This window comes from Pseudomonas sp. AC016, assembly GCF_979253365.1.
Genome location: NZ_CEEDCC010000001.1, coordinates 1 through 57671, shown reverse-complemented (window position 1 = coordinate 57671; position 57671 = coordinate 1). Strand labels below are relative to the sequence as shown.

At 60.5% G+C, this 57671-nt stretch carries 50 protein-coding genes and 1 tRNA gene (1 of these 51 running past the window's edge); 15 read left to right on the top strand and 36 right to left on the bottom strand.

Features of this window, described 5'->3' with window-relative positions; genetic code table 11:
- Positions 1 to 1508, top strand: the 3' portion of a protein-coding gene (locus AC0IXS_RS00255; RefSeq protein ID WP_057408239.1) for a S8/S53 family peptidase. 256 nt of this gene lie to the left of the window's left edge; the window shows 1508 of its 1764 coding nt (coding positions 257-1764); its start codon lies off the left edge, out of view; the stop codon is at positions 1506 to 1508.
- A gap of 18 nt (positions 1509 to 1526) precedes the next feature.
- Here the strand turns inward: AC0IXS_RS00255 and AC0IXS_RS00250 are convergent, their stop codons facing one another.
- On the bottom strand, positions 1527 to 2210 hold the full coding sequence (locus tag AC0IXS_RS00250) for a hypothetical protein (protein ID WP_057408238.1): 684 nt from the start codon (positions 2208 to 2210) through the stop codon (positions 1527 to 1529).
- 150 nt (positions 2211 to 2360) lie between these two features.
- A complete protein-coding gene (locus tag AC0IXS_RS00245) occupies positions 2361 to 3263 on the bottom strand; it encodes a LysR family transcriptional regulator (protein WP_122668309.1) in 903 nt (300 codons plus the stop codon).
- 139 nt (positions 3264 to 3402) lie between these two features.
- Between AC0IXS_RS00245 and AC0IXS_RS00240 the strand changes: the two genes are divergently transcribed.
- Positions 3403 to 4746 (top strand): MFS transporter, encoded by a 1344-nt coding sequence (locus tag AC0IXS_RS00240; RefSeq protein WP_191954910.1) that lies wholly within the window; start codon positions 3403 to 3405, stop codon positions 4744 to 4746.
- A gap of 19 nt (positions 4747 to 4765) precedes the next feature.
- Positions 4766 to 6040, top strand: coding sequence for a glucarate dehydratase family protein (locus tag AC0IXS_RS00235; protein ID WP_122668308.1), 1275 nt, complete (start codon positions 4766 to 4768; stop codon positions 6038 to 6040).
- A gap of 40 nt (positions 6041 to 6080) precedes the next feature.
- On the opposite strand, the gene AC0IXS_RS00230 is transcribed toward AC0IXS_RS00235, so the two are convergent.
- The 3 genes from AC0IXS_RS00230 to AC0IXS_RS00220 all read right to left on the bottom strand — a co-directional run bounded on the left by AC0IXS_RS00230 (position 6081) and on the right by AC0IXS_RS00220 (position 8357).
- The gene (locus tag AC0IXS_RS00230) at positions 6081 to 7082 is read right to left on the bottom strand and encodes an NADP-dependent oxidoreductase (protein ID WP_471823361.1); all 1002 of its coding nucleotides are present in this window, start codon (positions 7080 to 7082) and stop codon (positions 6081 to 6083) included.
- 40 nt (positions 7083 to 7122) lie between these two features.
- Positions 7123 to 7506 (bottom strand): hypothetical protein, encoded by a 384-nt coding sequence (locus tag AC0IXS_RS00225; protein WP_122668306.1) that lies wholly within the window; start codon positions 7504 to 7506, stop codon positions 7123 to 7125.
- A gap of 62 nt (positions 7507 to 7568) precedes the next feature.
- Positions 7569 to 8357: an SDR family NAD(P)-dependent oxidoreductase gene (locus tag AC0IXS_RS00220; protein WP_057408233.1), complete on the bottom strand. Its 789-nt coding sequence runs from the start codon at positions 8355 to 8357 to the stop codon at positions 7569 to 7571.
- Positions 8358 to 8522: 165 nt separating this feature from the next.
- Here AC0IXS_RS00220 and AC0IXS_RS00215 point away from each other — a divergent pair, with 165 nt between their 5' ends.
- A complete protein-coding gene (locus AC0IXS_RS00215) occupies positions 8523 to 9116 on the top strand; it encodes a TetR/AcrR family transcriptional regulator (RefSeq protein WP_057408232.1) in 594 nt (197 codons plus the stop codon).
- A gap of 45 nt (positions 9117 to 9161) precedes the next feature.
- Here the strand turns inward: AC0IXS_RS00215 and AC0IXS_RS00210 are convergent, their stop codons facing one another.
- The 3 genes from AC0IXS_RS00210 to AC0IXS_RS00200 form a co-directional block, all read right to left on the bottom strand.
- The gene (locus AC0IXS_RS00210; RefSeq protein ID WP_057408231.1) at positions 9162 to 10136 is read right to left on the bottom strand and encodes a 5-oxoprolinase subunit C family protein; all 975 of its coding nucleotides are present in this window, start codon (positions 10134 to 10136) and stop codon (positions 9162 to 9164) included.
- Complete coding sequence (locus AC0IXS_RS00205; protein ID WP_471823358.1) at positions 10133 to 11005, bottom strand: 5-oxoprolinase subunit B family protein; 873 nt, start codon at positions 11003 to 11005, stop codon at positions 10133 to 10135. Before AC0IXS_RS00205 ends, AC0IXS_RS00210 begins: the two co-directional genes overlap by 4 nt.
- 114 nt (positions 11006 to 11119) lie before the next feature.
- On the bottom strand, positions 11120 to 11878 hold the full coding sequence (locus tag AC0IXS_RS00200) for a 5-oxoprolinase subunit PxpA (protein WP_029242576.1): 759 nt from the start codon (positions 11876 to 11878) through the stop codon (positions 11120 to 11122).
- A 129-nt stretch (positions 11879 to 12007) separates the two neighbouring features.
- Here AC0IXS_RS00200 and AC0IXS_RS00195 point away from each other — a divergent pair, with 129 nt between their 5' ends.
- Complete coding sequence (locus AC0IXS_RS00195) at positions 12008 to 12925, top strand: LysR family transcriptional regulator (protein ID WP_004882365.1); 918 nt, start codon at positions 12008 to 12010, stop codon at positions 12923 to 12925.
- Here the strand turns inward: AC0IXS_RS00195 and AC0IXS_RS00190 are convergent.
- Positions 12922 to 13839, bottom strand: a complete 918-nt coding sequence (locus AC0IXS_RS00190) for a LysR family transcriptional regulator (RefSeq protein WP_057408228.1) — start codon at positions 13837 to 13839, stop codon at positions 12922 to 12924. The two genes, AC0IXS_RS00195 and AC0IXS_RS00190, sit on opposite strands and share 4 nt — an antisense overlap.
- Positions 13840 to 13981: 142 nt before the next feature.
- Between AC0IXS_RS00190 and AC0IXS_RS00185 the strand changes: the two genes are divergently transcribed.
- The gene (locus tag AC0IXS_RS00185) at positions 13982 to 14389 is read left to right on the top strand and encodes a RidA family protein (protein ID WP_057408227.1); all 408 of its coding nucleotides are present in this window, start codon (positions 13982 to 13984) and stop codon (positions 14387 to 14389) included.
- A gap of 20 nt (positions 14390 to 14409) precedes the next feature.
- On the opposite strand, the gene AC0IXS_RS00180 is transcribed toward AC0IXS_RS00185, so the two are convergent.
- The 5 genes from AC0IXS_RS00180 to AC0IXS_RS00160 all read right to left on the bottom strand — a co-directional run bounded on the left by AC0IXS_RS00180 (position 14410) and on the right by AC0IXS_RS00160 (position 20571).
- Complete coding sequence (locus AC0IXS_RS00180; protein WP_057408226.1) at positions 14410 to 14772, bottom strand: hypothetical protein; 363 nt, start codon at positions 14770 to 14772, stop codon at positions 14410 to 14412.
- Positions 14773 to 14920: 148 nt separating this feature from the next.
- The gene (locus tag AC0IXS_RS00175; RefSeq protein ID WP_471823355.1) at positions 14921 to 16156 is read right to left on the bottom strand and encodes a thiolase family protein; all 1236 of its coding nucleotides are present in this window, start codon (positions 16154 to 16156) and stop codon (positions 14921 to 14923) included.
- Complete coding sequence (locus AC0IXS_RS00170; protein WP_471823353.1) at positions 16153 to 18039, bottom strand: feruloyl-CoA synthase; 1887 nt, start codon at positions 18037 to 18039, stop codon at positions 16153 to 16155. The genes AC0IXS_RS00175 and AC0IXS_RS00170 overlap by 4 nt, the downstream gene beginning before the upstream one ends.
- Positions 18040 to 18191: 152 nt before the next feature.
- Positions 18192 to 19640, bottom strand: a complete 1449-nt coding sequence (locus tag AC0IXS_RS00165; protein WP_449125358.1) for an aldehyde dehydrogenase — start codon at positions 19638 to 19640, stop codon at positions 18192 to 18194.
- Between the two features lie 100 nt (positions 19641 to 19740).
- Entirely contained in the window at positions 19741 to 20571 is an 831-nt protein-coding gene (locus AC0IXS_RS00160; RefSeq protein ID WP_471823351.1) for a p-hydroxycinnamoyl CoA hydratase/lyase, read from the bottom strand.
- A 208-nt stretch (positions 20572 to 20779) separates the two neighbouring features.
- On the opposite strand from AC0IXS_RS00160, the gene AC0IXS_RS00155 reads away from it, so the two are divergent.
- Positions 20780 to 21268 (top strand): MarR family winged helix-turn-helix transcriptional regulator, encoded by a 489-nt coding sequence (locus tag AC0IXS_RS00155; protein WP_025996746.1) that lies wholly within the window; start codon positions 20780 to 20782, stop codon positions 21266 to 21268.
- A 55-nt stretch (positions 21269 to 21323) separates the two neighbouring features.
- On the opposite strand, the gene AC0IXS_RS00150 is transcribed toward AC0IXS_RS00155, so the two are convergent.
- Positions 21324 to 22646: an OprD family porin gene (locus AC0IXS_RS00150; RefSeq protein WP_471823349.1), complete on the bottom strand. Its 1323-nt coding sequence runs from the start codon at positions 22644 to 22646 to the stop codon at positions 21324 to 21326.
- 331 nt (positions 22647 to 22977) lie between these two features.
- On the opposite strand from AC0IXS_RS00150, the gene mhpT reads away from it, so the two are divergent.
- Positions 22978 to 24186, top strand: a complete 1209-nt coding sequence (gene mhpT, locus AC0IXS_RS00145; protein ID WP_122668299.1) for a 3-(3-hydroxy-phenyl)propionate transporter MhpT — start codon at positions 22978 to 22980, stop codon at positions 24184 to 24186.
- Between the two features lie 340 nt (positions 24187 to 24526).
- Here mhpT and AC0IXS_RS00140 read toward each other — a convergent pair whose 3' ends face one another.
- The 3 genes from AC0IXS_RS00140 to AC0IXS_RS00130 all read right to left on the bottom strand — a co-directional run bounded on the left by AC0IXS_RS00140 (position 24527) and on the right by AC0IXS_RS00130 (position 27867).
- On the bottom strand, positions 24527 to 25474 hold the full coding sequence (locus AC0IXS_RS00140) for a SphA family protein (protein ID WP_122668298.1): 948 nt from the start codon (positions 25472 to 25474) through the stop codon (positions 24527 to 24529).
- Positions 25475 to 25559: 85 nt separating this feature from the next.
- Positions 25560 to 26327: a coniferyl-alcohol dehydrogenase gene (locus AC0IXS_RS00135; RefSeq protein WP_057408585.1), complete on the bottom strand. Its 768-nt coding sequence runs from the start codon at positions 26325 to 26327 to the stop codon at positions 25560 to 25562.
- A gap of 58 nt (positions 26328 to 26385) precedes the next feature.
- Complete coding sequence (locus AC0IXS_RS00130; RefSeq protein WP_471823345.1) at positions 26386 to 27867, bottom strand: benzaldehyde dehydrogenase; 1482 nt, start codon at positions 27865 to 27867, stop codon at positions 26386 to 26388.
- 278 nt (positions 27868 to 28145) lie between these two features.
- On the opposite strand from AC0IXS_RS00130, the gene AC0IXS_RS00125 reads away from it, so the two are divergent.
- Positions 28146 to 29903: a sigma-54-dependent Fis family transcriptional regulator gene (locus AC0IXS_RS00125; RefSeq protein ID WP_122668296.1), complete on the top strand. Its 1758-nt coding sequence runs from the start codon at positions 28146 to 28148 to the stop codon at positions 29901 to 29903.
- Between the two features lie 505 nt (positions 29904 to 30408).
- Here AC0IXS_RS00125 and treS read toward each other — a convergent pair.
- From treS to AC0IXS_RS00105, 4 genes are all read right to left on the bottom strand, one after another.
- Positions 30409 to 32475 carry a maltose alpha-D-glucosyltransferase gene (treS, locus tag AC0IXS_RS00120; protein ID WP_004881919.1) on the bottom strand — a complete coding sequence of 689 codons (2067 nt, stop codon included), beginning with the start codon at positions 32473 to 32475 and terminating at the stop codon, positions 30409 to 30411.
- 195 nt (positions 32476 to 32670) lie between these two features.
- Entirely contained in the window at positions 32671 to 33291 is a 621-nt protein-coding gene (locus tag AC0IXS_RS00115; protein ID WP_080663320.1) for a LysR family transcriptional regulator substrate-binding protein, read from the bottom strand.
- Complete coding sequence (locus tag AC0IXS_RS00110; RefSeq protein ID WP_025993605.1) at positions 33288 to 33536, bottom strand: helix-turn-helix domain-containing protein; 249 nt, start codon at positions 33534 to 33536, stop codon at positions 33288 to 33290. The genes AC0IXS_RS00115 and AC0IXS_RS00110 overlap by 4 nt, the downstream gene beginning before the upstream one ends.
- A 301-nt stretch (positions 33537 to 33837) precedes the next feature.
- On the bottom strand, positions 33838 to 34443 hold the full coding sequence (locus AC0IXS_RS00105) for a DJ-1/PfpI family protein (protein WP_004881916.1): 606 nt from the start codon (positions 34441 to 34443) through the stop codon (positions 33838 to 33840).
- A 132-nt stretch (positions 34444 to 34575) separates the two neighbouring features.
- On the opposite strand from AC0IXS_RS00105, the gene ftrA reads away from it, so the two are divergent.
- A complete protein-coding gene (gene ftrA, locus AC0IXS_RS00100) occupies positions 34576 to 35529 on the top strand; it encodes a transcriptional regulator FtrA (protein WP_471823341.1) in 954 nt (317 codons plus the stop codon).
- A 491-nt stretch (positions 35530 to 36020) separates the two neighbouring features.
- On the opposite strand, the gene AC0IXS_RS00095 is transcribed toward ftrA, so the two are convergent.
- From AC0IXS_RS00095 to acuR, 13 genes are all read right to left on the bottom strand, one after another.
- The gene (locus AC0IXS_RS00095; protein WP_057410352.1) at positions 36021 to 37160 is read right to left on the bottom strand and encodes a serine hydrolase domain-containing protein; all 1140 of its coding nucleotides are present in this window, start codon (positions 37158 to 37160) and stop codon (positions 36021 to 36023) included.
- Between the two features lie 3 nt (positions 37161 to 37163).
- A complete protein-coding gene (locus AC0IXS_RS00090; protein WP_057410351.1) occupies positions 37164 to 38318 on the bottom strand; it encodes an iron-containing alcohol dehydrogenase in 1155 nt (384 codons plus the stop codon).
- Positions 38319 to 38335: 17 nt separating this feature from the next.
- Complete coding sequence (locus AC0IXS_RS00085) at positions 38336 to 38980, bottom strand: LysE family transporter (RefSeq protein WP_025993601.1); 645 nt, start codon at positions 38978 to 38980, stop codon at positions 38336 to 38338.
- Between the two features lie 14 nt (positions 38981 to 38994).
- Positions 38995 to 40716 (bottom strand): FAD/NAD(P)-binding protein, encoded by a 1722-nt coding sequence (locus AC0IXS_RS00080; protein ID WP_191954463.1) that lies wholly within the window; start codon positions 40714 to 40716, stop codon positions 38995 to 38997.
- Positions 40717 to 40802: 86 nt separating this feature from the next.
- Positions 40803 to 42812 (bottom strand): 2,3-diaminopropionate biosynthesis protein SbnB, encoded by a 2010-nt coding sequence (sbnB, locus tag AC0IXS_RS00075; protein WP_081021829.1) that lies wholly within the window; start codon positions 42810 to 42812, stop codon positions 40803 to 40805.
- Between the two features lie 5 nt (positions 42813 to 42817).
- Positions 42818 to 44140 carry a lysine N(6)-hydroxylase/L-ornithine N(5)-oxygenase family protein gene (locus AC0IXS_RS00070; RefSeq protein ID WP_122690458.1) on the bottom strand — a complete coding sequence of 441 codons (1323 nt, stop codon included), beginning with the start codon at positions 44138 to 44140 and terminating at the stop codon, positions 42818 to 42820.
- Between the two features lie 53 nt (positions 44141 to 44193).
- Complete coding sequence (locus AC0IXS_RS00065; RefSeq protein WP_122668290.1) at positions 44194 to 45171, bottom strand: ABC transporter substrate-binding protein; 978 nt, start codon at positions 45169 to 45171, stop codon at positions 44194 to 44196.
- Entirely contained in the window at positions 45168 to 46310 is a 1143-nt protein-coding gene (locus AC0IXS_RS00060; protein ID WP_449117393.1) for an NAD(P)/FAD-dependent oxidoreductase, read from the bottom strand. Before AC0IXS_RS00060 ends, AC0IXS_RS00065 begins: the two co-directional genes overlap by 4 nt.
- Positions 46311 to 46324: 14 nt before the next feature.
- Complete coding sequence (locus tag AC0IXS_RS00055; protein ID WP_122668288.1) at positions 46325 to 47824, bottom strand: methionine--tRNA ligase; 1500 nt, start codon at positions 47822 to 47824, stop codon at positions 46325 to 46327.
- Positions 47817 to 48209, bottom strand: a complete 393-nt coding sequence (locus tag AC0IXS_RS00050) for a cupin domain-containing protein (RefSeq protein WP_004881905.1) — start codon at positions 48207 to 48209, stop codon at positions 47817 to 47819. The genes AC0IXS_RS00055 and AC0IXS_RS00050 overlap by 8 nt, the downstream gene beginning before the upstream one ends.
- Positions 48210 to 48719: 510 nt before the next feature.
- Positions 48720 to 49685: a site-specific integrase gene (locus AC0IXS_RS00045; RefSeq protein WP_191954457.1), complete on the bottom strand. Its 966-nt coding sequence runs from the start codon at positions 49683 to 49685 to the stop codon at positions 48720 to 48722.
- A gap of 884 nt (positions 49686 to 50569) precedes the next feature.
- The gene (acuI, locus tag AC0IXS_RS00040; RefSeq protein ID WP_122668286.1) at positions 50570 to 51565 is read right to left on the bottom strand and encodes an acrylyl-CoA reductase (NADPH); all 996 of its coding nucleotides are present in this window, start codon (positions 51563 to 51565) and stop codon (positions 50570 to 50572) included.
- A gap of 46 nt (positions 51566 to 51611) precedes the next feature.
- A complete protein-coding gene (acuR, locus tag AC0IXS_RS00035) occupies positions 51612 to 52256 on the bottom strand; it encodes an acrylate utilization transcriptional regulator AcuR (RefSeq protein WP_057410172.1) in 645 nt (214 codons plus the stop codon).
- A 222-nt stretch (positions 52257 to 52478) separates the two neighbouring features.
- Between acuR and modA the strand changes: the two genes are divergently transcribed.
- From modA to AC0IXS_RS00015, 4 genes are all read left to right on the top strand, one after another.
- A complete protein-coding gene (gene modA / locus AC0IXS_RS00030; RefSeq protein ID WP_057410173.1) occupies positions 52479 to 53246 on the top strand; it encodes a molybdate ABC transporter substrate-binding protein in 768 nt (255 codons plus the stop codon).
- Entirely contained in the window at positions 53247 to 53927 is a 681-nt protein-coding gene (modB, locus tag AC0IXS_RS00025; protein ID WP_122668285.1) for a molybdate ABC transporter permease subunit, read from the top strand.
- A gap of 3 nt (positions 53928 to 53930) precedes the next feature.
- A complete protein-coding gene (modC, locus tag AC0IXS_RS00020) occupies positions 53931 to 55019 on the top strand; it encodes a molybdenum ABC transporter ATP-binding protein (protein WP_057410175.1) in 1089 nt (362 codons plus the stop codon).
- An 88-nt stretch (positions 55020 to 55107) separates the two neighbouring features.
- The gene (locus tag AC0IXS_RS00015; protein ID WP_057410176.1) at positions 55108 to 56163 is read left to right on the top strand and encodes a DNA topoisomerase IB; all 1056 of its coding nucleotides are present in this window, start codon (positions 55108 to 55110) and stop codon (positions 56161 to 56163) included.
- An 18-nt stretch (positions 56164 to 56181) separates the two neighbouring features.
- Here AC0IXS_RS00015 and AC0IXS_RS00010 read toward each other — a convergent pair whose 3' ends face one another.
- Positions 56182 to 56577: a helix-turn-helix domain-containing protein gene (locus tag AC0IXS_RS00010; protein ID WP_122690465.1), complete on the bottom strand. Its 396-nt coding sequence runs from the start codon at positions 56575 to 56577 to the stop codon at positions 56182 to 56184.
- A gap of 429 nt (positions 56578 to 57006) precedes the next feature.
- On the opposite strand from AC0IXS_RS00010, the gene AC0IXS_RS00005 reads away from it, so the two are divergent.
- Positions 57007 to 57092, top strand: a tRNA-Leu gene (locus tag AC0IXS_RS00005).
- The last annotated feature ends 579 nt before the right edge of the window (positions 57093 to 57671 follow it).

Genomic DNA, 57671 nt, shown 5'->3' with positions numbered 1-57671 from the left:
AAAGCGGCCCGCTGTGGCTGCGACAGGACGGCAACAGCAGCAATGCGGTCTGGCTGAGCATGGCAGGCAGTCACGTCCTGGCCGCTACGCCGGATGAAGTCGCGAAAAACATGGATGGGCTGACCACCTATGTAAACCTGATCAGCCTGATCATCGAAGAACGGTTCGACGGCCACGAAGAAGCGCAGAGAATTGCGCAGAAATTCGGCGCAACTGTCGTCGGCTCGATTGCACCGCTCAACACCTGGCAACTGCGCCTGCCGACAAAAAATCTGGTGGAGCGCGACGCCATGGTGCTGCGCATGGGCAGCGAGGTCAGTGTCGACGCCGTCGTCATCGAAGAGTCCCAGGCCGAGGCCGCAGAAGGTGAAGCACCGCCTTCGGACGGCAAGCAGGAAAAACCGACGCGCGAACAATGGACCGCCAACCGCTTCATGGACGCCGTGAATTACTACCAGCGCCGTATTCCGGGCAAGGTGTCGCCCATCAAGCCTGTGCCGATTCGCGTCGGCATCATCGAGCGCAACGTGGATTTCGACACGCCGGACTTTGCCGATTACCGAGGCGACTGCCACAGCGGCGCACCACGCACTTGCGTGTTTGCCCGTGACGCCCGCAAGCCTGACGGGCATGGGACTACGGTGACCGGCATTCTGGCGGCCAATACCGCCGAGGGTGGCAACACCGGCTTTCTCAAATCGCTGGACGGCGCGAGTCAGGGCTTCGACGTGATCGTGGAGCGCAACTCCGACGCAGGCATCACCGCCAACGTGGCGGCCTCGGTCAATCTGGTCGAAGACGGCGTCAGGGTGTTGAACTGGAGCTGGGGTATTCACCGGATCGGAGCGAAGAATATCCAGGGGGATGATGTCGATTCGCTGATCCGCTCAGGACTCGCCATGTCCGGCTATGAAGAACTGCTGGAGGAGTTCTTTCTCTGGCTGCGCGAGAAACACCCGGATGTGCTGGTGGTGAACTCGGCAGGCAACGGCTCTTCGTTCTCGAGCACCGACGAATACCGCCTGCCCTCCTCCTTTATCACTGATCAGTTGCTGGTGGTCGGCGGCCATCAGCGCACCGAGCGCGATGACGTGGCCGTGGATGATCCGGCCTATGTCGAGAAGCGCGAATCCTCCAATGTCGATATGCGCGTCGACATCATGGCGTCCGCCTGCACCCGCGCGTCAACGGCCAAGGCTGGCGAACAGGGTGCGGTGCACTGCGGCACGTCCTACGCCACGCCCATGGTCACGGGCATGGTGGCTGCCATGCTGTCGATCAACCCCAGACTCACGCCTGAGCAAATCCGCATGTTGCTGCGTCGCAGTGCCATGACCATCGGCAGCAATTATGACTTCGAACCGGTGGGCGCGGACGACCTGACTGCCCCCATCCTGCCGTCCGAGCGGGAATTCAAGCTGCACGACAAGGACGTGGGCCGTTCGGCGCGCCTGGACATGCAAAAGGCTCTGGACCTTACGGTACAGAGCCTTGATCGCGTGAGATGAATTATTCGGCGGGGGGGATCAGTTTGCAGCCACTTGATCCCGCTCAGCCTGCAGGACCAGCGCCTTGAGCGAGGCATCGAACTGCTTCAGGGCGGTGACCTGCAGTTCGCGCTGCAGGTCGATCTGCGCAGCGATTTCAGGAGCGGCCTTGCCCTTGACCCAGACTGAAGGCATTGCCTGCCCGGTTGCGCCCTCTGCCTTGCCGATGTACTGCAGGTTGGCGTCGTAGAAACGCGCCAGATAACGGGCTTCGACCTGATTGTTGCGCTTGCTCACCAGTTGGTTGTAAGTGTCGAGCATCACCACCACGTCAGGGCGCGCCTGCATCACTGCGTCGAGATTGTCGTAGACGGTCACCGAGGCGAACTCTTTCTTCAGCGAGCCGGTGAGCCAGTCGATGGCCAACTTCGGGTCGGAGCTGTTGATGAAAGCGTCACGAATGCGTGAATCCAGCGCATTGTTACGAGCGCTGCGCTGGGCAACGGCATGATAGTTAGTCAGGTATTCAAGGTTACTGACCGTGTTCTCGCTGTACAGCACGCCGACCGACTGCGAATGCTGAAGGCTGGCAGGGCTGTCCGTTACCGGCTGGAAGTGGCAGGCCTGGGCGTTGTCGAGGGTGGTGGCAGCGGAAACGGACGACGTGGCCAGAGGCGCACTGATCAAGACAGCGACAAACGTCAGCAGGTTGAAAATGTTCATCGTTCGTTTCCTTCTTTACGGAGCAAGTGGCTATGACGCCATCCTCCTCCTTTGCCGAAAAAACAGAACTTGCCTTTCTTGATGGTGACTATCGATTGAACGAATGATAGTAGACGGCCATGAACTACAAGCGTCTTCGGCACAAATACTTCAAATATTCATATCGACTTTCACCGCAGCCCGGATCGCTTCGAGCAGCATCATGCACGCCGGGTTGTCGTTGTCGGTCCGCCAGACCAGATGCAGCTCACTCTGCACACCCTCGCCCAGATCGATCTCGCGAAACACCACGTCCTTGAACACCACATTGGTCGCGCAGCGCGGCACCAGCGCCAGGCCCATTCCGGCGTTCACCAGCGCCAGAATCGTCAGCGACGAGCCGAGCCACTGCACATAATCCGGAGCAACACGGGCCGAACGGAACATGCCGGTCAGCAGCTCGTTGAAGGGCGGATAGGCCGAGTGTGAGTACATGAGGAATGGGGCACCGTCGAGATCTTCAACTGCGACCGACGAAGCCTCGGCCAGCGGGTGGTTGCCCGGCACTGCCAGCACGAACGGTTCACGCACCAGACACTCGGTCTCGTAGCCCGGCTGAAACAACGGAGCCCGCACAATTCCCAGGTCGATACGCCGCGCCCTGAGCGCTTCGTGCTGCTGGTAGGTATTCATCTCGGTGAGGGATATCTTGACCTGAGGCTGGTTGAGCCGCGCCTCGGCGATCACCTTGGGCAGGAACTCGTACACCGCGCTGCCAACGAAGCTGATCGTCACCGAGCCGATATCGCCTTCGGCAAAGCGCCGGGCCGAAATGGCCGCTTGCTGGGCGCGCTCCAGCAGTGTCTGCGCCTCAATGAAAAATGCACGCCCTGCGGCGGTTAACGCCACGCTACGGGTGCTGCGCGTGAACAACTCCACGCCCAGATTGTGCTCAAGCAACTGGATCTGTCGGCTCAGCGGCGGCTGGGTCATGTTCAGACGTTCGGCCGCTCTGCGGAAATTCAATTCCGTGGCAACGGTGGTGAAACAGCGCAGTTGGGCCAGCTCGAACATTGATTCATTCCAGGTATCAATCAAATCAATATCTAGATTAGACGGGAATAATCACAGCGTCCATGATCGGCTTATCCCCAAAAAAACAATGAATGGGAGTTGCCTCTTGAATACCGTCCCTCATGCTTCGGACCCCACGGTGCTTGCCCGTGCGGCCAGCAAGGTGAAGCGCCACGTGCTGCCGCTGTTCGTGGTGATGTTCATCGTCAATTACATCGACCGCGTCAACATCGGCTTTGTGCGCAGCCACCTGGAAACCGATCTGGGCATCGGCGCAGCGGCCTACGGGCTGGGCGCCGGTCTGTTCTTTGTCGGCTATGCGCTGTTTGAAGTGCCTTCCAACATGCTGCTGCAGCGCTACGGCGCTCGCGCCTGGCTGACCCGCATCATGTTCACCTGGGGTGCGGCCGCCATGGCCATGGCCTTCGTTCAGGGCGAAACCAGCTTCTACGTGTTGCGTTTCGTGCTTGGTGCCGCCGAGGCGGGTTTCTTTCCCGGGATCATCTATTACTTCACCCAATGGCTGCCTGCCAGTGACCGTGGCAAGGCCATGGCGTTGTTTCTGAGCGGTTCGGCCATCGCCTCGGTGATTTCCGGGCCGCTGTCCGGAGCGTTGCTGGGCATCAGCGGCCTGAGCCTGCACGGCTGGCAATGGATGTTTCTGATCGAAGGTTTCGCCTCGATTGTGCTGTGCGGGTTCGTCTGGTTCTGGCTGCAGTCGCACCCTCATGAAGCCAAATGGCTGACTGAGGAAGAAAAGACCACGCTGGTCAACGCCATCGCCGAGGAGCAGCGCGCTCGGGAAGCCACGCAAACCATCCGCCCTTCAGTGTTCAAGCTGCTGGCGGATCGGCAGATCATGCTGTTCTGCTTCATCTACTTCTCTGTGGCCCTGACCATCTACGGCGCCACGTTCTGGCTGCCGAGCATGATTCGCAAGATGGGCAGCCTGAGCGACTTCGAAGTCGGGCTGTTCAACTCGGTGCCGTGGCTCATCTCGATTGTCGCCATGTACGGTTTCGCTGCTCTGGCTGCGCGCTTCAAGCATCAGCAGGCGTGGGTCGCCGTGACGCTGGTGATCGCTGCATTCGGCATGTTTATGTCCACAACTGGCGGGCCGGTCTTTGCCTTCGTCGCCATCTGCTTTGCCGCGATCGGCTTCAAGGCAGCGTCGGCGCTGTTCTGGCCGATTCCACAGGGTTATCTGGATGCCCGTATCGCCGCTGCAGTCATTGCATTGATCAACTCCATCGGCAACCTGGGCGGCTTCGTTGCACCCACTGCGTTCGGCTTTCTGGAGCAGACCACCGGTTCCATTCAAGGCGGTCTGTACGGGCTCGCGGCCACTTCGCTGCTGGCGGCCATCGTGATCTTCTTTGCCCGCACCACCCCGCGAGGTGATGCGCGCCGCCCGTCCAGGGCTGAGCCGGCGACCTCGCAGGCGACCGCCCCGCTCGGCCCCCAGACAAGCCTCAAACCCTGATCAACCGGGAGACAGTCCTTTGAAAATCATTCGTGTCACCGTCACTCCCATCGCCTTTCGCGATCCGCCCCTGCTCAACGCCAGCGGTATACATGAACCCTTCGCGCTACGCTCAATCATCGAAATCGAGAGCGACAACGGTTACATCGGCCTGGGCGAAAGTTATGGCGATGCCCCGGCCTTGGCGATTCAGCAACAGGTACAGAATCAGTTGATCGGCCTCGACCCGTTCAATCTCAGCCAGTTGCGCAGCATCGTTCAGGCCACTGTGGCGGCCCACAAACCGACCAGTCTGGCGGGTGCTGAACTGGCGCCCGGCTCTCACGCCAGCAAAGCCGTGAGCAACGCTTACTCGGCGTTCGAAGTCGCGTTTCTTGACCTGCAGGCGCGTTCGATCAACGTACCGCTGGTGGATCTGCTCGGTGGCGCGGTTCGCGATCAAGTGCCGTTCAGTGCGTACCTGTTCTTCAAGTATGCGCAGCACGCCGATTCACCTTACGCACCGGACAATTGGGGCGAAGCACTGAGCGAGGAACAGATCGTCGCTCAGGCGCGGCGCATGATTGAGGCTTACGGTTTCAAGAGCATCAAGCTCAAGGCGGGCGCGCTGGACCCGGAGCACGAAGTGTCCTGCATCAAGGCCCTGAAGAAAGCCTTCCCCGGCTATCCGTTGCGCATCGACCCCAACGGCAACTGGTCGCTGGAGACCTCGATCCGCATGGCCGAACTGCTGGGCGACGATCTGCAGTACTACGAAGACCCGACCCCGGGTCTGGATGGCATGTCCGAATTGCACAAACGCACCGGCCTGCCGTTGGCGACCAACATGGTGGTCACCGACTTCGACGAATTCCGCCGCAGCGTTGCGTTGAACAGCGTGCAGATCGTGCTGGCCGACCATCACTACTGGGGCGGACTGCGCGACACACAGGCACTGGCGAAAATGTGCGACACGTTCGGGCTGGGCGTATCGATGCACTCCAACTCGCACCTGGGCATCAGCCTCATGGCCATGACCCATGTCGCTGCGTCCGTGCCTAACCTCGACTACGCCTGCGACACGCATTACCCATGGCAGGAGCCGGACGAGGAAGTCATCAAGGGCGGTAAGCTGCCCATCGTCGACGGTTGCGTAAAACTCACTCGCGAACCGGGTCTGGGGCTGGAACTGGATTATGACCAGCTCGGCAAGCTCAACGATCAGTACCTGAGTTGCGGAATCCGCCAGCGCGACGACGTGAAGCAGATGCAGAAATACAAACCGGAATGGAAGGCTGTGAAGCCGCGCTATTGAGAGACCGGCAAGTCTGAAGGCCCCGTCCTCCGGGGCCTGATCACCTTAGCTGCACCACGACCTTGCCTTTGGCCCTTCCCTGCTCGACATACGCCAGCGCCTCGGCGGTCTGCTGGAACGCAAACGTGCGGTCCAGAATCGGCTTGATGATTCCTGCTTCGATCAATCGGGTGATTTCCTTGAGTTGGGCGCCGTGGGCGCGCATGAACACGAAACTGTAGGCAACACCGTGTTTGCGGGCCTTTCTGCGAATGCCATAACTCAACAGGCGCATCACCTGCTTCAACACCCCGTTCAGTTTCTGTTTTTCAGCAAATTGCGGTGTGGGCGGACCGGAAATGGAGATCAGATGACCGCCCGGTTTGAGCACCTTAAGCGATTTTTCCAGCTCGTCGGCGCCCAGGCTGTTCAGCACCACGTCATAGCCCTGCAGCAGGCTTTCGAAGTTCTGAGTCTTGTAGTCGATCACCACGTCGGCGCCCAGAGCCTTGACCCACTCGACATTGGCAGTGCTGGTCGTGGTCGCAACGAAGGCGCCCAAGTGTTTCGCGAGTTGGATGGCAATGGTGCCGACGCCGCCGGAACCCGCGTGTATCAGTACCCGCTGGCCTGGCTGCACCCTTGCGGTTTTCACCAGCACTTGCCAGGCGGTCAGCGCCACCAACGGAACGGATGCCGCCTGCACCGTGGTGAGGTGCGCAGGTTTGAGCGCGATGGAATCTTCGCGCAGGCAGGTCAACTCCGCAAAGCTGCCCATGCGTTCCTCCTCGGGCCGCGCATAGACTTCATCACCAGGCTTGAAGTCTTTGACGTCCGGCCCGACCGCCACCACTACGCCCGCCACATCGTTACCCAGCACCAGTGGCAGCTTGTAAGGCAGGATCGGTTTGAATTCGCCGTTGCGGATCTTGACGTCCAGCATGTTCACGCCGGCCGCATGAACCTGGATCAATACGTCTTTTGGTCCGATGCCAGGATCGGGCCTCTCGCCAATCCGACCGACTTCCTTCTTTCCATACCGGTCGATGATGAATGCTTTCATGGGTGTTCAATTCTCTTTGAATACAAAATGGCTCGGCTGCTTATTGCGCGAGGTGTCTTTCACGGCGCTGGACGAACAGGAAGGCCATCGAAAACAGCACTTCGATCGCCACCGCCGCCAGAATTCCCGGATTCGCACGCCCCGATAGCAGTTCGAATACGCCCAGTGCGGCGAGAGTCAGGCAGGCCGTTACAAAGCCTGCGACCAACGCCGAACGTGCCACCGAAGGCGCAGCGTTTCTGGCCAGAAAGAGCATCACGCCCAGGCCCAGGTACAAAGCGGCTGCACGACGGCTCACCAGCCCGGCCTCGCTGGAAAAACCGACTCCCCAATTCGCCAGCATCTGCGCAGGCATCAACATCCACGCAACGGCAAGCGCCCAGAACACAATGGCGCTCATGGCCGCGAGATGACGAAACTTCATGGCTGTTTACTCATGTATTGATGGCTGGCAAATGGAATGCGCGGTCTTCCCGGCGCAAGGCATCAGGAAGCGGTCTGATAACGCTGCGCGACCTCGGCCTGACGGATTTCGCCGAGCAGACCCTGACGCGCTGCCTGCAGTGCATCCCAGCGGGCATCGTCACGCAGCGGCGGGATAGTGATCGGTTCACGGCGGTCAAAACCGACCAGCGCCGCATCCACCAGGTCGTGCACTTCCATGATGTCCGGCAGGGTATTGATGTCGATACCGGCGCGCTCCCAGATCTCGGTCCGGGTGGCAGCCGGCAGCACGGCCTGCACGTAGACACCCTTGTCCGCCAGTTCCAGGCTCATGCCCTGGGACAGGAACACAACGAACGCCTTGGTCGCGCCATAGATCGACATGCCGAACTCCGGCGCAAGGCCGACCACTGAGGCGATGTTGACGATGGCGCCCTCACCCGCCTGCACCAGCCGTGGCGCAATGGCGTTGGCCAGCCGGGTCAGTGCCGTGATGTTGAGGGTGACCAGTTGATCGATGCTGGCGGACGTCTGATCCAGAAAACCACCGCTTTGGGCAACACCGGCGTTATTGATGAGCACGCCGATGCGGGCGTCATCGCGCAGACGTGTTTCGACGGCGGCCACGTCATCGTTGCGGGTCAGGTCAGCCTGCAACACATCGACGGCGACGCCGTGCTCTTCACGCAGACGGGCCGCGAGAATGTCCATGCGCGCCTTGTCACGGGCGACCAGCACCAGATCGTGACCGCGGCCTGCGAAACGATCGGCGTACACAGCGCCGATGCCGGTGGATGCGCCAGTGATGAGAACAGAAGGAAGTGCGGTCATGGGAGTGCTCTCTTGCAGAAAGAATCATTGAGGTGCCCAAGCGATGGTCGCCTGGACTTGCCACAATGATGATGATCAGCATCTTATTCGTCAACAACTTTAATGATGGTTAACATCAATGCTATAGTGCGTGCATATTGGATCGCATACACATAGAGGCATCTCATGAGAGTCACCAAAGCGCAGGCGCAAGCGAACCGCGCGCACATTGTCGAAACGGCATCGGTGCAGTTTCGCGAGCACGGGTATGACGGAGTGGGAGTGGCAGACCTGATGGCTGCTGCAGGCTTCACCCATGGCGGGTTCTACAAGCACTTCGGGTCAAAGTCCGACCTGATGGCTGAAGCGGCTGCCTGCAGCATGTCGAAAATCGTGGAACAGTCGGCGGGCGTCAACCCTGCCCACTTCATTGAGTATTACCTGAGCCGGGAACACCGCGACGACGTTGCGACCGGCTGCACCATGGCTGCTCTTGGCGGCGACGCATCGCGCCAGTCCGACGACGTCAAAAACGCCTTCGCCAACGGCATCGAACAGTTGCTGAAAAACATGGCGTCTGATTCATCGACTCAGGAAGCGGATCCCAAGGCGTCACGCGCAGCGCTGCTGGACATGGTGGCCCATGCGGTGGGCGCGGTCATGTTGTCACGCGCCGTGCCGAACGATTCGAAACTGGCAGACGAAATACTCGAAGCCTGCCGGGCAACGATGCTCGTCCAGGCTGAAAAATTGTCTGAAGGGGTTTCCTCCGTCAGCTAGGGCAAAACCGGCTGTTTCAGCCGGCTGCCCGTTACGTCTGGCACGTCAGGATGCAAATAACCGGCTCAGGCACGCCAGCTTCTTTTTGTATGACTTGCGAGCCAGCAAGGCGTCTTCGAGAGTGACGGCAACGAAACGCGCCTTCTGATTGGGCTGCATCTGCCCGATCAGGTCCAGGTCGGCGCTGATCACCGTGCCGATCATTGCGTAGCCGCCGCCGGACACCGCGTCGCGATGCAGCACGATGGGTTCCAGCCCGGCCGGCACCTGAATCGAACCGATCGGATAACAACTGTCGACAATGTTGGAGGGATCGGAACCAGCGCCAAACGGTTGCTCGCGTGGCTGGAAGGTCAGCGCCTTGCCGCCTTTGAAGCGATAGCCGATGCGGTCTGCCTCGGAACCCACCGTCCAGGATTCGGAAAAAAAGCTGGTCGCCGCGTATTCCGTCAGGCGCTCGTAGTACAGCCCCGGCACCACGCGCAGATACACTTCACCGCCCAGCGACTGACGCAAGGCCATCGGCAGACTGGCTCCCGCCCGGCCTTTGCCACTGGGTACGCCGATTGCCAACTGATCGTCAGCAGCCAGACGTCGCCCTTCAAAACCGCCCAGCGCGCCCAAGGTGTAGGTCGAACGGCTGCCCAGCACCACCGGCACATCGATACCGCCTGCCACCGCCACATAAGCGCGAGCGCCGTCCTTGGGAAAGTCGAAGCGCAGTACTTGCCCCGCTTTCACTGCGAATGCCGTGTCATGGTGCATATCGACCCCATCCAGACGTGGCGTCATGTGCGCGCCGCACACCGCGACCAATGCGTCGGTTTGAAACTCCAGTTCGGGCCCGACGAGCGTGCATTCCAGCCCCGCAGCGCCCGGCGGATTGCCGACCAATTGGTTGGCAGCGCTGAGCGCATATTGATCCAGTGCGCCGGAAGGCGGAATGCCCAGGTGGTAATACCCTTCGCGGCCCAGATCCTGAACTGAAGTCGCCAATCCCGGTTTAAGTACCTTGATCATGCCAGCACCTCCTGCAGCGAAGCCGGATAACCGGCCGGGTCGGCGAGAAAGTTATCGAGAGAGAACTCGACCGGACGGATGCGCAGATCGAATCGACCTGCGTCCACTTCGGCAACAGCAAGGTCGTAAGCCTCACGATCGATGGGCTTGAACTGAACGATATCGCCGGGTCTGAAAAACACCATGTGCTCTTTCAGATACGCCAATTGTTGCTGCGGGTCGTAGATCGGGGCTGGCGTGACGCCGAACATCTGGTAGCCGCCTGCGCCGCGCACCGAGTAGATACAGCCAAAACATCCGCCATGACCGAGGGTCAGTTTCGGCGTGTCGGTGCGCGGACGCAGGTATTTGGGAACCTGCAACTGACGCTCGCGCTCGACCATCTGAAACATGAACGGCAGCCCGGCCACGAAGCCCACCATCGACACGAACCACGGCGCGCCGCTGTGAGCCGCAATGAAGGCGTCGACATCGGCCAGATTGTTAATCCGCGCGGCATACTCCAGGTCCGTGCCGCTCGGGTCCTGATGTCGGTCGCGAAAGCGCATCAGGGTCTCGTGGGTCCAGGGATCGTTATAAAGCACCGGAATCTCGATGATGCGGGTCTGCAGCGTGCGCTCTGCGACCGCACCTGCCTCTGCGGTTCTGACGGCATCGAGCAACGCGTGGGGCGCAATCCGGTCCGGATCGAAACGGATCTGGAACGAAGCATTGGCCAGACACACGTCCAGCACGCCGTCCAGTTTCAGGCGTTCCACAGCGCGGGTCACTGCCATGCCCTTGAAGAAGGCTTCCAGCGACATGCTTTCGCTGACCTCGGCAAACAGGTGTTCGTCGGCACCGAAACTGTAGCGAATCGGATCGTTCATGCCCGCCCTCCGCTGAATTGATAGTCGGCCATGTCTGTTCCTCTTGGATGGGTTGGAGAACGGCAGGCAAACGGTAACGGGACCCGGCATCTGTGTGCCGGTCTCCTTGCAGGGTCAACGGGGCGCTTTCACCAGAATACCGGCATTGTCCAGCGCCCTGCGTGTGGCTTCGGCCAGATCCAGCGCACCTGGCGTGTCGCTGTGCAGGCAGATGGAGTCGAACTCGATGGCCAGATCCTCTTCCTCGACGGTCTGCACCACGCCTTCCTGACAGGCACGCAGCACCCGCGCCGCTACTTTTGCCGGATCGTAAGCCTGCACGTTTCGGGTGAAGACAATCGAGCCGCTGAGATCGTAAGCGCGGTCGGCGTAGAACTCACGGATGACCGGCTGCCCCAGTTCCTGCGCGACTCTGCAGATGACCGAGCCTGGCATGCAGTAAAGCAACAACGCAGGCTCTACGCGCTGCAGGTTTTCGACCAGCAAACGGGCTGCTTCCTCGTCACGGGCCAGGTGCATGTAAAGCGCACCGTGGGGTTTGAAATGTTGCAGCGTTACGCCCTGGGCGCGAGCGATCTCTCTCAAGGCACCCAATTGGTAGAGCATGTCGTCCACCAGTTCCTGCGCCGGAGCCTGAATATGACGACGACCGAACCCGACCAGGTCGTGAAACCCCGGATGCGCCCCGACGGCAACTCCAAGGCGCCTGGCCTGCTCGACCGTACGACGCATGGTGCCGGGGTCGCCCGCATGAAAGCCAGTGGCTACATTGGCTGAACTGATGAATTTCATGAGTTCGGTGTCCACGCCATCACCGATGGTCCAGGCACCGAAGCTCTCACCCATGTCCGAATTGAAATCGACTGTCCGCATGTCGCACCCTCCTGACATGAAATTGCGATCTGACGCAGACAACGTTAGATTTCTCCCGACCCCTTGGGTAGATCTATTAACAGATAACCCTTTATCTATAAATCAGATGGCCTGCCTGAAGGAAAGACGATGTCCCTCACCCTTCGCCAGATTCGCTATTTTGTCGCCACTGCAGAGATCGGCCAGATATCCCAGGCGGCCATTCACCTGAACATCTCCCAGTCAGCGGTGACCACAGCAATCAAGGAGCTGGAGCACATTCTGGGAAGTCTGCTGTTCCAGCGTTCGGCACAAGGCATGACGCTGACCGACGCCGGGCGGCATTTTCTCAACCGCGCCTATGTGATCCTGCGCAGCGTCGACGATGCCTTGAACAGCCCGTTGCCTGACGTGCGCGCCAGTGGGTTGCTGCGCCTGGCCGCGAGTTACACTGTGATCGGCTATTTCCTGCCCCACCACCTGCAAAGGCTGGAACACTGGCATCCGGACGTATCCATTCAGGTCCATGAGCAGGAACGTCAGGCCATCGAACAAGGTTTGCTGGAGGGCTGTTTCGACATGGCGGTGGTGCTCACCGAGAACATCACTCACCCGGATATCGTTTCCGAAACGCTGTTCAATTCCGAGCGTCGCCTGTGGCTGCCCAGCCATCATCCGTTGTGTCAGCGTGATGTGGTGAGCCTCGCGGATGTGGCCAAGGAGCCATATATCCTGCTCACCGTCGACGAAGCGGAGCAGAGTGCCATGCGCTATTGGGAGATGGCCCGCCAGAAACCCAGCGTGCGGGTGCGCACCAGTTCGGTCGAGGCGGTGCGCAGCATGGTCGCCAACGGCAGCGGCGTGGCCATTCTGTCGGATCTGGTGCATCGGCCCTGGTCGCTGGAAGGCAAACGCATCGAAACCATCACGGTGACAGACAAGGTTACGCCCATGAGCGTGGGCCTCGCCTGGCATCGCGAGCGAGCGTTCAGTCCGGCGATGCAGGCGTTTCGTCAGTACTTTCACGACGCCTTTCTGGCACCGCAACAGCTGTCGGCGCGCCGTTAACGCGCATTGATCGGGGCATGCTCGGCCATCAGTTCCGCAACCCAGTCGATGAACGCACGCACCTTGACACTGACATGCCGGTTCGGCGGAAAAGCTACGTACATCGGCATCGAGTCCATACGCCAGTCTTCGAACAGCGGCACCAGATCACCACTGCCAAGGTGAGGCCGGACCATGTAGTCGGGAAGCCAGATGACGCCCATTCCTGCCAGGCCGGCAGCCAGATAGGCATTGCCGTCGTCCACCGCCAGCACGTAACGACCGTGGACATGAACGCTTTCCTCACCACGATGCATGGCATAAGGCAGCGCCTTGCCGGTACGCGCCCACAGGTAGCCGACGATACGGTGATGCGAGTTCTCGAGGTCCTTCGGATGGTCCGGCGTTCCCATGCGCTGCAGATAGCCGGGCGTCGCGTAAATGCCCAGCCGCAGATCCCCGACCCGTCGTGCAATCAGCGACTGATCGGTGATCTCGCCGCCACGCAGCACACAGTCCACGTTCTCTCGAACCAGATCGATGACCCGGTCACTGGCCCCCAGGTCGATCTGGATGTCGGGATAGCGCGCGTGAAAGGCAGGCAATGCCGGCATCAGCAGCAGGCTGGCGAAGGGGCTGGGCACGTCCACACGGAGTCGGCCTCGTGGCAATGCCGCAGCACTGGACAGGCTGGTCTCGGCATCGTCCATGTCTGCCAGCAGCTGTATCACACGCTCGTAATACGCAGCGCCATCAGCCGTAACATTGACCTTGCGCGTAGTGCGGTTGAGCAGCTTGACCCGCAGACGGGCCTCAAGCTGCTGCACCAGTTGCGTCACACTGGTCTTGCTCATGTGCAACGTGCCGGCGGCCTTGGTGAAGCTGCCAGTCTCCACCACTCGCGCAAACGCCTGCATCGCATCGAACCGATCCATTCTCGCCCCGTGTTTATGCCTGATTGTTTGGGATTACCAAACAGTGATGACTACAGTTGCGCGTTTATCCGGCCACTGCAAGCGCCTAAAGTCGATCCATCTTGAATGACGGGTCATCGCGACCTTTGGATGGAGAAAGCTCATGACACAGCGTGACGTGGTATTCCCGACAGGCCGCCAGGCCCTTTATGAACGCAACCGGTATTCGCCAGCAATGCGCGCCAATGGTCTTCTGTTTGTTTCCGGTCAGGTCGGCAGTCGCGAGGATGGCTCGCCGGAACCGGACCCGGACAAGCAGGTGCAACTCGCGTTCCGCAACCTGAATGCCGTACTGGAGGCAGCGGGCTGCACGTTTGATGACGTCCAGGACGTCACCTTGTTCATCGTCGATCCGGAGAAGAAATTCGAGCATATCTGGAACACAGTCGTGCCGCAGTACTGGGGGCAGGCACCCTATCCGACCGTCACCGCCGTTGGCGTTACCTGGCTTTATGGCTTTGAATTCGAGATCAAGGTGGTTGCAAAGCTGCCTGACGGCGGAGTGAACTGATCGAGCAAGCAGCGGCCAGACTAGCGCTGGCCGCCTTTTCGATAACTGCGGATAGGCACGACACGGTCATGGTCGTCGGGGACCGTCGGCTCTTCGAACTGACTGAAGAACTGACCGGATATCACATCATCGAGAAACTGCTTCTGTTCGTCAGCAACGCGTTGCCTGGACGAACGAGAGCCGGCGCTTGCGTTTGCCAGCCAGAGGGCGCGACGCTCGATCGCTACAGTGATAAACGCCCTTCTCTCCTCATCCGACATCTTCATCAAATGATCACACGTGTTCTCAAGCATCCGGACAGCCAGATCCTGCTCGAGTTGATCCTCATCCGTGAACATCAAATGCCAGATAAAATCGAAAGAGAGTTCGGCGAGGGTACGCATGGATGCAATCCGTGTTGTCTGAGCCTGCGAGATTCGCGCTTCGCCAGCGTTTGGTCAAGCTGTATAAAGGTATGATAAGCGCCATAGAAACCGGGTCCTGCAGGCCTTAACCGGGTTATTTGAGCAGGTTCTATGGGTCGTGGAAACTCTAGCCCTCAAACGCAGGATTTTCGATCAACAACGCCATCCCCTGCCCGCCGCCGACGCAGGCAGCGGCAATGCCATACCGCAGGTTTTCTTCGCGCAACTGGCGAGCCAACGTTATGACCAGACGCAGCCCGGTTGCCGCCAGTGGATGCCCAAGGCCAAGCGATCCGCCGTGGACATTCAAGCGATCCCTATCGAGTTCCAGCGTCTGGGCGACGGCGAGCACCTGAGCGGCTTGTGCTTCGTTGATTTCCAGCCGTCCGATATCGTTTAGACCCAAGCCACTTCGCTGCAAAAGCAACTGAATGGCCGGGGCCGGGCCGATGCCCATGAATTCAGGAGGCACGCCCACCACGGCGCTGGCCAGCAGATGCGCCAGAACCGGACCGTCCGTTTCCGACGCTTTGCCCACCAGCGCAGCTGCCGCGCCGTCGACCACGGCGCAACTGTTGCCTGCGGTCTGTACACCGTCGGCATGGATGGAACGCAGCCTCGACAGCGCCGCCATATCAGTAGCGCGTGGATGGCTGTCTTGCGACACGCTGTCCACGCCGCGCGGCAACTCGATGGCTCTGGGCTGATAACCGTCCAACACGAACTGCTCGGGCGTGACGGCCACGATCTCTGTGCTCAACCTGCCGCTGACCTGAGCCTGAAGCGCTCGCTCATGGCTCAAGAGCGCGTAGCCATCCACTTGCTCACGAGTGAGACCGTGGCGCCGTGCAAGGTGGTCGGCGGTGGCGATCATGTCCATGCCCGGCGCCGGGTCGTACAGCGCTTCCCAGAGAAAATCCTTGAACTGCACACCAGCGCCCAGGCGAAATCCGTCGCGATGGGTGTAGGCGGCAATCGGATTGCGCGACATGGATTCAGCGGCGACACACAGCGCGAGCTGTCCGTCTGCACCGACGTGCACAGCAGCCTGACGCAACAGTTCGAAACCGGTCGCACAGATGCGCTGCACGCCCAGTGCCGGAACGCTCTGCGCCACGCCGCTGTACAGACCGATGTGTCTGGGCAGCAGGTAGGCGTCAAAACTGGCCTGCGCCATTGATCCGGCCAGCACGGTATCGACCCGCTCCGCCCTGATAGCCGCCCGAGCCAGGACCTCACGGCCGACCTTTATGCCCAGATCGATTGGCGACACCTGCGCCAGCGCGCCACCCAGGTCAATCCATGGCGTGCGCACCGATTCGATGATCGCCACGTCGCTGAACGCCGAATACTGCCCGTTCATTTCAAAGGGCCAGCACGCAGCACGTCGGGTTCCTCGCCGCGATACAGCGTATCGACGATCGCTGCACGCCACTGCAAAACGGCACGCTGGTTGATCGAGCCCTTGTCGGTGATTTCTCCACGGTCAATCGATGCGGGCTCGACCAGCAGGCTGATCCATTCAAGACGACTGGCGTTGCCGGTGGCATCACGGTTCAAGCGAGCCAGCCAGTCAGAGAACCACTGGCGAACCGGTGCGCTGGTCAGGACCTCGGCATCACTGGCATCGGTACTCAGCCCCGACAGTTGGCGACAGTCGTGCAGCCTCGGGAACACCAGCGCGCCCAGGCATTCCCGATCTGGCGCGGCGATGACCACATCCTGCACATAGGGCGAGCCATCGAGTACCGCGCGGTTGCGCATCGGGCCGACGCTGACAAACACCCCCGACGACAATTTGAAATCCTCGGCCAGACGGCCATCGAACATCAGGCCCAACTCTGGCGCTGTCGGGTCGGCGAGTTTTATCGCGTCACCGGAGCAGTAAAAGCCGTCTTCGTCGAACACCTCGGCGGTCTGCTGCGGCGAGCGCCAGTAGCCCGGCATGATGTGCGGCCCGCGAAAACGGCCTTCCAGTTTGCCGTCCACCGGCACCAGTCGTACTTCACAACCCGGTGCTGGCAGGCCGATGTAGCCGGCCATGGACAGCGGCCCGGTGGTGAAGGTGCAGGACGGCGCGGCCTCGGTCATGCCCAGCCCGGCCATCATGCGGATGCGCTCGCCGCAATGCAGCTCGGCAACCCGGTCGAGCCGGTCCCAGATGCTTTGCGACAATCCGGCGGCGGCGAAGAAGAACAGTTTCATACGCGAGAAAAATCGGTCGCGCAGCTCGGCGTCCTGCTCCAGCGCGTTGACCAGTTCCTCCCAGCCCTTGGGCACGGTCAGGTAGGCAGTCGGCGAAATGTCCTTGAGATTGCGCAGGGTTTCAGCGAAGCCCTGAACCGTGGGTTTGCCGTTGTCCAGATAGAAGGTGCCGCCGTTGTAGAGCACGATGCCGACGTTATGGCTGCCACCAAAGGTATGATTCCACGGCAGCCAGTCCACCAGCACCGGAGGTTCTTCGCCAAACACCGGAAAGGTCTGCAGCAGCATTTGCTGGTTGGCGCAGAGCATGCGCTGGGTCGTGACCACGGCCTTGGGCAGCTTGGTGGAGCCTGAGGTAAACAGAAACTTGGCGATGCTGTCCGGCCCGGTGGCGTCGAATGCAGCCTCGGCTTCGGCGCCGCCGGGTTGCACCAGCAGGCTGTCGAATCGGATATGGGATCGCCCGGCGAGCTGACCACGCACGGTGATGACTGGCGTATCGGCGGGAATCACCGCGTCGATGGCACGCTGGAAAGGCGCTGCATCGCTGACGAATACCAGACCCGGCCGCAACACGCCGCAAACGTGGCGCAACTTGGCGTAATCCTGGGACAGCACCGAGTAGGCAGGCGACACCGGGCAGTAGGGAATGCCTGCGTACATCGCTCCCAGGGCGATTTGCAGGTGTTCGATGTCGTTACCCGACAGCAGCGCCAGCGGCTTTTCGGCTGACAACTCATACTTGAGCAGGCTCTGGGCAATGGCGCGCACGCTGTCCAGCATCTCGGCATAGCTGACAGTGCGCCAGCCACCCAGGCTGTCGCGGGTGGCGACAAACGTCTGTTGCGGACGAACATCGGCCCAGTGCACCAACCGGTCAAGCAAGCGCCTGGGCAACTCGGCCAGCGGTTCAAGCGAGCGCATGTGCAGAACGCCCCGCTCTTCGCGCACTTCAACGGCAGGATGACCAATGCTCACCTGACGGTAGCGTGGCGGATTGATTTCGGTGTGCGGCGTTGAGGATCTTGGTTCGGAACTCACGAGCATCTCTCCGTCAAGGCACGCGCACACCGAACCGCACACGGCAGTTCGTGGTGGGCGTGGCAGCGGCTGGCTGCGGCCTTGTTATTGTTTTGCCTGACTGATCGGCACCGACGCCCCCTATCAAGGCCGCCCGCGCCAATGTGAACGGTTCAGATCGGGTAGTGCCGCGGCCCGTTTTGCAACGTCACCCAACGCAACTGAGTGAAGTGCTCGATCGATGCCTTGCCGCCAAAGCTGCCATATCCACTGGACTTGACCCCGCCGAAAGGCATCTGCGCCTCGTCCTGAACAGTGGGACCGTTGATATGACAGATGCCCGACTCGACCCGTTGCGCCAGCGCCAGCGCGCGAGCAGTGTCGCGACTGAAAATCGCCGCCGACAGGCCAAATTCCGAGTCGTTGGCCAGGCGCAGCAGCTCCTCGTCCCCTTCTCCACGAATCAGCACCGCAACCGGCCCGAAGGACTCTTCGCGGTACAGACGCATGCTGTCGGTGACATCGTCCAGCAAGGTGGGCTGCAGGATGCTGCCCTGAAGCTGTCCGCCAGCAATCAGTTTTGCGCCCTGGCTTACGGCGTCGTCGATCAGCGCCTTGATACGCGTTCCGGCGCCGACATCGACCAGTGAACCCAGCACAGACGTACTGTCGTTGGGAGGACCTGCCCGCAGCGTTTCGATCTTGGCCGCCAGTTTCGAGACAAAGGCATCGGCTACTTTGCGGTCTACGATCAGGCGTTCGGTAGACATACAGATCTGGCCCTGATTGAAGTAGGCACCGAATGCTGCCGCCTCTACGGCAGCGTCCAGATCGGCATCATCCAGCACCAGAAACGGGGCCTTGCCGCCCAGTTCCAGCAAGGCCGGTTTCAGGTGGCGGGCCGAAAGCTCGCCGACGATGCGTCCCACATGAGTGGAACCGGTGAAATTGACCCGACGCACGGCCGGGTTGGCGATCAGCCGTTCCACGATGGCGGGCGCATCGGCGGGTGCATTACTGATCACATTGATCACCCCGTCGCCCAGTCCCGCGTCCTGCAGCACCTGACCGATCAGGCGATGCACGGCCGGGCTCAGTTCGGAGGCCTTGAGCACCACGGTATTGCCGCAGGCCAACGGCATGGCGACGGCGCGCGTGGCCAGAATCACCGGCGCGTTCCACGGTGCGATACCCAGCACGACGCCACACGGCTGCCGCAACGCCATGGCAAAGTTGCCGGGCACATTGGAAGGAATGATTTCGCCGTTGATCTGGGTCGTCATCGACGCGGCTTCACGCAGCATGTTGGCCGCCAGATGCACGTTGAAGCCATACCAGTTGGCCATCGCACCCGTCTCGCCAGCGGCGGCAATGAATTCGGCGCTGCGCGCCTGCAATTGTTCGGCCGCCTGCATCAGGCGGGCACGGCGCTCACCCGGCGCCATTGCTGACCAAGCCGGAAACGCGGCCTGAGCTGCGGCGACCGCAGCATCAGCGTCTTCAAGGGTGGCCGCGGCGACGCGCGAAACCACTTCACCGGTCACAGGATTGCGACGTTCAAATGTTCGTCCGTCGCGGGCGGGGCACGACTGGCCGCCAATCAGCAGGGGCACGTCCAGCATGGTGATTCCTCTTTATTGTATTTGTCGGGAATGCAGTGCAGCGTTTGTTCACATTAGCCTCAACAGGTCATCCGGCCTAGCAAGCCGCGCCGGATGCGAGTCAACGCTTGTAGGCCTGCAGACCTGGCTTGATGCTCTTGTCGTCGAGGAACTGTTTCATGCCCTGCTCGCGACCGCCTTCCTTGTCCAGCAGACGCGACTGATCGAGTTTGGCGTACAGGTAATCCTCGTTCTGCTCCCAGGTGAGTTCGCGGCAACGCTTGAAGCCATGTTTGGCGGCGCGCAGCACGACCGGGTTCTTCTCCAGCAGATTGAGCGCCAGATCAATGGTCACCTGACGCAGTTGCGCCAGCGGCACGCTTTCGTTGACCAGGCCCATCTCGGCAGCCTTGCGGCCATCGAAGGTCTTGCCGGTCATGATGTAGTACAGCGACTGACGGTGGCCCACGGTATCGGCCATCGCCTTGCTGACCAGATTGCCCGGCGGAATGCCCCAGTTGATCTCCGACAGACCGAAGGTGGCTTCGTCGGCGCAGATCGCCAGGTCGCACGCCACGAGCGGACTGAAACCACCCCCGAAGCACCAGCCGTTGACCATGGCGATGGTCGGCTTGGCGTACATGCGCAGCAATTTCCACTGCCACTGGGAAGCCTCACGACGAATCTTCTCCTGAAGGATTTCCGGGCCTGCATCGACTTCACGGAAATACTCCTTGAGGTCCATCCCGGCGGTCCAGGCATCGCCAGCACCCGTCAGGACCAGCACGCCGGCTTCAGGATCCTGTTCGAGCGTTTCCAGCACATCGATCATTTCCTGATTCAGCGTCGGGCTCATGGCGTTGCGCTTTTCCGGGCGGTTGAGGATGACCCAGGCAATGCCCTGCTCGATTTCGACCTTGACGGTGGTCCAGCGGCCTTCGTACGTGCTCATCGTGGTGCTCTCTTGTTTTGATTGGAAGATGAATCAAACGTAAACCGGAAAATTAGTTATGTCAATTAACTGTTATTAACCTTAATTAACATTTACCGCACTCCATTCGGATATGCTGGTCACAACTGTGAATGCCCATGGCCTTCGCCCGCGAACACCGGCACACTGCCGGAAACATTGCTCATCACCCAAAAGGACTGGATTTTCAATGGCCAAGCCATCCGACATCGCCACCCTCTGCCCAACCACGGCACAGGTTACCGAGGCGTCGTTGCCTATGGACTCCGCACTGGATGACCTGATCGGTTACGCCATGCGCCGGGCACAGCTCAAACTTTTCCAGAACCTCATCGGACGTCTGTCGAGTCACGACCTGCGACCTGCGCAATTTTCTGCGCTGGCGATCATCGACAAGAATCCGGGTCTGATGCAGGCCGACCTGGCCAAGGCGCTGGCCATCGAGCCGCCGCAGGTCGTGCCGCTGCTGAACAAACTGGAAAGCCGTGCGCTGGCGGTCCGTTTGCGCTGCAAACCGGACAAGCGGTCGTACGGGATCTTTCTCAGCAAGACGGGCGAAACCCTGCTCAAGGAACTGAAACAGATCGCCGCTGAAAGCGACCTGGACTCCACTTCGGCACTCGATACCCAGGAGCGTGAGGAACTGCTCCGGTTGCTGAAAAAGGTCTATCAGGCCTGACACACGCCCTCCGACGACGTGCCTGCGTCGTCGGCGCTCTTTTGATCACCCACGATCACCAGAGCGGCAACGCGTACTGCACGACAAAGCGCGTCTGGTTCTCATCGCGAAATGCTGCCCCTGCCGGAAAGTCGTTACGGTAGATCGACTTTCGCGCCAGCAGGCTGACGTTTTTCAACGGTCCGCTCTGAATTACATAGCCCAACTCCATCTGAAACTCCCGTTCCTTGCGGTCGTCAGCGTTCAAGGCGGCCAGTTCGATGTTGTCGCCGCGCACGTAACGCAAACGGCTGCGCAGCCCGACGATGCCGACCGCAGTGAAATCGTAGTCATAGATGGCCTGCCAGGTACGCTCTTTGGCGTTGAGGAAATCCGAACTCATGGTCAGCTCGCTGAGGCCCATGAGTTCAGTGCCTGACAGGTAAGGTGTCGCGGTGTCGCCGCGGGAATGCATATAGCCCAGACTGACGCTGTGCCCGCCCAGTTTGTAACCCACCAGCGCGGAGAGGTTCTGGTTGTCCACTTCGCCCGCCTTGGCGCTGCCGGTGTCCCGGCTGAAGAAACTCCGCAGATCGGTGGTCAGCGTGCCATCCCCCAACGGCAATTGATGCAGCAACGCCAGCGTATTCTGGGTGTACAGATCATCCACTTCAGCGTGATAGGCGCGCAGGCTGAGCTGCTGGCTTAGCTGATAATCGCCGCCGGCATAGGCCATGTGTGATGAGGTGGCGGCACCGTTGAAGCGCCGGTTCGGCGAAGCAATGGCGAGTGGCTGATAATTGCTCGAATCGCGCTTGTTGACCCGGTCGATATAGCCAGCATTGAACGTCAGCCCCTCCAGCTCCTTCGAAGAGAGCGTGGTGCCTCTGAAGGTCTGTGGCAGCAGGCGGGAGGGACTGGCGAACGCGAAAGGCAGAAAGATCGAAACGTCGCCGGTTTTTATCGTGGTCTGGCTGAAGCGCATCTTGCCGGTCAGACCCAGTCGCGAATACTCATCGGCGGCACGGCCGTCCCGGGCAGATACCGGCAGCAGTTCGGTGCCGCTTCGGTCAGGCGATGAATCGAGCTTCACGCCGACAAGAGCGCGCGCATCCAGGCCAAACCCCAGCTTGCCGGGCGTAAATCCGGACTCCACATTCATCATGAAGCCCTGCGCCCACTCTCGCGCGGCGGTTTTTGCGCCATCGTCCTTGTAATCGCGATCCATGTAGTAATTGCGCAGGGTCAGCGTGCCATGGCTGTCAGCGACCAGCCCCTCGGCCAGCAGCGAAGCGGGCATCATGCTGACCCCCATCAACCCCAGCGCCAGCGTGCGTGTTTTGCCTGAATACGATGAAGCAGGTCCAGCCTTCTCAGCATCCCCGGGAAGTCTTGGCATATCCGTTGTCCACTTATTGTTGTTGTTTTCGACGTCGACTCTCATCGCGCCAACGAGGAGTCGTGGACAAAGGATTGGGACATACCCAGTCAGCCGTCAATCCAGACTGACCGATAATCGAACATTAATATCATTAATCACTTTTTGATTAATCGGATCGAAACGCCAGATATCCTTGAAATCAAAAGACCAAACCCGGTTTTTTGCTCCCAATTCACCTCCTGTTCTTTTTTTAGTTATTTTTGTTACCTTAATCGTCACCTGATTCGTGGACTAACTGACCACGGCTGTCAGGCCGCTGACCACAACAAAAACAACAGTGAGGCTCGCCATGAACACCCCATCGCGTCGTTCGACGTTCACCATCGCCCTGTGTTTTATCGTCGCACTCATCGAAGGTTTCGACCTGCAGGCTGCAGGCACTGCCGCAGCCGGTCTGCGCCAGACCTTCGCCCTGGACCCGAAAATGATGGGCTGGGTGTTCAGCGCAGGCATCATCGGCCTGCTGCCCGGAGCCTTCTTTGGTGGCTGGATTGCCGATCGCATCGGCCGCAAGAAGATCCTGATCAGCGCCGTACTGCTGTTCGGCGTGTTCTCGCTGGCAACCGCTTACGTCGACACCTTTTCCGGGTTGCTGGCAGTGCGCTTCATGACCGGACTGGGACTGGGGGCCGCCCTGCCCAACCTCATTGCGCTGTGCGCCGAAGCCGTAGGCGAGCGGCATCGTGGGCTCGCGATCAGTGTCATGTATTCGGGGGTGCCGCTGGGCGGCGCGCTCGCAGCGGTGGTGGCGATGTTCACCAGTGACCACTGGCAGACAACCTTCATCATCGGCGGCCTGGTGCCTGTGTTGGTGGTACCGCTGATGGTGCTGCTGTTACCCGAATCCAGCGTATTTCGCCAGCAGACAACCACGTTCGAAGCGCGTCATTCCACCACCAGTGCGCTATTCGGCGAGGACCGGGCGCGCACCACACTGGCCTTGTGGCTGGGCTATTTTTTCACCTTGACCGTGATGTACATGCTGCTCAACTGGCTGCCGTCCCTGTTGATTGCCCAGGGCTTCAGCAAACCCCAGGCCGGTATGGTGCAGATGCTGTTCAACATCGGCGGCGCCCTGGGCTCGTTGCTCGGCGGCGTGCTGCTGGATCGCTGCAATGGGATCAAGGTCGTGATGTTTGTCTACGCAGGGCTGCTTGCCGCGCTGGCCGGTGTCGGCTTTTCGGTGGGCATCGTGTCGATGTCAGCGGCCGGCTTTGCGGCAGGCGTGTTCGTGATGGCCGCGCAATTGGTGCTGTATGCGCTGGCCCCGCCCGCCTACCCGACCGCCGTCCGGGCAACAGGCGTGGGCGCTGCAGTGGCGATCGGTCGTCTGGGTTCGGTGGCAGGTCCGCTGGCTGCCGGTCAACTGCTGGGGGCTGGAGCCGGAACGGCCGGTGTGCTGCTGGCAACCTCCCCGGGTCTTGTGATTGCGGCGCTTGCGGCGATTGCCGTGTTGTCCCGTTCAACGGGGGTGGCGAGGCTCAAGACGGCGAGTTGAAGCCCAGTGTTTGCGAATCCCCGCCAGATAATTTACTGATATGCACGCACACCTGCTTCTGCCCGGAGGGCGTAGTAGCTCTCGGAGGTTACGACGGCAGCGATGGGCTGCGCAGCAGCCCCAGGTTGCATCTGATACACCGCGTGTGCCGGTTTTGCTGCCGGTTCCCGGCAGATCGCGGGCAAGCGCGCTCCTACGACTTTTGTTTGCTTTAAGACAGCGCTGTGTCAGAGGCATAGGGGCATCTTCCACAAAAAAACCGACTTTTTCAGTAGCGGCCCGGCCACTGAGCTGACGCTAGTCCCGGCAAGGCGTCCCTTTTACCGGACGCCTTTCTTCGTTACAGCTTGTGCAGGAAGTTCAGCACCACCTTGTTGCCTTCCGTACGGTTTTCGGCGCCCTGCTCGAAGTAGCTGTTGACCGTCAGCACGTTCTGCTTGCTGAACGCGCAAAGAAACCCAGGCCCGATGGCCCAGACCTTTTCCTTGCGGCCACTCACGTCGTGCCCGTCCACCTGGGTATCGGTGAACTGCTTGAGCCAGTAACCATTGAGGCCCACGGAAAGTTGCTCGCTGACGGCGTACTGCAAAGTCATGTTGGCGTGCAGGGCCTGTCCGGCCTGGGTGTCGGAGGCGTTGCCGAAGCCAGCCTGGGGGTCGTCGTTCTTGCCGTTCCACAGGTACATGAAGCGGCCGCTGGCCGACCATTTTGGCGAGAACCAGTAAGTCGCGGCGTAGTAAGGGTTGAACGACCAGAAGTTGCTACCGGGGTTGATCGATCGATTGCGGTCGTAAGCGCCAACCGGAATCGCAATGTCAGCCTCGACCCGCTGGGTCAGCAGCGGACTGCCGTCGGCATTTGAAATCGTCGGCAATTGCAGAAACGGGCCGATGATCAAATCACCAAACCCGGCTCTGGAGCTGAGGGCCGAGTTGCCCAGACCGTCGTCGACGTCAACGTGCGCCAACGACGTGTTGATCGCCGTAATGCCGGGCATCGCGCCATTGGCCAGAGGGGGTGCGACGTAGATGAGTTGGGTGGTCAGCGCCAGTACTTCAACTTCCTGCTTGGGTAACTGCAACTTGTTGCCATTGACGTCATTGAAACGGTCGGCCTTGGCGAAGTTGGCGTACTCCTCCAGATACCAGCCCGGCCCGTCTGGCGCGGGAGAACCATCGTAAAAGCTGGTGTTGCCCAGATTGAGACCGGGCAAGTCATAAGCGTGAGCGGTTGAAGACAAGGCGACCCATGAGGCGGCCACGACGGTACGCAAGATAGACTTCTGCATCTTGTAATTCCTTTGGTTCTTATTGTTGTTTTCAAGGCCCCGATCACGCGAACGCAGGACCGGGGTTTACATCAACCGAATCCCTTCACACGTAAGTCGCCGCCAACCCTCCATCCACCGGCAGGTTGACCCCGTTGATCCAGCGCGACGCGTCGGAGCACAGGAATGCGATTACTTCGGCGACCTCATCGGCCTGGGCCGGACGCTTCATGCGCGCGCCGTCTCTGGCAATGCGTTCTTCACCCAGCATGGTCACGAAGTCTCCCAGAATCGGCGTGAACACCGGCCCCGGCGCCACGCAGTTGATGCGGACCGACTGATCTCTGAACCAGGCCTGTGACTGCTGGAACGTCCAGACGATCAGCGCCTCCTTGAAGTACTGATAGCAGGTCTCCTGCGCCACCGGGTTGGCCGCCAGCCACGCCTGCCCCTCGGCGTAAGTCTCGGTCATGGCCAGCGCCTTGTGCAGTTCCAGACGTTCCGGCCATTGCGCGCCGAGAACCGAGGCGACATTCACGATGCTCCCGCCCGGCGCAATGCGCGGCAGCAAGCCCTGAGTCAGATGGCGCAGCCCTAGATAATTAACCTTGGCCACGACCTCGACGGGCGCAGTGCCCGGCACGCCTGCGATGTTGCACAGCGCGTCGACCTGAACGGGCAGTTTTTCAATCAGCGCATCGATACTGGCGGGGTCGCCGAGATCGGCCTGAAAAAAGCTGTCCAGGGTCAGTTGCGGTTCGTGGCGGTCAACACCGATCACTCTGGCCCCCTGGAAGCGGGCCAGCCTCGCCACTTCGGCACCGATACCGGAAGACACGCCAGTCACAATCAGGGTTTTGTTGTTCAGGTTCATAGTCGTGCGCTCTTGTTATTGTGGGTGGAGCCTGTGCTTCTCAAACTGTCGACAGCCTTCAGAACGGGTAAGCCGGCGGCTGATTCTTGACCGTGACCCATTGCCATTGGCTGTACTCGTCCCCGTCGGATGGGCTGCCGACGCTGCTGCCGTTGCCTGATGAGCCGCGCCCGCCAAAGGAGTTGATGCATTCGTCCGCCACGGTCTGATCATTGATATGCAGCAAGCCGCACTTGAGGCGATCACCGATAGCCATCGCCCGGCCCACTGACGGCGAGATCACCGCCGCCGCCAGGCCATACTCGCTGCGGTTGGCCAGCTCGATCGCCTCTTCATCCGTGGAGAATGACACGACAACCGCCACAGGCCCGAAAACTTCTTCTTCGAATACCCGCATACCCGGTTTTACATGGCTGAGCACGGTCGGACGATAAAACAGTCCATCGTATTCGCCGCCGGTTTCCAACTGCGCGCCCCCCTCTATGCTCTCGCTGACCAGTCCATGCACATGCTGCACCTGGCGCGCATTGATCAGAGGCCCCAGTGCGGCCTCCCCGCGCGCGGCGTTGCCCACGGTCAAGGCTCGCGCCTTATCCGCGAGCTTGCGCGTAAACGCGGCTGCAATGGATTCGTGAACCAGAATCAACCCGGTCGCCATGCAGATCTGGCCCTGATGCAGCCATGCGCCAAACGCCGCGTTGCCAGCCGCCAGGTCCAGATCGGCATCTTCCAGAATGATCAGCGGGTTCTTGCCGCCCAGTTCCAGCGAGACCTTCTTGAGGTTGCGCCCCGCCGTCTCACCGACCTTGCGGCCTGCAGCAGTGGAGCCAGTGAAGGTGATCATTTGCACGTTAGGGTCGCGGCACAGGGCCTCGCCCGCATCCGCAGCGCCTGGCAACACATGCAGCAGGCCCTTGGGCAGACCGGCCTGTTCGAACAGACGGGCAATCAGGAAACCGCCGCTGACCGGTGTCTGCGGATCCGGCTTGAGCACCACCGCGTTCCCCGCCGCCAGTGCAGGCGCAACCGTGCGCAACGACAGGACCAGTGGAAAGTTGAACGGTGAAATCATCCCGACCACACCATGCGGTACACGACGTGCGTACGACAAACGTCCCGCTGCGCTTGGCAGCATCAGGCCGTGACCATGCGCCTGAGACAACATACCGGCTGCCTGGCGCAGCAACACGATGGCCTCACGCACCTCATGTTCACCCTTGGGCAGGCTGCCGCCGGTTTCGCGCGCCACATACAACGACAATTCATCGAACGAACGGACAGCCTGGTCGGCTGCCAGCAAAAATATTTCCGCTTTCTCGCGAGGCCCCATCGCGGCCCAGGCGGGCTGGGCCAGCGCGGCTTCACGACAGGCAACTGCGATATCGGCGGCATCCGCCATCGCGGTGTTCATCAGCAATTCACCGGTGGCGGGCTCGATCACCGGACGCAAAGGCGCCGATGACGGTACCCAGTCACCGTTGAAAATACAGTTGGCTACGAGTGCGGGTTGCAGCAAAGACACATGCTCAGACACTGACATGGTGAAACTCCGGCTTTTATGTTTGTAATCGCCGCGCACCGAAGAACGGTCGCTTGCGCCGTGTTCAGTCCTCAGCAAGCGCTGTGCCGGTTTTGCCATCAAGCGGTCATATTTTTTCGCGACCGCTCTGGATCCAATGGTTGCGCCCTGTTTTGATATGTCGGGCGTCACATTCGAACGAATGCATATCTCATCGGGCTTGTTCATTTGATTAAGTTATGTTTTATAACTATCTGAGCGTTTCATCATTTCGATCACTCTCGGCCTGAGGCATAACAATGACTCACCCTCTTCGCCATCTTTCCGATCAGGATTTCGCCGCCCAGCATTTTGCTCCGCAAGGTGACAGCGCCGGGTTGAATCCCGGTCAATCCCCCACGTCGGAGGAACTGACCGGTTGCCTGTTCTTTTCTCCTGATGACGGCCGCATCTGGCTCAATGACCAGCGCATGCTCCTGCTGCACAGCTCGTCATTCGGCACCTTGCGTCGGGAGATCATCGAACGCCTGGGTCTGGAGCAGGCGCGCGGCATGTTTACCCGGGCGGGTTACCTGTCTGGCGCCCGGGATGCCAGACTGATTCGAGAGCGTTGGCCCAACGCCGATGCCACAGCAGTTTTCCGTGCCGGCACACACCTGCACACCCTTGAGGGCATGGCCAAAGTCGAACCGCTGCATTTCAAATTCGACGCGAAGTCGGGGTTCTACGAAGGTGAATTCCTCTGGCACCACTCCTGCGAAGCCGATGAGCATCTCGCGTCCCATGGCATCAGCCAGGATCCGGTGTGCTGGACCGAAATCGGTTATGCCACCGGTTTTGTCAGCGGATTGTTCGGGCAGATGGTGATCTTTCGTGAGGTGGAATGCCGCGGCATGGGCCACACCTCATGTCGGGTGATCGGCAAGACCGCCGAGCAATGGGGCGATGTGGAGCGCGACCTTGGCTACCTGAGCGTTGTCTCCTCCAGCGCGCCACACAATCCACCGGCACCTTCTGCGGCGCCCTGGAGCGAAGCGCCCTCTACAGGTACCGAACATCCGTTGATTGGCGCAAGTGCCGCGTTCAATGCCGCCAGCCAGACACTGCAACGTGTTGCCATGACTCCCGCTACCGTGTTGTTCAGTGGCGAATCGGGGGTGGGCAAGGAAATGTTCGCTCGCCAGTTGCATCAGCTCAGTCGTCATCGGGACGGACCCTTCGTGGCGCTCAATTGCGCAGCGATCCCGGACAACCTGATCGAATCCGAGCTGTTCGGTGTCGAGCGCGGCGCCTACACCGGCGCCACCCACTCGCGGCCCGGACGTTTCGAGCGCGCGGATGGCGGCACCCTGTTTCTCGATGAAATCACCTGCCTGAGTCTTGCGGGACAGAGCAAGCTGTTACGCGCCCTGCAGGAAAGGGAAATCGAGCGTGTCGGTGGATCAAGCGGCATCAAGGTCAATGTGCGGGTGGTCGCGGCAACCAATATCGATTTGCGCCAGGCCGTGGCGCATGGCGATTTCCGCGAGGACCTGTTCTATCGCCTGAATGTCTACCCCATCGCCCTGCCCCCGCTGCGTGAACGTCGGGATGATGTGCCGCTGCTGATCAATGCGTTTCTCGGACGGTTCTGTAATGAATATGGCCGCACCCCGGCCGGACTGACCATGCGCGCCTTGAAGACCCTGTTGCGCTACGACTTTCCGGGCAATGTTCGCGAACTGCAGAACCTGATCGAACGCGGCCTGATCGCCAGCGAAGATGGCCAGCCCATCGACCTGATCCATATTTTTCGCAATGAACCGATGCCGGTCGAATCGTATTCGCTGAACCACGAGGGAGGACTTTCGCTGGGCTCAAAGCCCGATGCGGAACCTGCATCCACACTCCTGGACACGCTGGGCCAGCCTGAGGGGTTTTCCATCGACGACCTTGAGCATCGCCTCATCAGTGAAGCGATGGCCAAGAGTCAGGGAAATCTGGCAGCCGCGTCACGGCTGTTGGGGCTCAGCCGTGCGCAGTTTGCCTACCGAATGAAGAAGCATCAGAACGGCTGAGCGAGGACGCGGGGGTCCTCTGTAGACAACCTGGCATGCCTGACACTGATCACGCCCATTGCTCGCGTCGCATTCGAGAGCGGACGCGGAGCGTCCTGGGCGGCGTTACCACGCAGAGCCTGGGAACGATCGTAGACCTCAAGCACACCGATCGTGCCCATGCTCAGCGCTCATCGTTATACACAAGTCCGCCTCGACACTGATCGTGCCCATCGCTCTGCGTGGGCATGCCTCCCGTGACGCTCCGCGTCACAAATGGCACAGACTCAGGATTCAGTTAGCCGAGCGCATGACGTGGATAACGCTGGAGCTTGGGCACACATCTGCGCCACATTCGAGAGCGGACGCGGAGCGTCCTGGGAGGCATTCCCACGCAGAGCGTAGGAACGATCATCATCGTATTCCTCCAGGAGGACTTGTGTATAACGATGAGTGCTCCGCGAGGGCATGCAGCCCGTGACGCTCCGCGTCACAGATGGCACAGACTGCATCACGACCCCGATGCTCAGATCATCGGCAAGGTGCTCACGACCCGCAGCGCCAGACCTTCATAAGCATCCAGCGTGATAGTGAACTCACCCTGCTCGGTCAGGTCGCCTTCAACGCGCTCGTTGATGATGTCCACCACAGGCCCTGGCGCGATGTCCGGCAGGTGCAGCGTTTCGACGATGGTCTCGGCGCTGAAGTTGAGCGCAGTGATCTGAGTGCCCTTGCCTGCTGGCAACTCGTGCACCATGACCAGCAAACCCGGATGCTGCACATCAGGAATCAGAATCTGGCGGCTGGCAGCAATGTCGTAAGCGCGGCGCACCGCCAGAATCTTCTTGAGCTGCGAAGCGAACGAGTCGGGACGCTTGAGCTGACTGACAAGGCTGCCATACAGCGACTGCGCACGCGGCATGCCGCCTTCCGACAGCTCCGCTTCCGGATCCAGATCGGCCAGGTCATAAGCGCCGCGGTGGATCCATCGGGTGTCACCGTCCTGCATCAAGTGCTGGACCTGCTCGGCCGGCAAGGTCAGCGCACCGACCAGATCCCAGCCGGACAGCGCGAACACGCCAGGCTGCATCGCGTTGTACATCACCAGCAGCAAGTGAATGTGCTGGATCTGCTGAATGTCCGCGTCAGTGATCGTGCTCAGGTCACGAATGCCCAGTGCGGCGGTGATGATGCTCGCCGTGGTGCAGGACACGCCATTGGTGACGAACTTCAGGTTATAGGGCGCATGCTCGCCGGTCAGCCGCTCGTACATCTCTTCGCGGATGTGCTCGCGCAGGATATTGCCGGGAAAGGTTTGGCCCTGATAGTGATAGGTGTCGTGGGCATGCAGCGTCCAGAAGTGCACCAGTTCCAGTGTCAGTTCATCGTGATTCTGCAGCGCGTGGATCAACGACGCAGGATCGATGCCGAACGCATGAACCTGGCGCAACATCAGCCGCAGGAACTCGGTTGTACCGGTCAACAGGGCGTGCTGATAAGCCGGACGGGTGATGAAGTCGTAGGACAGGTCAGCACCGCCATTGCCCATGGAGGCAATGTCGTCCAGCGTCAGGTTCAGCTCCTGGAAACTGAAACCACCGGCCTTGCGGATCGCACCAGCCAGCAACTGGTTGCCGGTAATCGACAGCGGATGGCCTTCCGACCAGGCTGCACCTTCAGCGCGACGCTCGACGCCCAGGAAGCCGTTGGCATCCAGCCGCAGTACGCGTGCGCCAGAGACGTCGATGGCATGCAGTGCATCACCAATGATCATCTGCTGCGCGGCGAAGCTGGGGTCCAGCCAGTTCAGGGAAGGCTGACCTTCCTTGAAGTAGTGCAGATACACCCAGCGCCGTGCCTTGCCATCGACGCCTTGCACCACATCAGTGGCGCTCCAGTCGGTTTCCTTGACGCCGGGCTCGAAGAAAATCACCCGTTGCAACTGACCCACGATGTAATGCTTGTCGCGCAGTTGGTCGACCACCTCGGGCGTCAGATTGACCGCATCGCGGCCCGCCGGGACATCAGGCAAGAGCTGCCAGTCTTCTTCGCGGATCTCGACCATGTGATAAAGGCCGGGATAGTCCTCATACGCAAGCTCGGCCAGCCTGAAGTCGGCGCCCTTGCCGGTGTGCGACGGAATGACGTCATCGATGATCACAGCGTTATGCGCCGCAGCAATGCGCGTCAGGCTGAGCAGTTGAGCATCAGTGCCCAGTTCAGGATCGATAGTGAAGCTGATGCGGTCGAAATTGCCGTCGATGCTGGGCGTGCGGGTACGCCCCTGCAAACCGCCTGACAGCTTGAGCGGGCCGTTGTGTATGCCTTGGATGCCGATTTCCGACAAGGCGTGCCACAGCGTTTCATCACCCAGTGCCTCAAGCACCGAGCAGCCCTCACGGGTGACGATCGATGCGGGATACGCGGTGAACCAGACCGAAGAAATGGCGGATGCGTCCCTTGGACGGGCCTGTGCAAACGGCCGTTGCCAGAGTCTTCCCTGGCCCGAGTAGGTCTTGGCGCGCTGTCTGGCAGCGTTCAGCATCGATTGCTCGACCAGCCAGTCCACATACTGCTTGTCCGGTATCGTCATAGCGTCCAGTCTTCCTCTCGAATCGGCGGCGTTGGACGCTTGTGAACAAGCGCCCTGAATGTATTACCTATGGGTATGAGCCTTATGGGGGCAATTCGTTGCATCGGGCTGTAGCTTTCACGAGACAAGGCCCGCCCTCCGTCAAGCACACCATCACTTGCCGAAGGAATACGTTATCCACAGTCGAGCGTTTGCTCAATACCGCTGAACCGCCAGCACGCGCGGCTTCTTCAAAGCCTGAATCACTGCACTGGCGGCATTGGAAAGCAGCGAAGTCGGACGGGCCACCACACTGATGTGGCGCATGATCGTTCCCGGCAACGGTACCTGCTCCACCTCCCGCAAGTGTCCGTTGAGCAAGGCGCTGGGTAGAATCGAGATGCAATGCTGTCGGGCGATCAGGTCCAGCAGGGTTTCCAGACAACTGAGTTCACCGCGATGGCTGAGCCGCACCTGCGCGGACGCCAGTTGCTGGTGCAACCGGTCCACGCCGGGATGCCGCCAGGCAACATAGCGCGAAGTCTGCGACAGTTCGGTGAAGGTGCGGGTTTGCGTGTGCTTGCCTTTGGCGGTGACCAATACGTAGTGATCGGACCAGTGATGATGCTCGACGTAGTGCTCACCCAGCACGGTGCTGGGGAGAATCAGGATATCGGCTGCTTCTTTTATCAACGGCTCCAGCGACGGATTCTGTTCGCTGCCGTGCAGCACATTGAGATGGATGTCAGGGTAATGCCGGGCCAGAAAATCGAGTGAAGTGCCAAGGCTGGTCTCTTGAATGTGCGTGTAATAGTGGATCGTTACACTGCCGCTCACCCCATTTTTTTTAGTTGCTCAAGCGTCGCCATGATGCTGCCCAGGGTCTGGGAAATCACCCGACCGTCAGGCGTCAGTGTGCAGCCGGAGCGACTGCGGATGAACAGGCGTTTCTCGAAGAAATCTTCGACTTCCTTGATCGCGTAACTGATGTTCGACTGGCTACACCCCAGAATGGCAGCAGCTTCCGAGAACGAACCGTGCTGGGCAACGGTTTGAACGATTTTGAAGAAATGGGTTTTCATCTGTCCTGCACTCTGGATAAAGCGATGGTAGGCACGACCTGGCGCTGACGGGAAAGAGTCGGAAATACAAGAACCCCCGATGACATGCCCCTGTGCACGCTTGTCGGCAGCACAAAGAGCTCGGTCAGTCGGGGGTGCACGCAACCGCTGGAGTTTCTGGAAAGGGTCCTGCACAGATGCGTCAGCGCGCATGGCTCGGCAGCAGGACCCAAGACAAGGCAGAAAATCTGTCAGTCACCCGGAATATCAAATCCGATGTATCCAAAAAGCGGTACAGATCGCGGTAGGCGATGGAGCTGAATCAGTCGTTCTCGGTCCAGTCGAAGTCCAGTTGCAGCGCAGTGCGCTCGGCCAGCTCGCGGCTGTGCAGACGTTCAACCAGATGCAGACTCATGTCAATGCCGGCGGAAATGCCCGCCGACGTCACGAACGAACCTTCGTCGACCCAGCGCAAGGTGCTGAGAACATCCACCGACGGGAACATTTCCTTGAGATCGGCAATGTCTTCCCAATGGGTGGTGACCTGCTTGCCCGCCAGCTTGCCGGTCTTGGCAAGCATGAATGCGCCGGTGCACACGGCCGCGACAACACGCCCCGGTTCCGACTGATCGCTAATCCAGCGAATGACGTCCGGCTTTTCCAGCTCGGCGTTGACCACGCCACCCGGAACGATCAGGCAGTCCATGGCCGGGTGATCATTGATCGAGAAATCCGGGTCGACCTTCAGACCGGCCCGCGCACGCACAGAGGCAGTGCTGCGGCCGATGGTGAAGACATTGAACAGCGGCTTGTCATCACGACTGTTGCGCGCATGCATTCGAGTAGCGGTGGTGAACACTTCGTAGGGGCCCGCGAAGTCGAGAACTTCGACGTCGTCGTACACGTAGATACCGATATTGAGGGACACGAAATGGCTCCTGGGTCCGGTTGCCGGACCACATGCAGGGTTAAGGATTCACCTGAGTGACAGGCTTCAGATTACCCAGTAGCATCAGCACGAACCACTGTCCGAAATGCCAATATCCGGTAACATCGCGCCATGAAAAATCATCTCGTTGTCGCCTTGATCTATAACCAGCTCTGCACCTTCGAATTTGGCTGCACAGTCGAGGTATTCGCCCTCAAACGGCCCGAACTGGGCGTCAGCTGGTATGAATTTGCGACCTTCCCGGTCGATGCCGGGCCGATCACGGCTGCCGGGGGCATTACTATCGTGCCGACGTCGGGCGATGTGCTACTGGAAAACGCCGATACCATCATCGTGCCCGGCTGGCGCGGGGTTGAATCAAAGGTGCCACAGCGCCTTATCGAACAGCTTCAGGCCGCCCATGCCCGTGGCGCGCGTATCTGCTCGATCTGCACCGGGGCGTTCGTGCTGGCGGCAGCGGGGTTGCTCGACGGTCATAAGGTCACCACTCACTGGCGTTACACCGACCTGCTGGCCACCATGTATCCGGGGCTGACCATTCAGCCCAACGAACTGTATGTCGATCAGGGCAGCATCGTCACGGCGGCAGGATCTGCGGCCGGACTGGACATGATGCTGCATCTGGTGCGCAACGATCATGGCTCGCGTGTGGCGAATATGGTGGCGCAACGCATGGTGATCCCGCCCCATCGCGAAGGCGGACAGTCGCAATACGCCTCGCGGCAACTGGTGTCGGCCAACGACGGCCCGATTTCCAATCTGATGGACTGGATCCGCAGCGACCTGAACCGGCCGCACACCATCAAGGAAATGGCTTCACGTGCCGCAGTCAGTACTCGCACCTTGCACCGCAGCTTCATGGAAAGCACGGGACTTACGCCCTACGACTGGTTGCTGGGTGAGCGCGTGGCGTATGCAAAGGAATTGCTGGAGTCGTCGAAGTTGCGGCTGAACGAGGTGGTGGACCGAACCGGCTTCGGCTCCGAAGAGTCGTTCCGGCGGCACTTCCGTAATCTGGTGGGCGTCAGCCCGAGCAGCTACCGCAAACAGTTTGCGCGGGTTTGATCAGGCACTGATCGTGCCCACGCGAAGCGTTCATCGTTATACACAAGTCCGCCTCAACACTGATCGTGCCCATCGCTCCGCGTGGGCATGCCTCCCGTGACGCTCCGCGTCACAAATGGCACAGACTGCGGACTCAGTGAGCCGAGCGCATGGCTTCAGTCACCTTTTCGCCCCTCGGCGACTCACTTTGACGGAGCAAAGTAAGCAAACTCCTTCGCTCCGGTTCCGGCCCCGGCTTCGCCGGGGTTCCTTCGTCCTGACACTGATTCGGGGGTCGCTGCAAATGGGCCATCCATGGCCCAGTGCAGCTCAATCGGCATCCATGCCGATTGCCCCCCGAATCAGCGCCAGGACTCAGCCTTCACCCACGTCGCAATCGGCGGTGTCCGCACTATCGCGCAAAAAAGCACGGCAGTGCCGCTGTCTCACTGGATAGCCAGATGACTTGTGTATAACGCTGAGTGCTCCACGGGGGCACGATCAGCTTCCGTTCATGAATAAACCGCCTCAACCAACGCATCCGCAAACCTGCCCCAGGCGCCCGCCACGGCGGTATTGGTCAGCACAACCAGACTGATCTCCGATACCGGATCGACCCAGTAATGACTACCATACACACCGCACCATGACCAGGTGCCAGCACCCTGTCGCTGCCCGGCGGCCAGCGGGTCGGCGAGGATCACTGGCCCCAGGCCGAACGTCCAGCCGGCGCACCTGCCCTTGAGGGTCACCTTGCCAATGGCGTTACTCAGCAACGCCGCCGTACTTACGGAATTCAACAAAGGCGCGCCGCCCAGACGCAGGCATTCCAGCAGTTTCAGGTAATCATCGGCATTACCCAACATGCCTGCGCCACCTGATTCATAGCCCTGCGCATCGTAGACCCGGCCCGACGACACCCTGGCCGTTCCACTTTCAAGCATCAGCACGTCGTCATCACCGATACGTTCGGGAGCGTCAGCACTGTCTTTATAAGCACGCGCCAGCCGACCCTGATCCTGCCTGAACGAGGTCGACGCCATGCCCAGGGGCCGGGTGACCTGCTCTTCGATGACCTGCGACAACGCACGGCCGGTGCCTTGCTCGATCACAGCACCCAGCACGTCGGTCGCCAGCGAATACCCCCAGGCAGTGCCGGGTTCGAACAGCAACGGCAACTTCGCCAGACGAGTCAGGTTTTCCTGCAGATCAAACGCCATACGGTCCAGCCCGTCCGACACGCCCGCCAACGCATAAGCGTTACCTGCCGGCTGTTCGAACCCATAGCCGAGCCCGGAGCTGTGCGACAGCAGATGACGCAGGGTGATGACCGGCTCCCGGCCATCGCTCAGACGGGGCCGAAACGCTGGCAGCCAGTCCGTTACCGGCGCATCCAGACTCAAAATGCCTTGCTCGCAAAGCTGCAACACAGCCACCGATGTCAGCAGTTTGGTCAGCGACGCCAGGCGAAAACGTGTACCGCGAGTCACACTCACCCGCCGTTCCCGATCCGCCCAGCCCCTGGCGCTGACGTAGCGCAACACACCGCCCTGCGCCACCAGCAATACACCGCCGACGATCCGCCCGGAATCGACCCAGCCTTGCCAGACCTCGGCCAGAAGCTGAACCGCCCGCTCATCCACCTGCACCATGAATCACTGCCCCCTCACCGCTCGCGTGAATATCGCGGCGTAGGCCTCGGCCGAATGGCGAATCGGATTGGTGTGCGAGCAACCGTCCGCAAATGCCATCTGGCCCACCAACTCGGCGTCCTGATCATGGATGCCGATTTCAGCCAGCGTGTGAGGAATGCCGATCTGCTCGCGCAGGCTCAGTACCCAGTCCATCACGCCACTGAAACCGGACGTGGGCAGACGCAGGTAAACCGCCAGATCGTCCATTTGCTGCAACAGGGCGGACCGATTGGCGTCCAGCACGTAAGGCAGCAGGATGGCGTTGAGCAAGCCGTGATGCTGGTCGTACAGCGCGCCCAGGCTCTGCGCAATGGCGTGCACACCACCCAATCCTCGCTGAAACGCCGCCGCGCCCAGACTGGACGCCACCAGCATCTGCTGGCGCGCTTCCAGATCCTGCCCGTCCGCGACGACGCGAGGCAGATACGCTTTGATCATCTGCATACCCTTCACCGACACTGCTTCAGCCATTGGGTGCCAGACCGGCGAGCACCAGGACTCCATGCAATGCGTCAGCGCGTCGGCGCCGGTTGCAGCGGTCAGGTGCGTAGGCAGATCCAGCGTCAGGTTGGCATCCAGAATGGCGATGCGCGGCATCATGCGGATGTGCAGGATGGTGCGTTTGACCTGCGCCTGCTCGTCCGTAATCACCGATGCCCTGCCCACTTCGGAGCCTGTGCCCGCAGTGGTTGGCAGCGCGATGACCGGGGCGATGCCCAGAGGGTTGGCGCGCAGATGATTCTGGCCGATGTCCTCGAAGTCCCACAGCGGCAGGGTTTGCCCTGACATCAGCGCCACCGCCTTGGCGGCGTCCAGTGCCGAGCCACCGCCGAAGGCAATCACACCGTCGTGGTCGCCCGCTTTATAGGCTTCCAGCCCGTCGGCAACATTGGTGCCGGTCGGGTTGCCCTTGACCCGGTCAAACAGCCCGCAATGGCCCAACTGTTGTCGGCAGTCCTCTACAGCGCTACGGATCATGTCCGTACTGCCCAGAAACCGATCGGTGACCAGCAGTGGACGTTTGATGCCTGTCACACGGCAAGCGTCAGCCAGCTCTGCGGCGCGCCCGGCGCCTGCGCGAATGGAGGTCGGGTAATGCCAGTCATTGTTGTACATGGTGTCGTTCCTTGAAATCAGTTGATCAGACCGGCCGGCAGCAGGCCGATCAGCAGGCGTATACCGAACGCGATCATGAAAAGCCCGGTCACGATGTCGATGGCCTTTTTCATGCGCTGATAACGGGCCTGCACCGCCGGAATCGAAAACAGCGTGGCCAGCAGCACGAACCAGGAGATCGCCAGAATGGCAATGATCGACACCCCGGCCGTGCGCACCCACATCGGCATGCCCGGCGTGGTCACGGTGGTGAACACGCTGGTGTAGAACGCCAGCGCCTTGGGGTTGGTCAGGTTGGTGAACAGGCCAAAACGGTAGGCACGGCTGAGACTGCCGATGCCCAGCGCGCCAATGTCGCGAGGTTTGGGCTGGCTGCCCGCGCTGCGCAGGCTCTTGGTGCCCAGCCAGGTCAGGTACGCCCCGCCCAGCAGTTGCAGGGCCGGTTGCAGCCAGGGCAGTTGTTGAAATATCAGGCCCAGCCCGGTGGCTGCGAGCAATGCCCAGAGGATGCTGCCCGAAGCAACACCCAGTCCGGCGCAGATGCCTTGTTGCCGGGACTGGCTGAACGACAACTGGGTGATGACCAGAAAGTTCGGGCCGGGGCTGATGATCAGGACAATGAAAGCACCGGCGAGCGCCGTCAGCAGAGTGATCTCGTACATATAGCCAATTCCTTTTAGAGGGTTGAAAAAGAGGTGATGGAAAGGGAGTCGCAGCGATTGACCGAGAGCGCAGCCAGGCAGGTCTCGGCAACCTGTCGCGCCTCGATCAGCGCACGGCAGGTCGGGTCTGGCGTGGGCACGTAGTGGTTGTAGAAGGTGCAGCCTTCAACGATCGGCCCCAGTGCCCAAAGGCGCGAATGAACGCCGCCGTCGGCACGCACGACGCGCCCGGACGGGTCCGTCGCCACTCCGTCAGCCGGATACGCATGAGCGGGACGAACAAGGCCCTGACGCAGCAGGTCGTTCAACAGCGGATCGCGACGGGAAGAAAGACCGTGGTGCGCCACACGCGCCCGGATCAGCGTGTCGAACGGCACAGGCGAACCGGACGCATCCTCCATGGGCGGCAGGACGGTCACGACACCGGCCTGGATCAGCGCCAGCAGGTCTTCGTAACGCTCTTTCTGCGGGCCGCCGACCAGTCGATTCGACAGCCCGGCCCACTGGCCATAAAACGCCAGTGTCGATGCCTCGGTCAGGCCGCCGCGATCCGCCACACGCCGCAGCAGGTCGCGATAATCACGCCACACCTCCAGTGCCTGACGAACCGGGCTGCTCGCGGTGCCCAGGCGACTCAACGCCAGCTCACGCGCGATCCAGCGTTCGAACCACTGCGCATACGATTCTTCATCGCCGGACCAGCGCTCGGTGACCAGCCACTGTTCGGGCTCGAAATCGCCCCACTGTTCGGCCAGCGCCTTGAACAATCTGTGGCGTGAAGCCCGATCAGTCGCGTTACCGAGCTTCTGCTGCAACAACTGCAACTCCCGGGGCGCGTCGAGCCAGACTCTGGCCTGCCAGAACACCGCGCACATTTCGTCCTTGATCAACGGCAGCACATCACGCTCGAAATCGAGCCGTCCGGTCGCGCTCTGCTGGCGCAGTTCGACAATGGCTTCAGCGGTAAAGAACGTTCTCGGCAGCGCAGCACGGACAGAAGGATGCCATTGGGGCCGGGCGTGAAAGGGCAACCCTGAGCGCGAATACAGCGCGATCCTCGGCTCCATCCCGGACGGCAGATAGCGCCAGCCGGCATGGCCTGGATCGGGCACATAGCGTCCGCCGCGTCCCTGAGTGAGCTGTGCCAGTGTGTCCATCGCAGTCAGGCCCAGCCCTTCGATCAATACCGACTCGCCGATGGCAGGTCGCTCATCTGCCGCTGACGAGTGGCCACAGGTCAGCAGCACTGCGTCGACATCCAGTTCGCGAACCGTCGTTTGCAGACGAAAACCTGTATCGACGGTCAGTTCACGACAACCAGTGACCACCTCGGTGTGGTGGCGCACTTCGACATGCGCAGGGCATTGCTTGAGCAGAAATCGATAGCTGTCCTGCAAATAACGCCCCAGCAGTTTGCGCGGCACGAAGTCGCCGAACGCAACCGGCCTGCCCTTCCCGTCCGCATTGACATGGCCTCGTTCATCGAGCGTGACTCCCTTGGCCTGGCACCACTGTAAAAAGGTCCAGCCCGCAGGTTCTGAGACTGGAAAGACCGACGAAAACGCCGAGAGCTGACCCGCCATGGTGTTGAGCATCAGGTAATCGGGCTGTTCGACAAGGTGCAGGCCGCTGCCGGGCGTCCGAGGATCGAATACCTCGATGCGCAGCCGTTGCGCACCCGTTTTGCGACTCAAGCCTATCAACTGTTCCAGAACGCTGAGGCCACGCGAGCCCATGCCGATGATCGCGATCAATCGCGGCTCAGGTTCGAACAGCCGGACAGGGAGTTCGACGCGATCAAGAGAACGTGTCTGCATGTCGGTCACCAGCGGTTCGATTCGAAGAAGAACTGCGGCACCGGCAAGGCGCCACCTTCGGCCAAGGCCTGCCCGTAGATCCGCTGCCCTACAGCCAGGTCGAGTACGCCCAGGCCGAACGGCGAGAAGATAGAGGCCCGATCCGGGCTCAGTTCCACTTGCCCTGTCATCAATTGCGCCAGCGTGCCGGTGATGAACGAGCGGTCCTGATACTGCTGCACCGCCAGGTCAGGCGAGGTCTGAGCTTTCAGGCAATGCTCGACGTCATCCAGAATGTTGTTGGCGCAGGCGATCACCTCGGGGCCAAGATCACGCAGCGAGATGTTCAATACCAACTGGCCCGGCCGGAACACCGGCTCCAGGACATAAGGACTCGGCGCCGTGGTGGCGAACACCACCACATCAGCCTGCAGGCTGTTGTCCAGATCTGCCAGCTCACTGACCAGCCGATGCCGGGTCGCGGCGTGATCGACCAGCGCCCGTGCCGAATCGGCGTGCTGATCGAACACACTCACTGTACCCAGCGTCCAGCCATCGCTGACGAACATGTCCAGAATGCTGCGCGCAATGAATCCGGCACCAATAAACGCCATGCGCGGGACGTGTTTGTGATGACGATTCATCCAGCGCGCACCCAGCACTGCAGAGGCTGCGGTACGCATGGCGCTGATTCGCGACGCTTCCAGGCAGGCGAAGGCGTAGCCGGTCTGCGGATCGTTGAGGATCAACACGGCCGAAGCGCGTTGCAGACCCGAGTCCGTATTGCCGGGAAAGCTGGAAATCCACTTGATGCCACTGACAGGCTGTTCCCCGCACAAGCTGGCAGGCAGCGCGATGATGCGGTTGGCCGGTGCCTCGGGAAACCGCAGAAAGTAACTGTCGGGGTTGATCGTGCGGCCTGCTTCATGGGCCAGATAAGCGTCTTCGACGTCATCGATGCAGGCCTGAGGATCCGCCGCCAGCAGCCTCGCGACCACTTCACCATCGATCACATGGAACGGCGCCTGACGCGAGCGCTCGGTTGCCAGATAGGTGGTCCAGTTCGGCATGATCGGCATGTCCGCCAGGGTCATGTTCAACACGTCGCTGCCGAAATGCCGTTCGACCCAAAGGTCGTCATAGAGCGTGTCCAGATAGCGCTCGCCCCAGTCCGGCGACAGGGCCACCACCACCGAACCGGGTTCGATGCGGTCGCGCCAGGCGTGAACCGCCGCCGCTACCGTTGCGGTCGAGCCGCCGACCAGCAGACCTTTGGTGCGCGCCAGAATCCGGCACATGGCAACGGTGCGCGACTCGGGCACCATCTCCAGCGCGTGAACCCCGTCGGCATTGAAAATCGGCGGGCGCTGGCTGGTGCCCAGGCCCGGAATATAGCGACGGCTGGCCGGAGTGTTGAAAGTCACCGAGCCGACGCTGTCAACGGCAATGATTCTGGTGGTCGGGTGATGGCGCCGGAAATGCTGAAGGCAGCCCATCAGGGTGCCGGTGGTGCCTGCCCCGACGAACAGGTAATCGACATGCCCGAAATGCTGGCTGATGGAGCGCGCCGTGGTGCGTGCATGGGCGCGCGGGTTGGCCGCGTTTTCATACTGGTTGAGCCACATGTAACGCGGATCGCTGCCGATTTTTTCGCGAATCAGCGCGATGCGCGTGCCGAGGAAACCTCCATTTTCGTCCGGCGTCTCGACCCGGATGACCTCGGCGCCGTAAGTACGCATCATGCGAATGTTGTGATTGGAGCTGTTGGGATCGACCACGCAGGTGAAACGAATCCCGCGTTCAGCGCAGAGCATGGCCAGCGCCACACCCAGGTTGCCCGACGACGACTCGATCAGAATCGTGTCCGGGCCGATCAGGCCGCGTGATTGCAGGTCATCCACCAGGCCTACGGCGGTCTTGAGCTTGATCGAACCTGCCGGGTTGAGGGATTCCATTTTCAGGAAGAAGTCATGCCCAAGCCCCGAGACTCTGAGAAAGGTCCGGTCGTGAATAATGTCGCAGATGGTGTCGTACATGGGGGTCACTTCCACTGTGCCAGTAACGGTGCATCGGCCATGCACTCGACGGTCTGTTCAAGGGCATTGGCGATGCGTTCGGCGCGCAGGGCCATGAGGGAAAACGATTGGCTGTCGCTGATGCCGTGGCTGCGCTCGGAAAGGCCGTTGACCCAGAGGTTCACGTCGCAGTCCTCGTCCATCGAGACGTGATAATCCCGGTCGATCAGCAGACCGCCGTCCAGATCCGCCTTGAGCCAGGGTTGCAGCCCGCTCAGCAACGGCGGAATCAGGTATTGCTCGTAGCCGGTGCCCAGCACCACAGCGTCGACTTCCAGCAACTGGGTGCGCTGACTGAAGGTGTCGGTGACCTCGACGCGATAACCGGTTTCGGCCTGTTCGATGGACGAAATGACGCTGTAGCCGTAGGTCTGCAGACGCTTGCGCCCGGCAATGGCGTCCTCGTAGATCAGTGAAAACAGCTTCTGGCTTTCGTCCGGGTCGATGCCCGCGTAATTGGTCGAACGGCTCCAGTCGAGAAAGCGATGCCGCGCTGCGTGGTTGAGGCTGTGGAAGTAATCAACGTGATCCGGCGCAAAAACGCGGTTGGGGAACTGCCCCAGTTGGGTCAGTTTGAAACCGGCAGAACGGTGCACCGAGTGCACCTCGATGCCCACGTCACGCCCCACCAGTTCCAGCACCGACTCGCTGGCGCTCTGACCCGACCCCAGCACCAGCCAGCGCCTGGGCAGGTTTTCACCGAAGGCTTGCAGACGGGTCAGGAATTGCGAGGTATGGAACAGCCTCGGCCCGATCAGCGACTGGAACATCGCCGGAATGCGCGGCGCACTGCCGCTCGACAACACGACGTTGCGGGTGGTGAAACAGGCATCCTGCGTGCGGACTTTCAGCTCGCAAAGTCGGCCGTCACGGAGTACCGGAGCGATTTCGGTGACCTGCGAATTGAAGTGGGTATCGCTATCGACCTGCTGCGACACCCAGGCCACGTAATCCGACCATTCATGTCGGCTGGCAGGCCGGCCCAGAAGGCCGAAGTCGAACATCCGGCCTTTGCTCTTCAGATACATGGCAAACGAGAAGCGGCTGCGCGGGTTGCGCGGCGTGACCAGGTCGCGAAACACGTGGTGATTGATGTCAGTCCCGGTGAGCAGCAACTCCCGATGCCACTGGGTGTCTGCTGCGGCTTCCAGAAATCGCATTGAAAGCGCCGCCAGCGGGCTGTTATCTTCCCGCGCATCTTCGAAGGCGCAGGCCAGAGCGATACCCGCCGGGCCGAAACCGATGCACACGGCGTCCGATTGATAAGGGTGTGGTGTTGAATGACCCATGAGATTCCCATCCTTAGAGTTGGCATAAAGCCTTGAAAAAGCGGCCGTGAAGATCAAAGAGGTTCTGCAATCAGCCCCTCGGGACCGACTCTCCAGACGCTGTTGAATGCACTTCGGTACTCGCCCTGATCGAAGCTGACCGCGCCCAGCGGCGTGTTGAAGGTGGTGTGGTTGAGCACATCCAGCAGCTGTTCCCTGCGCCACGCGCTGTTGGCCAGGATTGCCAGCACGTAGAGCATCAGCAGGCTTTCCCGGTAATAGGTCTGCGGCAGGACGCCGAACAGCGACCGGTGCAGTGCGTGCGATATGTCGTTCTGCAGCGGGCCGGGCGGCACGCCGAAGCCGATGACCCAGGTGTTGCTGTCATGCGCAGGCGCGCAGCCCAGATGTGGCGAAGCTGCGTCGTCGGTCAGGATCAGCGGCCGCGTACTTCCAGCCTGGCGTCGTGCCTGCCAGTGCTCGCGACTGGCGCGCAGACGCCCGGCGAACACTTCAACATCGGCCTGCTCGAGTTCGCTCACGATTTGCAGGCCAGCGGTTTCAAGTGCATCGCCAATCGCCACGACCAATGCCTGGCCATGGGCGCTGTCATCGGCTTGAAGGTGCACCGAGCCCCAACGGCGTGCCGACAGCCAGGCCGTCAGGTCCGACGCCAACTGTCGGTCGGACGGACAAAACCGAAATACATTGAGGTGCTCGACCGTCAGTCGATCAATCGTCGCCGCAGGTGTCAGCAACGCTATACCCGCCCGTTGATACAGCGGAGCTGCGTCGATGGCGGCATCGGAAGAAAAATGACCAATGACCAGATCCGCCCGCCAGTCGATCATCTGTTGCGCCACCTCGGCACCCCGACGGGCGTTGGCACCGTCATCCAGAAAGTGCCACTGCACGCGGCCCAGTCCCGGAATAACGTTGCGCGCCACGGCGAGCGCCCTGAGAAAAGTGCGCGCATGGGGCGTGTCATCCGGGTCGAACAGTGCACTGACGCCGACCCGCAAGGTTTCAGGCGCCTGCAACATGACGCTCATGGCTGCACTCCCTGCCGAACCGCGCTGCGCTGCAACGAATCCGGCGCAAGTGCGGACCAGCCATTACACGACGCACGTTGTCCGGAAACGCGCTCACGCAATTGCTCGAACGCGATCTGCGCAATGCCCGGCGCGAACTTGAAGCCCAGCCCGGACATGCCGGCCGCTACATAGATCGGGCTCTGTTCGTCACAAAAGCCCAGCACCGGGCGACCGTCCGCGCTGTAGCTGTCGAAGCCCGGCAGAACGTCCAGCACACGAACCTGCGCCGCCCAGGCGTCGGACAACTGCGCAACGCGCTTGCGAGCATCCTCGGCATGGCGTGCGTCCGGCAGTGCCAGATGCTCCGGCCACACACCGCTGTCGCGCAGGCCGCAACCGGTCTGCACGATGTTGCGGGTCAGCGGGATGCCGTAGCTCTGGGTGACAGCGTCGATGACCGGCACGGACCACTCGCTGTCGGTCATGACCCGCGCCAGCGGAATCGAGCGTGCTTCCAGCGCCAGGTGCGGCACCAGACGCTGACTCCAGGCTCCGGTCGCCACCACCACAGCGCGACAGCGCAAGGTCGCATCACCCAGGTCGATGTGCACCAGGTCGCTGGACCGGCAGTCGATGGCCATGATCTCGCGATGTTCCAGCAGCAAGCCGTGCTGGCGCACCACGCCACACAACGCGGCCACCGCCTGACGCACATTGCCGACACAGGCCTGCGGCTCGAACAGATTGACCCGCTCTTCGTCCGCAAAACGCGGATAACGGCTGCCATCGAGCTCGCGACTGCTCAGCAGGCGCATGGGGTATTGCTCGCTGCCGTAATGCTTGATGGCGCGACACAGGCTGTCGAGTTGATCGGGTGCGGCCCGGTAGATCACGCCGGTGCGCCTTAACGCCTGATGGTAGGTGGTGGCGAACACGCCCTCTTCCATCTTGCAGATGGAATAAGCCGCCAGGTCCATCAGCAGCAGGTCGTTGTCGTACAGACGCACCAGCCCCCCGGAGTAGCCGCTGGCCCCGAGGCTGCCTGCTGCACCCTTGTCGATCAGCGCGACCGACATTCCTGCGCTGCACAGCTTCGCCGCGATACTGGCACCGGTGATCCCTGCGCCAATGACCGCTATTTCATGTTCGATGAACATCGTGAAGAGTCCGTTCAGATGGAGTATTCGGCAGCAGAGCCCGACATGACCGTGGCGTTGACCCGCGCTTCGGGCAAATTGAATGCGCTGACAATCCGCGCCGACATCTCCGGAATCAGCGCCTTGCCGATGACCGCTATGAACGCTGCGAGATGGCTGACCGGTCGACCTTCCGCCAGCCGCGTGCGGGTGATGGCGATCACATCCAGTAGCACCTGCGCCATGCCTTTCATGGAGAAGTGATTCGGCTCGCAGGCCTTGCTCCACTGCAGACGCAGCGCTTCCAGCAAACCGGCATCGGTGCCGCACACGCCACTCCACCAACTGGTGTCGTTCTGCGCACCGGTTGCAAGCAAGGCCGGGAAAAACGCTCCGAACACGTCCGCGCGCCATTGCAGGAAATGCTGCAGACGGAAGTCGCCCTCGCTCTCCTCCGGCGCAATGCTCGCCAGGTACAGACGAGCGCTGTCGGCGCAGGCTTCGCGCGCCAGTTCCCCGACCCAGATGGCGTGGTTGCGGCTGGTCGACAGATTGAGTCCGTCCAGCTTGAGAAACTGATTGGGCACGAAACGTTGCTGAACCCGAATGTCATCCATCACCGACAGCTGCGCCGGGTAGACGACGGCGTGGCTGAAAACGCAATCGAAGCCAAGAAAATGCACCAGCGTGCCCTGCCCCGACTGCCAGTACTGACGGAACAGCTCCGGACGACCGATGCGGTCGGCGTATTCGCGAAAGGCAGCCATGTAGCCGGGCAGCCCCATGAACCAGGTGTGCACCCGGCACGAGCCGTCGGCCTGAAGGTCGAGCCCGCCATCCTGCGGACGCGTGACGCCCCAGTCGTGGATGTGCTCCAGCGTGTCGCGCAGCCAGGCATTCAGCGGACTGCGCCACTGGCGATCCAGCAGCCGTTCACGCAGCGCGGGCTTGCAGGCTGCCAGTTTCAGGAACGCGCGGTGTGCGGTTTTCCATTGCGAAGGCTGTTTGCACAACTTGCAGTGCAGTCCCGTCATCAATTGCGCGTCAGGCGCCTGCGCGCAGTTCTCGCATTGGCTGGCGTCAGACTCGACACCGCAATAGTTGCAATTGCCCCGTGCAAACGCCTCGTAACCCCAGACGTCGCAGTCAGGGCAGTAAGGTTCGCTCGAATCGCGAAACTCGATCAGCCCTGCGTCGCGGACCTTGCCGAACACCTCGGCAACCGCCTCGGCGAACCAGTGGTTGTCGTAAGGGCGCATCCAGTTGTCCGGCTGGATGTTGATCGCGGCCAGCGAGGCTTCGATGCGGTCGGAGTTGCGATTGGCAAGTTCTACCGGATCGGTTCCGGTTTCCAGGCCCTTGCGCAACATGTAGGACTGATAGTCGTCCGAATAGGACAGCAGAACACAGTCGTGGCCGCGCTGACGTTGAACCCGGGTGAAGACATCGGCTGCCAGAAACGGACCGGCAATATGGCCGATGTGCAAATCACCATTGGGCGTGGGGGGCGTGATGGTGACAATGAACTTAGTCATCAAGGCACCCCGTGGTTTCGCAGTGCTGCTCGACAAACGCGTTCACGTAGTTCATGTCCCACCACACCACGTAGAAATGAAAGTCCTCATCGGAATCATTGATGACGTAATGGTTGGTATGTTTCGGAATGGCCGCTATGTCGCCCACGTCGAACGGCATGACCTTGTCGCCCACCACCAGCCGGGCACTGCCCTTGATGGCAATGAAGATCTCCTGGTCGATCTGGGTATGCGCTTCGCTGCAGGTGCCCGGACGCACCACACACCAGCCGCCTGCAAACGGCATCGGGTAGCCTTCCCAGGGCAACAGACGACTGCCGTCGAGCCCATACTCATGTACCAGGGCGTCGAAGTCGGTTTTACGGTGTATATCGAACTTTTCCATGCTCAGACCCGTGTGTTGTGAGTGGGGCAAAGCATGAAATTCGCTGCAACAATTGGCTATCCGATCCCTTGATAGGTCGCAACGGTCGAATCGAATTTCTGGATGGCTGGGCGCGCAAACAGCCGCAGGTCCATGCCGGAAGCCACGCCAGGTAGTCGTTTTTGGAGACTGGGAAACTCGGGGGAGAGTTACGCTGTTAAAGCTTTTTCGCAGCCTTGGTGCATCTTAAAGTTATTGGACATGTCAGCGCGTTTTAAGTAGCTCAACATGCCTGGACATCGCCAAGTTGCAGCACGTTATGGACGGTGATAGTCACTATCGACAATGCTGATAATCGATTTTTGGCGGCCAATGTTACTGTTGCCGTCGATGAATGAACATGTTTCCCGGCGGCGCGAATCCGCATCGCGACGCCGATGAATACCTGCTCTTCTTCATCACTCCTTTGGTTAGATCTTTAAGCCACCCCACACCCCAGTGAGGTGGCTTTTTTTTGCCTGTGGATCGACGCTACAGGTCGAAGCGATCCACCACGTTGCGCCGCTCGTTCTCGCTGCGCATGTCGTAGCTGGCAGTGGTTGCGATATGCGTGTGATGCGCCAGCTTCTGAGCGATCGACAAATCGTATTCTTCGATGACCCGCGTGATGAACGAGCGCCGGAAGTCGTGGGGCATGATGTTGACCCCCACCTGTTGCCCGCGCTGTTTGGCGATGAAATAGATCGCATGCTTGGTGATGCGCTCACGGGTGATGTTGCTGCCCCGGCGAATCCGGTTGAACAGAAACAGATCATCGTCCTTTCCCGGTGGCAGGCAGGAGCGGCGCAGCTCCAGCCAGTCATTCAACGCGCCGAACGCCCATTCGGGGGCGTACTTGACTAATTGTTTGTTGCCCTTGCCCATCACCCGCAGGCTGCGCTCGGAAAAGTCCACCTGAGCCAGGTCCAGATTCACCGATTCCGACTTGCGCATCCCAGAACCGTAGAGAATCGCGATGATCGCGGCGTCCCGCCGACCTTGCGGCCTGGGATCGGCGGCGCAGACGTCCATCAACTCACGGATCAGCGTGCGTCTGATGTTCCGCCCCTTGGCCAGACGCGTACCGTTGACCGGCTTGATCGAGCGGATTTTCAACAACTGATCGTGACTGATCAGGTCATGACGCCACGCCTCGTTCATCACACCGCGAATCGCATTGACGTACAGCGACGTGGTGTTGGGTGCGTAGTCGTCCTCACGCAGCGCCGAAACCAGCGCGGTGACATGACCGGGTTGCAGGGTGTGCCAGGGAATATCGAAGATATCGACGTCGGCCATTCCCAATCGGTCAGCGGCGTCCTGCAGAACGTACTTCATGGTCAGGCGACTGGAAGGAGCGAGACGCGCCAGATAAAGCTGCAGCGGATTGCTGACATCCGGCAGCGAAGGCGATTGCCGGGGGCTTGCAGCCTGGTCGGAGGATGGATCGTGCGACATGTCGGGCAAGGCCTTTGTGGTGCAAGTGCAGGCGAAACGGCCCTGCACTTTTCAATCAATTCGAAGCACTTTAACACGCTGTAAACGATCAGGGATCTCAAGCGCACTGACGATGCCCACGCTGCGTGGACATGCATCCCGTGACGCTCCGCGTCACATCTCGGCCGGACGCAGAGCATCCTGAGAGGCGTTACCACGCTGGAGCGTGGTAACGATGATATTCCCGACGCTGATCGTGCCCATGCTCCGCGCTCATCGTTATACACAAGTCCGCAAGACGCGCAAAACGGGGGGCAAAACGAAAGTGACTGACGGAATGCATACCCCGTGGGAGGCGGCTTGCCGGCGATGGCGTCAGTTCAGTCACTGATAGGTCGCTTCAGAAAACGCATCGCCGGCAAGCCGCCTCCCGCAGTTCGTGGTCGCAGCAAGACTCGGGTATAACGCTGAGCACAGCATGGGCATGATCGGCGTGCTTGAGATCACGCTGATCGTTCCTACGCTCCGCGTGGGAATGCCTCCCAGGACGCTCCGCGTCCGCTCTCGAATGTGGCGCAGATGCGTGGACAAGCTCCAGCGTTATCCACGTCATGCGCTCGGCTCACTGAATCCGCAATCTGTGCCATTTGTGACGCAGAGCGTCACGGGAGGCATGCCCACGCGGAGCGATGGGCACGATCAGTGTCGAGGCGGACTTGTGTATAACGATGAGTGCTCCGCGTGGGTATGCAGCCTGTGACGCTCCGCGTCACAAATGGCACAGGCTGCGGCTCTCAGCGAGCCGACCGCATGGCTCAAGTCACCTTTTCGCCCTTAGAGGACTTACTTGAGGGCCAAAGTGAGCAACACCCTTTGCCCCAAGCCAGCGCTATCAGCCCATTTCCCTATCGACCCGTATCTACCACCACACGGCCACGCACCTGACCGGCAATCAGTTGCGGCGCGATATCGATCACCTCACTCAGGCCAATTTCGCGGCTGATCAGTGGCAGCAACGAAGTGTCCAGATCGACAGCCAGTCTCGACCAGGCCTCAAGACGATCGGCTTGAGGCCGGGTGACGCTGTCGATCCCGGCCAGCGTGACGCCGCGCAGAATGAAAGGCGCGACCGAGCCGGGGAAATCCATGCCCTGCGCCAGACCGCAGGCAGCAACGATGCCACGGTATTTGATACCGGCGCAGACATTGACCAGCGTATGGCTGCCCACCGAATCCACCGCAGCGGCCCACTGCTCTTTCGCCAGCGGGCGACCCGGCTCGGAGAGCGTTGCCCTGTCGATGATTCGCGCAGCGCCCAGCTGTTTCAGGTAGTCACTCTCCGCAACGCGTCCTGTGGAGGCAACGACCTGATAGCCGAGCTTCGCCAGAATGGCGATGGTGAAGCTGCCCACGCCACCATTGGCCCCGGTGACCAGCACCTCGCCGTGTTCGGGCTTCACGCCATGCTTCTCCAGCGCGATAACACTCAGCATCGCCGTGTAACCTGCCGTGCCGATGGCCATCGCCTGGCTGGGCGTGAACGCCTCCGGCAGCGGAATCAGCCACTCGCTCTTCAGCCGGGCCATTTGCGCGAGACCGCCCCAGTGCCCTTCACCCACGCCCCATCCATTGAGCAGCACTTTATCGCCAGCCTTGAATGCCGAGGCCTGACTCTCCTCGACGATACCCGTCAGATCGATCCCCGGCACCATGGGAAAGCTGCGAACAATGGGGCTCTTGCCGGTCAGAGCGAGGGCATCCTTGTAGTTGAGCGTGCTGTGGGAAACGCGCACGGTGACGTCGCCTTCGGGCAGGTCTGCCTCGTTCACCGCAGTCAGTTTCACGCGGTAACCCGACACGTCCTTATCAATCACAATGGCGTTGAATGTGCTTACAGGCATGGGCGCCTCCAATTTAGACCGATCGTCTTTAAATAGATCAGAAAGCTCATTGCGGCAATCCGCGAAGAAAACCGGCAATGAATGTGTTCAACGGGGTATCGCTTTTGACCAGCCGGGCACGCAGCACGGCGCCCTCCCAGCCAATCCAGAAAAAAGCAGCCAGTTCGTCGCAGTCTGCATCCCAGGCCAGTTCGCCGTGCTTCTGAGCGGCTCGCAGGCAAACGGCAAGTCTGGACTGCCAATCAAGCAGTGTCTGCTCCAGCACCTCGCGGAAGGCTTCGGGCAACAGGCAGATTTCCTGCCCCAGATTGCCGACCATGCAGCCACGACGATAATCGTGACGAGCCATACCGGCCTTGGCGCTCTGCACGAAACCGACCAGACGCTCCAGTGGCGACAGGCTTTCGTCCAGAAACCAGCGGTCCAGCCGTTGCGCGAAATATCGGCAGTACTCGTCCAGAACCGCGCGACCAAACGCCTCCTTGCTGGGGAAATAGTGATAGAACGATCCCTTGGGAACGCCTATTTCCTTGAGGATGTAGTCGATCCCGGTCGCAGAGAAGCCCTGCTCCGTCAGCACTTCAAGGCCGCGGCGCAGCAACGTCTCACGGGTTTCGAGATTGTCCCGGTCCACTTTGGGTGGACGCCCGGGACGGCGCGGCTGGACAGCCTGATTGAGTAATGTGGTCATGGAGGGGATATTAGACCGATCGTCTTTTATGTCAATCGAACATTGGGCAGGTGCTCGCTCACATCGGGTGGACTGACCCGAAAACTGGCGGACAGCACACTGGGCATTTTGAACCGCCCTTGAAACATCGCTTTCAGAAAGGTGGAACATCGCTATATATTTAGATATATAGCGAAACGCCTCCAGTCCGGTGGCGTGCCTTCAATCTTCCGGAGTGGCTGCATGTTAGCGTCCCCGCTTAAAAACCTTGTGAAACTCACCGCGTTTGTCGCTGCCATCGCAAGTGCCACTTCCGCCCTGGCTGACGAAGTTCAGGTCGCTGTAGCCGCCAACTTCACCGCACCGATCCAGGCCATCGCCAAGGACTTCGAGCGGGACACCGGCCACAAGCTCGTCGCTGCGTTTGGTGCCACAGGCCAGATCTACACCCAGATCAAGAATGGCGCGCCATTCGAAGTATTCCTGTCTGCCGATGACACCACGCCTGCGAAGCTCGAACAGGAAGGCGATACCGTCAAGGGTTCGCGCTTTACCTACGCCGTCGGGACACTGGCGCTGTGGTCGCCGAAAGACGGCTATGTCGACGATCAAGGCAACGTGCTCAAGGGCAATCAGTACGAGCACCTGTCCATCGCCAACCCCAAGACCGCGCCTTACGGGCTGGCCGCTACCCAGGTACTGAGCAAGCTGGGCCTGACCGATACCACCAAAGCGAAAATCGTTGAAGGCCAGAGCATCACCCAGGCTTACCAGTTCGTTTCTACGGGTAACGCGGAACTGGGCTTCGTGGCCCTGTCGCAGATTTACAAGGACGGCAAACTGACCAGCGGCTCGGCATGGATCGTTCCGGCAGCCCTGCATGACCCTATCAAGCAGGACGCGGTGATTCTCAACAAGGGCAAGGACAGCGCCGCCGCCAAGGCGCTGGTCGACTACCTGAAAGGTCCGCAAGCAGCCGCCATCATCAAGTCGTTCGGATATCAGCTGTAAATGCCTTTGGGAAGCGCCGACATCGCGGCGATCTGGCTGACGCTGAAGCTCGCCTCGCTGACCACCGTGATCCTGCTGGTGATCGGCACGCCCATCGCGCTGTGGTTGTCGCGCACCGACTCGTGGCTCAAGGGTCCGGTCGGTGCCGTCGTCGCCCTGCCCCTCGTTCTGCCGCCGACCGTCATTGGCTTCTATCTGTTGCTGTTGCTCGGCCCCAACGGTGCTCTCGGTCAGTTGACCCAGAGTCTTGGGTTGGGAACGTTGACGTTCAGTTTTACCGGGCTGGTCATCGGCTCGGTGCTCTACTCGATGCCCTTCGTGGTACAGCCACTGCAGAACGCTTTTTCAGCCATCGGCACGCGCCCACTGGAGGTCGCCGCAACGTTGCGGGCCGGCCCTTGGGACACGTTCTTCCACGTCATTCTGCCGCTGGCAAAACCCGGCTTTATTACCGGGGCGATTTTGGGGTTTGCGCACACAGTCGGTGAATTTGGGGTGGTATTGATGATCGGCGGCAACATCCCCGAGAAGACCCGCGTGGTGTCGGTGCAGATCTTCGACCACGTCGAATCCATGGAATACCTGCAGGCACACTGGCTGGCCGGGTCAATGCTGGTGTTTTCATTTCTGGTCCTGCTGGCGCTCTATTCCAGCGGCAAATCCAAAACGGGATGGAGTTGATCGATGGCCTCGCCTGTCGAAGTGCGCTTGCAGATGAGTTACCCGGACTTTCGCATGGACCTGGACCTGGTGCTGCCCGGCTCCGGCGTGACCGCGCTTTATGGCCCTTCCGGCTCCGGCAAGACCACTTGCCTGCGCTGTATCGCCGGCCTGGAAAAAGCCCCGCACGGCGTTATCCGGGTCAATGATGAAGTCTGGCAGGACAGCGACAAAGGCGTCTTTGTAGCACCCCACAAACGTCCCATCGGTTATGTGTTTCAGGAAGCCAGCCTCTTCACGCACCTGTCAGTCAGGGAAAACCTGGAATTCGGCTTCAAACGGATCGCCCGCAATCAGCGCAGCATTCAGCTACAGCAGGCTGCCGAGTTGCTGGGCATCGATCACTTGCTCGAACGGCGCCCTGACAATCTCTCCGGCGGCGAGCGTCAACGTGTCGGCATTGCCCGCGCGCTGCTGACCAGTCCGCGCCTGATGCTGCTTGATGAACCGCTGTCAGCGCTGGACAGCCGCCGCAAAAGCGAAATCCTGCCCTACCTGGAACGCCTGCATCGAGAGCTGGATATCCCGATGCTGTATGTCAGCCATGCACAAGACGAAGTGGCGCGTCTGGCTGATCATCTGGTGGTGCTTGAAGCGGGCAGCGTGCTGGCCAGCGGGCCGATCCGGGAAACCCTGGCGCGTCTTGATCTACCGTTGGCCATGGGCGGTAACGCAGGCGTGGTGATCGAAGGCACGGTGAGCGCCTACGATCCTCACTATCAACTGCTGACCATCACCCTGCCCGACAGCAAACTCTCGATGCGCGTCGCGCACGCCGACATGCAACCGGGCACGCTGTTGCGCATCAAGGTGCAGGCGAGGGATGTCAGCCTCAGTCTGCAGCCTGACGACCAGAGCAGCATTCTGAACCGCTTGCCGGTGGTAATGATCGAGGAAATGGTCGCCGACAACTCGGCGCACGTACTGGTCAGGCTGGACGCAGGCGGGACGCCATTGCTGGCCCGCATCACCCGTTATTCCAGCGATCACCTCAAACTGCATCGCGGCCAATCGCTGTGGGCGCAGATCAAGGCAGTGGCGGTACTCGCGTAATGGCGATCGGCCGCAAACCAGACGCAAATAAACGGCACCACCGCAAAACGTCGCGGTCAGTGTTTTTAACTGCCTCTGGAATTCCGCCATGCCTGACTCGACCATCATCAGCCCACTCGCCAGCGACCTGCATTACGTAGACGACAGCCAGCCGGGGTTCACGCGCAAGGTCCTGCGCGGCAAGTTCGCGTACTTCAATACCAAAGGCGAGCGCATCAAGGACGAGTCGGAGATCAAGCGTATCAACGCGCTGGCTGTGCCGCCCGCCTACACCGACGTCTGGATCTGCGCCGACCCCAACGGCCACCTGCAGGCGACGGGGCGTGATGCACGCGGTCGCAAACAGTACCGCTATCACCCGCGCTGGCGCGAGATACGCGATCAGGACAAATACTCGCGCATGATCGAGTTCGGTCATGCCCTGCCCAAGGTACGCAAGCAGATCGAGGCACAGCTCGCTCAGCCTGGCATGGGCAGGGAGAAGGTCATGGCGACGGTGGTTTCATTGCTCGACGCCACGCTGATCCGCATCGGCAACAGTCAATACGCCAAGGAAAACCGCTCCTACGGTCTGACTACATTGCGAAACAAGCACGTCGAAGTGAAAGGCGGACAGATCATGTTCGAGTTTCGCGGCAAAAGTGGCGTCGAGCACAGCGTTACGGTGAAAGACCGGCGTCTGGCTAACGTGATCAAACGCTGCATGGAGCTGCCCGGCCAGAACCTGTTTCAATACCTGGACGACGATGGCGTGCGCCACACCGTCACCTCCTCGGACATCAATGCTTACCTGCAAAGCCTCACCGGTTCGGACTTCACCGCCAAGGATTATCGGACCTGGGCCGCAAGCGCGCTGGCTCTGGCTACTCTCCAGAAGCTGCATTGGGAGCCCGAAGCCGACGCGAAAAAGCACATCGTCGACATGGTCAAGGCCGTTTCGAAGCAGCTGGGTAACACCCCCGCCATCTGCCGCAAGTGCTACATCCACCCGGCGGTGCTCGAGGGTTTTCTGCTCGGCAATCTTGCAAAACTTCCTCGTCTCAGGCAACGCAAGGGACTGCGGCTGGAAGAGGTCGCGCTGGCCAGCTACCTGCGCATGCTGGCGGACCGCATCGAAGCCCAGGCCGAAAAGATCAAAGCCTGATCCACTCACCCCCGTCGATCATTGCTCCGCTGTGACAGGAATATCCACAGGCCCGATTCGCGATTTCCTGTCCACCGTGTCGTAGGCTTGGGAGAGCTCTTCGATGGTCGTCACGAGGTGACGTACCGCATGCTGAACGTCCACAAAGATGTCGTCCGACGCGAAGCCTGCGCTGCTCATCCGCTGAATGATGCTATCCAGTTCGGCACCGCCCGTGCGCCTGCCGATCAGCACATACAGAACATCCACGCCTGCGTTGGCAACCGCAGCCAGATAATCGGCTTTCGGAACCCGTTCGCCGCTTTCATACCGTCCCTGCGCATTGGCAGCGACGCCCCCGAAATGTCCCAGTTCACGCTGTGAAAGCCCCAGACGCTTGCGCTGCTGCTTCAACCTTGTGCCTATATCGCTCATAGCCCTGTCGTCCATACCTGCGGTGAAAATCAATTTTCAGTCAAACGTCCATATATTGTCTGGGCATGCCTGAGCGGATCCACTTAGAGCCGCAGGTGTATAGCTTTCAGCCGCTATCCTCTGATCACGCACAGCCTTTTCTCATATATCACGTAAGGATTTCAACTGGAGGTTATCGAATCAACCCCGGCAATTAGGCAAATGTGTCGAAATATGTATCAAATTCCGACTATTCAGTTGATGCCCGGTAACACCTGGACGACTGCTGCACTCGCCGCCCCGGCACCCGGCCAGTAGGCAGTGTTTCGTAGCCCCCTGATTTATCGAAGGATTTTTTCGAAACCCGCATCACATCCTGCACCCTTCGAAGCATTTGCAAGCTTGCGTAGCGATGACGAGGTGTATATATTCCCCGCTCTTGGCGCTACCGCCCCGATGGCGAAATTGGTAGACGCAAGGGACTTAAAATCCCTCGTCCTCTGGACGTGCCGGTTCGACCCCGGCTCGGGGCACCACATATAAAACAAGGGCTTGCGTGCTTTCAGTGCGCGGGCCTTTTGTTTTATCTGCTCCGCAAATAAAGTCGCGGTCCGCAATCGGATCACGCCAATACCGTTTTCGTCTTACCGGTAGGCATCCGCAATGTGACGCACATGACCAGCGTCATCGACAACAGCAATGCTCAGTCAAGAAAGATCATCAAACCGGAAGCGCTCCCAATTGATGATCCGGGGACGAAGCCGATACGGCGCGATTTGTGGCATGCCAAAGCTGAGTGGGGATCTGCGGCCCACGATCTGAAACTGGCGATGGATGAGTTCGCGGCTCTGTACGGACAACGATTTACGAGTGGCTCAAACAATGGCTGGCCTGACGCCAGGCCGCCACCAGGTCTGACAAGAATCAGGCAGCTCCCCGTCCGTCACTCTTCCTCCTCGTCCCTGGTCTCTTCCTCCTCAATGATCTCAGCCTCTTCATCAAGGGTCTCATCCGGCTCATCGACGAGTTCATCGTACTCATCGATTACCCCGTATCCCTCACTGATGATCCCGAACTGAACGCTGCCGACGTCATCCTCGTCATTGAGGATCTCT

Bases quoted from the DNA above. Each gene is read 5' to 3' on its own strand.
- AC0IXS_RS00150 (WP_471823349.1), bottom strand. From the start codon at position 22,646: ATGCCAAGACTTCCCGGGGATGCTGAGAAGGCTGGACCTGCTTCATCG.
- AC0IXS_RS00230 (WP_471823361.1), bottom strand. From the start codon at position 7,082: ATGAAAGCATTCATCATCGACCGGTATGGAAAGAAGGAAGTCGGTCGG.
- AC0IXS_RS00095 (WP_057410352.1), bottom strand. From the start codon at position 37,160: ATGGTGCAGGTGGATGAGCGGGCGGTTCAGCTTCTGGCCGAGGTCTGG.
- AC0IXS_RS00245 (WP_122668309.1), bottom strand. From the start codon at position 3,263: ATGTTCGAGCTGGCCCAACTGCGCTGTTTCACCACCGTTGCCACGGAA.
- AC0IXS_RS00175 (WP_471823355.1), bottom strand. From the start codon at position 16,156: ATGAACGGGCAGTATTCGGCGTTCAGCGACGTGGCGATCATCGAATCG.
- AC0IXS_RS00200 (WP_029242576.1), bottom strand. From the start codon at position 11,878: ATGCGGACAGTCGATTTCAATTCGGACATGGGTGAGAGCTTCGGTGCC.
- AC0IXS_RS00165 (WP_449125358.1), bottom strand. From the start codon at position 19,640: ATGCTGGACGTGCCCCTGCTGATTGGCGGCCAGTCGTGCCCCGCCCGC.
- AC0IXS_RS00110 (WP_025993605.1), bottom strand. From the start codon at position 33,536: ATGAAAACCCATTTCTTCAAAATCGTTCAAACCGTTGCCCAGCACGGT.
- AC0IXS_RS00210 (WP_057408231.1), bottom strand. From the start codon at position 10,136: ATGATCAAGGTACTTAAACCGGGATTGGCGACTTCAGTTCAGGATCTG.
- AC0IXS_RS00220 (WP_057408233.1), bottom strand. From the start codon at position 8,357: ATGACCGCACTTCCTTCTGTTCTCATCACTGGCGCATCCACCGGCATC.
- AC0IXS_RS00205 (WP_471823358.1), bottom strand. From the start codon at position 11,005: ATGAACGATCCGATTCGCTACAGTTTCGGTGCCGACGAACACCTGTTT.
- modA (WP_057410173.1), top strand. From the start codon at position 52,479: ATGTTAGCGTCCCCGCTTAAAAACCTTGTGAAACTCACCGCGTTTGTC.
- AC0IXS_RS00135 (WP_057408585.1), bottom strand. From the start codon at position 26,327: ATGAACCTGAACAACAAAACCCTGATTGTGACTGGCGTGTCTTCCGGT.
- AC0IXS_RS00050 (WP_004881905.1), bottom strand. From the start codon at position 48,209: ATGGAAAAGTTCGATATACACCGTAAAACCGACTTCGACGCCCTGGTA.
- AC0IXS_RS00155 (WP_025996746.1), top strand. From the start codon at position 20,780: ATGGCCAAGCCATCCGACATCGCCACCCTCTGCCCAACCACGGCACAG.
- AC0IXS_RS00215 (WP_057408232.1), top strand. From the start codon at position 8,523: ATGAGAGTCACCAAAGCGCAGGCGCAAGCGAACCGCGCGCACATTGTC.
- acuR (WP_057410172.1), bottom strand. From the start codon at position 52,256: ATGACCACATTACTCAATCAGGCTGTCCAGCCGCGCCGTCCCGGGCGT.
- AC0IXS_RS00130 (WP_471823345.1), bottom strand. From the start codon at position 27,867: ATGTCAGTGTCTGAGCATGTGTCTTTGCTGCAACCCGCACTCGTAGCC.
- AC0IXS_RS00180 (WP_057408226.1), bottom strand. From the start codon at position 14,772: ATGCGTACCCTCGCCGAACTCTCTTTCGATTTTATCTGGCATTTGATG.
- modC (WP_057410175.1), top strand. From the start codon at position 53,931: ATGGCCTCGCCTGTCGAAGTGCGCTTGCAGATGAGTTACCCGGACTTT.
- AC0IXS_RS00125 (WP_122668296.1), top strand. From the start codon at position 28,146: ATGACTCACCCTCTTCGCCATCTTTCCGATCAGGATTTCGCCGCCCAG.
- AC0IXS_RS00045 (WP_191954457.1), bottom strand. From the start codon at position 49,685: ATGTCGCACGATCCATCCTCCGACCAGGCTGCAAGCCCCCGGCAATCG.
- AC0IXS_RS00190 (WP_057408228.1), bottom strand. From the start codon at position 13,839: ATGGATCGGTTCGATGCGATGCAGGCGTTTGCGCGAGTGGTGGAGACT.
- AC0IXS_RS00085 (WP_025993601.1), bottom strand. From the start codon at position 38,980: ATGTACGAGATCACTCTGCTGACGGCGCTCGCCGGTGCTTTCATTGTC.
- AC0IXS_RS00060 (WP_449117393.1), bottom strand. From the start codon at position 46,310: ATGTTCATCGAACATGAAATAGCGGTCATTGGCGCAGGGATCACCGGT.
- AC0IXS_RS00250 (WP_057408238.1), bottom strand. From the start codon at position 2,210: ATGAACATTTTCAACCTGCTGACGTTTGTCGCTGTCTTGATCAGTGCG.
- AC0IXS_RS00015 (WP_057410176.1), top strand. From the start codon at position 55,108: ATGCCTGACTCGACCATCATCAGCCCACTCGCCAGCGACCTGCATTAC.
- modB (WP_122668285.1), top strand. From the start codon at position 53,247: ATGCCTTTGGGAAGCGCCGACATCGCGGCGATCTGGCTGACGCTGAAG.
- treS (WP_004881919.1), bottom strand. From the start codon at position 32,475: ATGACGATACCGGACAAGCAGTATGTGGACTGGCTGGTCGAGCAATCG.
- AC0IXS_RS00160 (WP_471823351.1), bottom strand. From the start codon at position 20,571: ATGAGCACGTACGAAGGCCGCTGGACCACCGTCAAGGTCGAAATCGAG.
- AC0IXS_RS00195 (WP_004882365.1), top strand. From the start codon at position 12,008: ATGTCCCTCACCCTTCGCCAGATTCGCTATTTTGTCGCCACTGCAGAG.
- sbnB (WP_081021829.1), bottom strand. From the start codon at position 42,812: ATGTACGACACCATCTGCGACATTATTCACGACCGGACCTTTCTCAGA.
- AC0IXS_RS00140 (WP_122668298.1), bottom strand. From the start codon at position 25,474: ATGCAGAAGTCTATCTTGCGTACCGTCGTGGCCGCCTCATGGGTCGCC.
- AC0IXS_RS00070 (WP_122690458.1), bottom strand. From the start codon at position 44,140: ATGGGTCATTCAACACCACACCCTTATCAATCGGACGCCGTGTGCATC.
- AC0IXS_RS00185 (WP_057408227.1), top strand. From the start codon at position 13,982: ATGACACAGCGTGACGTGGTATTCCCGACAGGCCGCCAGGCCCTTTAT.
- AC0IXS_RS00090 (WP_057410351.1), bottom strand. From the start codon at position 38,318: ATGTACAACAATGACTGGCATTACCCGACCTCCATTCGCGCAGGCGCC.
- AC0IXS_RS00010 (WP_122690465.1), bottom strand. From the start codon at position 56,577: ATGAGCGATATAGGCACAAGGTTGAAGCAGCAGCGCAAGCGTCTGGGG.
- AC0IXS_RS00065 (WP_122668290.1), bottom strand. From the start codon at position 45,171: ATGAGCGTCATGTTGCAGGCGCCTGAAACCTTGCGGGTCGGCGTCAGT.
- acuI (WP_122668286.1), bottom strand. From the start codon at position 51,565: ATGCCTGTAAGCACATTCAACGCCATTGTGATTGATAAGGACGTGTCG.
- AC0IXS_RS00225 (WP_122668306.1), bottom strand. From the start codon at position 7,506: ATGAAGTTTCGTCATCTCGCGGCCATGAGCGCCATTGTGTTCTGGGCG.
- ftrA (WP_471823341.1), top strand. From the start codon at position 34,576: ATGAAAAATCATCTCGTTGTCGCCTTGATCTATAACCAGCTCTGCACC.
- mhpT (WP_122668299.1), top strand. From the start codon at position 22,978: ATGAACACCCCATCGCGTCGTTCGACGTTCACCATCGCCCTGTGTTTT.
- AC0IXS_RS00055 (WP_122668288.1), bottom strand. From the start codon at position 47,824: ATGACTAAGTTCATTGTCACCATCACGCCCCCCACGCCCAATGGTGAT.
- AC0IXS_RS00080 (WP_191954463.1), bottom strand. From the start codon at position 40,716: ATGGGCTCGCGTGGCCTCAGCGTTCTGGAACAGTTGATAGGCTTGAGT.